Raw genomic sequence first — 57,671 nt, 5'->3', positions numbered from 1 at the left:
AGCGAGTGCCCGCCCAGCAGGAAGAAGTCGTCGCCCGCGCCCACCTCGCGGCCCCCGAGCACCTCGCCGAACAGCCGGCACAGCACGCGCTCGGCCTCCGTACGCGGCTCCGTCGCGCCCATCGACGCGCCATCCACCGCACTGGGCAGGCCGCGCACGGCGGGCGCCCGCATGGGGGCGACGGAAAGCTCGGCGACCGGCCGCTCGGGCCGGAGCGCCGCCTGCCGGACGATCTCCGCCAGCCGCGCCCCGAGCCCTTCGGCGGTGGCGGCGTCGAACAGGTCCGTGCGGTACTCCACCTGCCCCCCGCCCGGCCCGAGCACGAACGTCAGGTCGAACTTGGACACGCCAGGCCCGCCGACCTCCTCGACCGGCAGCCCCGAGTCGCGCTCGTACGCGATCATCACCTGGAACAGCGGATGCCTGCCGGGCACGCGCACCGGCCGCAGCTCCTCCACGAGCAGGTCGAAGGGCGTCTCCGCGTGGTCGAACGCGGCCAGGTCAACGGCCCGCACCCGATCGAGGAGCCCGGCGAACGTGACCTCGCCGCCGGTGTCCACCCGCAGCACGACGGTGTTGACGAAGAGCCCCACCAGGTCGTTCAGCGCCTCGTCCGCCCGCCCCGCGACCGGCGTGCCGAGCACGATGTCGGTGCCCGAGCCGAGTCGGGTCAGCAGCGCCGCCACCGCCGCGTGCAGCACCATGAACGGCGTGCACCCGTGCCGCCCCGCCAGCTCGTCGATCGCGTCGAGCGGCAGGTCGGAGGCGATCGTCGCGCCGCGCCTGCCGGGCTCGTCGGGGAAGGGCCGGTCCACGGGCAGCGGCAGCTCGGGCGGCAGGCCGTCGAGCGCCCCCCGCCAGTACGCCAGCTCCTTCGCGGGCCGCCCCGCCGGATCGGCCAGGTCGCCCAGCAGCTCGCGCTGCCACAGGGCGTAGTCGGCGTACTGGACGGGCAGCGGCGTCCAGTCCGGCGCGCGGCCCTCGGCGCGGGCCCGGTAGGCGGCGGTCAGGTCGGCGACCAGCGGGCGCAGCGACAGCTCGTCCCCGGCGATGTGGTGCAGCAGCACGGTCAGCCGGTCGCCGTCCAGCCACGCCCGCAGCGGCGGCTCGGCGGCCAGGTCGAAGACGTGCCCGAGGTCGGCGGGCCCGGTCTCGACGCGGACGTCCGCCCGGTCCAGCACGATCTGGTACGGCTCGCCGTCCTCCTCCCCGAACACCGTCCGCAGCACCTCGTGCCGCTCCACCACGTCCGCCAGCGCGAGCTCCAGCGCGGCGACGTCGGGCGGGCCGTCCAGCCGCAGCGCGAAGGGCATGTTGTAGGTGGCCGAGCCGCCCTCCAGCCGGTGCTGGAGCCACAGGCCGCGCTGGGCGTGCGAGGCCGGCACCCGTTCCGGGCGCGGGCGCGCTACCAGCGGCGGGCGCGCGGCGGCCACGCCGAGCCGGCCGCTCAGCTCGGCGACGGTCGGCGCGTCGAACAGCGTGCGGACGCCGGCCGCCGCGCCGAGCTCGCTCCGGAGCCGGCTCACCAGCCGGGCGGCGAGCAGCGAGTGGCCGCCCAGCTCGAAGAAGTCGTCGTCGGCGCCGACCCGGTCCACGCCCAGCACCTCGGCGAACAGCGCGCACAGCCGCTCCTCCAGCGGGCCGCGCGGCGCACGTCCCGCCGCCCGCGTCCCGGCGGGATCGGGCAGGGCGCGCCGGTCCACCTTGCCGTTGGGCAGCAGCGGCAGCTCGGCGAGCCGGACGACCGCCGAGGGCACCAGCGGCCGGGGCAGCACCCCGCGCAGGTACGCCCGCACCTCGTCCTCGCTCGCCCGGCCGCGTACGTAGGCGACGAGCCGCGGCCCGCCCGCGCCGTCCGCGCGCACCGCGACGGCGGCCTCCTCGACGCCGGGGCAGCCGGCCAGCGCGGCCTCCACCTCGCCGGGCTCGATCCGGAACCCGCGGATCTTCACCTGGTCGTCGGCGCGCCCGGCGAGCTCCAGCCGGCCCTCCCGCCACCGCGCGAGGTCGCCGGTGCGGTACATGCGCGCGCCTGGAGGCCCGTACGGGCAGGGCACGAAACGTTCGGCGGTCAGCCCGGGCCGCCCCAGGTAGCCGCGCGCCAGCCCGGCCCCCGCCAGGTACAGCTCACCGGTCACGCCGGGCGGCGCCGGGCGCAGCATCGGGTCGAGCACCAGCGCGCGGACGCCGGGCACGGGGCCCGCGGTGCCGTCCTGCCTGCGCACGTAGGCGTCCACCGTGCACTCGGTCGGGCCGTACAGGTCCCTGGCGATCACCCCCGGCAGCGCGCCGAGCCGCCGCCAGAGCGGGCCGGGCACCGCCTCGCCGCCGACCGCGACCACGACGGGCCGGTGCGGGCCGTCCTCCAGCGCGGTGACGAGCGAGGCCAGGTACGACGGCGTCACGTCCACGTAGTCGATCCGGTGCTCGGCCAGGTAGCCGGCGAGCAGCTCGGGATCCTGGTACGTGGCGTCGTCCAGCACGTGCAGCTCGTGCCCGGCGAGCATCCACAGCAGCGGGTCCACCGAGGCGTCGAACGAGAACGACGCGCTGTGCGCGACCCGCAGCCGCCGCCCGCCGGCGGCGGCGACCGCCGCGGCGATGGTGTCCGCCTCGTGCGCGGCCAGCAGGTTGGCCACGGCTCCGTGCGGCACCACGACGCCCTTGGGGCGGCCGGTGGAGCCGGAGGTGTAGATCACGTAGGCGGGATTTTCAGGCCGGGCGGCTTCGCGGCGAGCGGTTCCCGGTGCCAGGTCGTCGGTCAGGACGATCCTGGCGTCCCCGGCGAGGGGCAGCCCGGGCGCGGTCGCGGAGTCGGTGACCACGACGGCGGCGCGCGCGTCGCCGAGCATGAGCGCGATCCGGTCCGCCGGATAGCCGGGATCGACCGGCAGGTACGCCGCGCCGGACCGCCAGACCGCGAGGATGGCCGCGACCAGGTCGAGGCCGCGCGGCAACGCCAGGGCGACGACGTCCTCGGGGCCCGCGCCGATCGCCCCGGCCAGCCGGTCGGCCCGCGCGGCCAGCTCGGCGTAGGTGAGGGCGTTCCCTGCGGCGTCCACCACGGCGGTCGCGTCCGGCGTGGCCGCGCAGCGCTCGGCGAAGGCGTCGGCCGGGGTCCGGGCGGGGTACGGGCCGGCCGTGCCCGCCTGCGCGCCGAGCACCTGGGCGCGTTCGGCCTCGTCCAGCAGGTCGATCAGGCCGATCGGGCGCTCGGGGGCGGCGGCCAGCCGTTCCAGCGCGCGGACCGTCCGGTCCAGCGTTCGCCGGGCCTCGGCGGCGCTCACCCGGCCTTCCCGGTACGCCAGCTCCAGCCGCAGCCGCTCACCCGGGCGGGCGCAGAGCGTGATCGGGTAGTGGGTGGCGTCGCGCTCCTCGACGCTTTCGACCAGCGGGCCGACGGGGCCCGCCGGATGGTTCTCGAACAGCACCAGCGTGTCGAACAGCTCGCCTCTCCCCGCGAGCCTCTGGATCTCGGCCAGCCCGAGGTGCTGGTGGTCGGCGAGCCGGGCGTGGGCGTCGCGGAGCCGGGCGAGGTAGGCGGTCACCGGCTCCTGCGGGCGCAGCCGGACCCGTACCGGCAGGGTGTTGATGAACAGGCCGATCATGCGGTCGGCGGCGGGCAGCTCGGGCGGCCGGCCGGAGACCGTGGTGCCGAACACCACGTCGTCCCGGCCGGTGAGCACGCCCAGCACGAGCGCCCACGCGGTCTGCACGACCATGCTCATGGTGACGCCCGAGCCGCGGGCCAGCGCGGCGAGCCGCCCGGTCAGCTCGGCGCTCAGCTCGGTCACGACCTCGCGGGCCGCGCCGGGCGCGCCCGCTCGCGGGGCCACCAGGGTGGGCTCCCCGAGCCCCGCCAGGTGCTCCCGCCAGGCGTCACGCGCCGCCGCGACGTCCCGTCCGCCCAGCCAGGCCAGATAGTCCTGGTACGGCGGTCCGGCCGGCGGCTCGGCTCCCGCGTACAGCTCGAACAGCTCGCGCAGCGCCAGGTTCAGCGACCAGCCGTCCAGCACCAGGTGGTGGTTGGCGACGAGCAGCAGGTGCCGGTCCGGGGCCTGCTTGACCAGCGTGAACCGCAGCAGCGGCGGCGACTGCAGGTCGAACGGCGTCCGCCGGTCCCGCTCCACGACCTCGGCCGCCGAGCCGCCGCCGGTCAAGTCTGCCTCCTGCCAGGGGAGTGCGGCGCGGGCCGCGACGACCTGCACCGGCCGGCCGTTCCGCCGGCTGCGGAAGGCCGCGCGCAGCGGGTCGTGGCGGGCCAGCAGGCGCTCGGCCGCGCCCCGCAGGGCCGCCACGTCGAGCGGACCGCGCAGTTTCACGGTGGTGTGGACGGTGTACGGGTCGTCCTCGCCGTGCAGCGCGTGGAAGAACAGGCCCTCCTGGAGAGGGGTGAGCGGCCAGACGTCCTTGATCTTCTTGGCCTCGGGGCCGGTCACGCCAGGGTCTCCTCGAACTCGTCAAGCTCGGCCTGGTCGAGCGCGACCAGGAAGGCGCCGGCCGGCGCGGTGGCGCGCAACGCGTCGAGCCACCGCCCGGACAGCTCGCGGACGACGGGCTCGGCCAGCACGTGGGACGCCCATGTCCAGGTGGACTCCAGCCGCGCGCCGTCCGGGCCCTCGGCCACGAACGCGTCCACGGTCAGGACGTGCGCGAGCGGCAGGCCGGGGTCGGCCAGGTCCAGGAAGCTCTCCGGCTCCAGGACCATCCCCCAGTCGCCCGGCTCCTCGGGGAAGCGGCCCAGGAAGTTGACGCAGACCGCCGGCCTGGTCAGGCGGGCCAGGCGGGAGCCGGCGTCCTGGTCGAGGTGGCGGAGCAGGCCGTGGCCGACGCCCTTGCCGGGCACCTCGCGCAGCCGGGCGGAGACCCGGGCGAGCGCGTCGGCCCCGCCCGCCGGTCCGGGGTCCAGGCGGACCGGCCAGATGGCGGTGAACCAGCCCACGGTGCGCGACAGGTCCGCGCCGGGCACCAGGTCCTCGCGGCCGTGCGCCTCGACGTCGAACAGGACCTCGCGGCCGCCCGGCAGCCCGTGGCTTGCCCGGTGTCCGGCGACGGCCAGCGCGAGCGCGGCGAGCACCCGGTCGAGCGTGACGTCCAGCGGGGCGCTCACGCTGAGCCGGGCGGCGGTCGCGGCCGTGTCCCGCGCCGGGTCCAGCCGCCAAGGCTCCTCGGCGGTGAGGGTGTCCGTCCAGTACGGCAGCTCGGCGCGGCGGTCGAGGACGGGCAGGGCGCGGGCCCACGTCCTGAAGGAGGTGGAGCGGGTGAGGGGCGTCGTGGCGGCGTACGCCTGCGCCAGGTCCTCGGCCAGGATCCGCCAGGAGACGCCGTCCACGACGAGGTGGTGCGCGACCAGGTGCAGCCGGTCGCGGTGCCGTACGGCGCGCAGCATCACGCCGTCGCGCGGGGCGAGGGCGGCGCGGGCCGCCGCGAGCGCCTGCGGCAGGAGGGCGTCGTCCGTGACCTCGCGCAGCAGGCCCTCGGCGGGCGCGGCGCCGGGCGGCGGCACGTGCAGGCCGGTGCCGGTGAGGCGGGCGCGGAGCAGGTCGTGGTGGTCAAGCAGGTCGCGCAGGGCCCGGATCAGGCGGTCGCGGTCCACGTCGTGGGGCAGGCGCAGGGTGATCGACTGGGCGAAGTGCTCGGCGGTCGCGCCGTCGCCGCGTTCGCGCAGCCAGTTCATGATCGGGGTGGCGGGCACGTCGCCGAGCGCCGCCTCCGGAGGCTCGGCCGCGCCCTCCGGGATGGCGGCGGCGGCCAGGGCGCGGGCGGTGCCGAGTTCGAGCACCTGGCGGGCGGTGATCGCCAGCCCGGCGCGACGGGCCCGGCCGACGAGGTGCAGCGCGAGAATGCTGTCGCCCCCGAGCGTGAAGAAGTCATCCGTGGGCCGCACATCGGGCAACCGCAACACCTCCGCGACAAGCGCGGTCAGCAGCCCCTCGGCGCTCTCCCCCGCAGCGCCCGCTCCCGCGCCGCTCTCCCCAGCGGCATCTTCCCTCGCGCCGCTCCTCCCAGCGGCGCCTCCCCCCTCTGCGCCCGCTCTCGCCACCACGTCCCCCGCCGGAGACGGGAGGGCGCGGCGGTCGAGCTTGCCGTTGGCCGTCAAGGGGACCGACGCCAGGGGGACGAAGACGGCGGGCACCATGGGGCCGGGCAGACGGGCGGCCGCGTGGGCGCGCAGCGCGTCCGGGTCCACGGCCGCCCCCTCAACCGGCACCACGTGCCCGGTCAGCAGGGTGACGCCGGGACGCACCTCATGGGCGGTCACCACGGCCTGCCGCACGTCGGGATGGGCGTTCAGGACGGCCTCGACCTCGCCGGGCTCGACCCGGAAGCCGCGGATCTTGATCTGGTCGTCGGCGCGGCCCGCGTACTCGACGACCCCGTCAGGGCGGCGGCGGGCGAGGTCGCCGGTCCGGTACATCCGGCTGCCGGGCGGCCCGTACGGATCGGGCACGAACCTCCCGGCGGTCAGCCCCGGCCGCCCCAGGTAGCCGCGGGCCAGCTGCACGCCGGCGAGATAGAGCTCACCGGCCGCCGCCGGCCGCAGGTCGCGGTCCAGCACGTGGACGGCGGTGTTCCAGACCGGGCGGCCGATCGGCACCGGCCCCGGCTCCCCCGGCCGGCACGCCCAGTACGTGACGTCCACGGCCGCCTCGGTCGGCCCGTACAGGTTGTGCAGCCCGCACCCCGGCAGCGCCGCGTGGAACTCGGCGGCCAGCCCGGCGGGCAGCTCCTCGCCGCTGCAGATCACCCGCCGCAGCCCGGTGCAGCGTGCCGCGTCCGGGTCGGCCAGGAACGCGCGCAGCATCGACGGCACGAAGTGCACGGTCGTGACCCGTTCCCGCCGGATCAGCCCGGCCAGGTACGCCGCGTCGCGGTGCCCGCCCGGCTCGGCCACCACGAGCGTGGCCCCGGCGATCAGCGGCCAGAAGAACTCCCACACCGACACGTCGAACCCGGCCGGCGTCTTCTGGAGCACCCGGTCCTCGGCGGTGAGTCCGTACTCGGCCTGCATCCAGCGCAGCCGGTTGACGATGGCCTCGTGGGCGATCACGACCCCCTTGGGCCGGCCGGTGGAGCCGGAGGTGTAGATCACGTACGCGGGGTTGCGCGGATCGACGGGCGTGGCCGGCTCGCGCCGCCCGCCCGGTTCGAGCTCCACCTCGCGCAGCGTGACCACGGGCGCGGCGTCGGCCAGCATGGACGCGGTCCGCCCGGCCGGCTGCTCGGGGTCCACCGGCAGGTACGCGGCCCCGGTCTTCAGCACCGCGACCAGCGCCACGACCAGCTCGGCCGAACGCGGCAGCGCCACCGCGACCACGCGCTCGGGTCCCGCGCCCCGCTCCCGGAGCCGGGCGGCCAGCGCGGAGGCGGCCGCGTCCAGCTCGGCGTAGGTGAGCATGCGGTCGCGGAAGCGCAGCGCGGGCCGCCCGGGGGTGGCGGCGGCCTGCTCGTCGATGAGCCCGGCCAGAGTGAGCGGGCGGGTCATCGAGCGGGCTCCAGGACCGGCGAGGCGAGCGAGTCGGCGATCTCGCCGGCCCGCACGGCCGTCGTGGACAGCAGCGTGGCGGTCAGCCCGTGGGTGTGCTCGGTCGCGCCCTGGAGGTAGATGCCGCAGGTCAGCTCGGGCGTGGTGCGTACCCGGTGGTCGCGGCCGACCAGCAGCGCGCCGTCGTCGTCGCGCAGGCAGTAGGGCCCGGCGGCGCCGAGCAGGTCGAGCGGGTCCACGGGCCGGTAGCCGGTGGCGTAGACGACCACGTCGGCGCGCAGCGCCTCGACCTCGCCGCTGACCAGCGACCTGACGTGCACGCTCACCTCGCCGGGGCGGGTCTCCAGGCCGACGGCGCGCGACAGGTTCATGATCCGCAGCCGCTGGACGCCGGCGACCTTCTCCCGGTACGCCCGCCCGAACAGCTCCTTCAGCAGGTCGAGGTCCACGACGGAGTAGTTGGTGTTGGCGTGGTAGTCCAGGATCATGCGCTTGACCTCGTGCGGCGCGTCGTAGAAGTGATCCACGGCGGCGGGGTCGAAGACGCTGTTGGCGAAGGGGCTGTCGTCGGCGGGGCTGTAGCCGTACCGGGAGAAGACCGCGCAGATCTGGGCGGAGGGGAAGCGGCTGTGCAGGTGCTCGGTCACCTCGGCGGCGCTCTGGCCGGCGCCGACGACCACGAACCTGCGCGGCCGGTCGTCCGGCAGCTCCGCCAGCCGGTGCATCAGCTCCTGGCTGTGCCACACCCGCTCGCCGGCGACGACGCCGGGCGGCAGCACGGGCTGGAGGCCGGCGGCGAGCACGACGTTACGTGCCCGGTAGGTGGTCAGCTCGTTGTGCTGGGCCACGATGTCGAGGTGGGTGACCGTGCCGCCGTCCATGCCGCCGTCCGTGACGGGCCGGATGGTGACGGCCTCGGCCCCGTAGACGACCTGGTGCTCGAAGCGGGCCGCGACCCATTCGAGGTAGTCGTGGAACTCCAGGCGGGTCGGGTACATCGTCTTCTGGTTGATGAAGTCGGCCAGCCGGCCCTTGGCGTGCAGGTAGCTGACGAAGCTGTGGGGGCTCGCCGGGTTCCGCATCGTGACCAGGTCCTTGAGGAAGGACACCTGCATGGTCGCGCCGTCGATCAGCATGCCGCGGTGCCAGCCGAACGACGGCTGCCGCTCCAGGAAGACGGCGGACGGCGCGGGCGTGCGCGACTCGGCGAGCGCGACGGCCAGGGCGAGGTTGGAGGGGCCGAAGCCGATTCCGACGAGGTCGTAGGCCGGGGTCACCACTGAGGAAGGTCCTCCTGAGCACGCGGGTACACCATCAGCGCCGCCGTCTTGTGCGGCATCGTCACCTCTCCCACGCGGACGAACCCGGCCGCGGTGAAGGCCCGGACGGAGGGCTCGTTGCGGACGTTCGGCTCGGCGACGACGCGGGTGCAGCGCTCGTCGGCAGCCAGCAGGCCCTCGGCGACCGCGCGCAGCAGCCGGCGGCCGACGCCGTGGCCCAGGTCGCGCTCGTCGCCGATCGCGACGTGCACGCCGAGGTCGTGCGGCCGGTACGGGTACAGCGGCGCCAGCCGGTCCCGCAGCACCCGGTACAGCTCCAGGTAGGCGACCGGTTCGCCGTCCCGGTAGGCCAGGCACGGCCGGGAGTGCCGCCCCGCCGCCTGGCGGGCGATCTCGTCGGCCCATCGCTCGTACGGCCAGGCCTGGTCCCAGGGGCCGGCCACGTGCGGCCGGTTCATCCAGTCGTGGACCACGGCGACGCCGTCGGCGCCGGGCTCGATCGGGGCCACCCGCCATCCGCCGGCCAGCGAGGGGATCGGCGGGGCGCCGACCTCCTCCTCCACATGCACGTCCACACACCCTCCAAGTTAGGTTTGCCTTACCTAAGCTCATGGCCACGCACAACACATCACGGATGAAGTGCGACCGTCAAGACGCGGCGAAGGTGGATTCCGTGCCGCTTCCCGGCCAGAGCGGGCATCTCCCCTCTTCAGGCCACGAGTCGGACATGTTAGGTTAGGCTCGCCTTACTGTCGATCTTCGGGGAGCGCCGCTTGCACACCGGGCGGGACGTACTGCTGCGCACGGTCGCGAGCCAATGGCGCAGGCTGGCCGGGGGCTCGCTGCTCGGCGCCGGGCACCAGGCGGGCGAGGCCCTGGTGCCCGTCCTCATCGGGGTCGCCATCGACCAGGCCGTCGCGGGCGGCGACTGGGGGCGGCTGCTCCTGTGGCTGGCGGTGCTCGCCGCCGTCTACGTCGGCCTGTCGTTCAGCTACCGCTTCGGCGCCCTCGTCGGCGAGCGCGCCGCCGAGGAGGCCGCGCACGAGCTGCGCATCGCCGTCGTCGCCCGGGTGCTGCACCCCGGCGGCGGCGCCGAGGACCGGCTGCCCGGCGCGCTGACCGGCATCGCCACCGAGGACGTACGGCGGGTCGGCGCGGTCCTGATGGCGGTGCTGGCCGGCGTCGCCGGGCTCACCGGCCTGGTCGTGGCCGGGGTGCTGCTGCTGAACACCTCGGTCCAGCTCGGGTTGATCGTGCTGGCCGGCACGCCGGCGCTGCTGTGGCTCGGGCACCTGCTCGGCAAGCCGCTGGAACGCCGCAGCGCCGTCGAGCAGGAGCACGCCGCGCGCGCCTCGGGCATGGCCGCCGACCTGGTGACCGGGCTGCGGGTGCTCAAGGGGATCGGCGCCGAACGGGCCGGGATCGAACGCTACCGGCGGACCAGCCGCGACTCCCTCGCCGCGACCCTGCGCGCCTCCCGCGCCGAGGCCCTGCAGAACGGCGTGGTGCTCGCGCTCACCGGGGCCTTCATCGCGCTGATCGCGCTGGCCGGCGGCTACTTCGCCACCGCCGGCGACATCACGCTCGGGCAGCTCGTCTCCGCGGTCGGGCTGGCACTCTTCCTCCAGGGTCCGCTGCAGCTCTTCGCCTGGGTGAACGCCGACTTCGCGCAGGCCAGGGCGTCGGCCACCCGGGTCGCGGCGCTGCTGTCCGCGCCGCCCGCCGTGCCCGCCGGCGACCGCGAGCCGCCCGGGGACGTGACGGGCGCGGTCCGGCTGCGCTCGGTCAGCTACGGGCCGCTGCGGGACCTCGACCTGGACATCGCGGCCGGCGAGCTGGTGGGAGTGGCCGCCACCGATCCCGCGGCGGCCACGTCCCTGGTGCGCTGCCTGGCGCGGCAGGCCGACCCCGAGTCCGGGACGGTGGAGCTCGACGGCGTGCCGCTGCGCGACCTCGACCCCGGACGGCTACGCGAGTCGGTGCTGGTGGCCGAGCACGACGCGGTCCTCTTCGAGGGCACCGTCGCCACCAACGTCGGCCAGGCCCCGGAAGCCGCCGTCGCCGAGGCGCTGGAGGCCGCCGGCGCGGGGGACATCCCGCCCGGCACCCCGGTCAGCGAACGCGGCGGCTCGCTCTCCGGCGGCCAGCGCCAGCGGGTGGCGCTGGCGCGGGCGCTCGCCGCGGCCCGCCCGGTGCTCGTCCTGCACGACCCAACCACCGCCGTGGACGCCGTCACCGAGACCAGGATCGCCGACGGCATCAGCCGCCTGCGCCGCGACCGCACGACCGTGCTGGTGACCACCAGCCCCGCCCTGCTCGCGGTGGCCGACCGGGTGCTGCTGCTGCACGAGGGCCGCGTCACCGACGAGGCCCCCCACGCCGACCTGCTGCGCCGCAACCCCGGCTACCGGGCGGCGGTGCTCGCATGACCAGGGAGCTGCTGCCGACCGCGACGCCGGCCCGTACCCGGGCGGCCGTCCTGCGGATCGTGCGCCCGCACCGGCGGACCGCCGTGGCCGGGTTCGGCCTGCTGATCGTGGCCACCTCCGTGGGCCTGCTCATCCAGCCGCTGCTCGGCCACATCGTGGACCTGGTGGCCGGCCGCGAGCGGGCGGCGGCGCTGGCCGTGCCCGCCGCGCTGCTGGTGCTGGTCGGCCTGGTCCAGGGGGCGCTGACCGCCTGGGGCCTGACGCTGGTGGCCAGGCTGGGCGAGACCGCCCTCGCCGACCTGCGCGAACGTTTCGTCGAGCGGGCCCTCGCCCTGCCGCTCGACCGCGTGGAACGGGCCGGCTCCGGCGACCTCACCGCCCGCGTCACGGGCGACGTGGCGCGGGTCGCCGAGGCCGTGCGCTCGGCGCTGCCCGCGCTGGCCCAGTCGCTGCTGTCGATCGTCCTGACGCTGGCCGCCCTGGCGCTGCTCGACTGGCGGTTCCTGGTCGCGGCACTGCTCGCCGTGCCGGTGCAGGCGCACACCGCCCGCTGGTACGTAGGCAACGCGGTGCCGCTCTACGCGGCCCAGCGGGTGGCCACCGGCGAGCAGCAGCAGCAACTGCTCGACACGATCGCGGGGGCGTCCACCGTACGGGCCTTCCGCACCGAGCCGGAGCACCTGGAGCGGGTCGCCGGCCGTTCGCGGGCCGCGGTGGAGCTGACGATGCGCGGGGTGCGGCTGATGCTGCGCTTCTACAGCCGCCTGCACGTCGCCGAGTACGTCGGCCTCGCCGCGGTGCTCGCGGCCGGGGTGCTGCTGGTCCGCGACGGCTCGGCCACGATCGGCACCGCCACGGCCGCCGCGCTGTACTTCCACAACCTCTTCGGCCCGATCAACACCGCCCTGGCCCTGCTGGACGACGCCCAGGCGGCCACCGCCAGCCTGGCCCGCGTCGTCGGCGTGGCCGACGCCGCACCCGCCGGCCCCCTACCCGTCCGGGACCAGAACGGAGGCGGGGTGAGCGTGCGCGGCCTCGCCCACGCGTACGAGCCCGGCGACCCGGTGCTGCACGGCGTTGACCTCGACATCCGCCCCGGCGAGCGGGTCGCGCTGGTCGGGGCGAGCGGCGCGGGCAAGACCACGCTGGCCAAGCTGGTCGCCGGCGTCCACGAGCCCACCGCCGGCACCGTCGAGACGCCGCCCGGCGTCGCCATGGTGACCCAGGAGGTGCACGTCTTCGCCGGTCCGCTGGCCGACGACCTGCGCCTCGCCCGCCCGGACGCCACCGACGACGAGCTGCGCGCGGCCCTCGCCACCGTGGACGCCCTCGCCTGGGCGGAGGCGCTGCCCGACGGCCTCGCGACGGTCGTCGGCGCGGGCGGGCACCGCCTGACCGGCGCCCAGCGGCAGCAGCTCGCGCTGGCCCGGCTGGTGCTGGCCGACCCTGCGGTGGCGGTGCTCGACGAGGCCACGGCCGAGGCGGGCAGCGTCGGCGCCCGCGTGCTGGAGCGGGCGGTCGAGCGGGCCGTGGACGGGCGTACCGCGCTCATCGTCGCCCACCGGCTCACCCAGGCCGCCACGGCGGACAGCGTGGTGGTGATGGAGGACGGCCGGGTCGTGGAACGCGGCTCGCATGACGACCTGCGCGCCGCGGGCGGGCGCTACGCCGCCCACTGGTCGGCCTGGACCGACCACCGCCCCCATGAGGACGCCTGAGTTGCCGAACCGTTAGACGAGTGAGGCTCATGTTCGTCTTGCCGAGCCCGCGAGCGCGATGGATGCTGACGGCGACCCCGGTCACCCCGCCTGGGAGGTGGTCCCCGTGTTCCACCCGCTCAGGACGGCCGCGGCCGTCCTCCTCCTGGCCGGCGCGCTGGTCGCACCGGCCTCCCCCGCTCCCGCCGCCGCCTCCGCACCCGCTCCGGTGAGCGGCTTCGTGGACGGCCACAGCCACCTGTTCTCGTACGAGACGTTCGGTGGCATGCTGATGTGCGGCAAGCCGTTCGATCCCGGCGGCATCGCGCGCGCCCTGGCCGACTGCCCCGACCACTACCCGGACGGCCGGCTCGCCTGGTACGAGAACTTCACCCGCACCGGCTCCGCCACCGGCACCCACGACCCCGTCGGCTGGCCCACCTTCCGCGACTGGCCGGCGCACGACTCGCTGACCCACCAGCAGGCGTACTACACCTGGGTCGAGCGCGCCTGGCGGGGCGGGCTGCGGGTGCTGGTCAACCACCTGGTGGCCAACCGGCAGCTCTGCGCCATCTACCCGCTGAAGAAGTACTCCTGCGACGAGATGACCTCCATCAGACTCCAGGCGCAGCGCGCCCGCGAGCTGCAGGCCCACATCGACGCCGAGTCGGGCGGCCCCGGACGCGGCTGGTTCCGCATCGTCGCCGACCCCGCCGAGGCCAGGCAGGTGATCGGGGCGGGCAAGCTGGCCGTCGTGCTCGGCGTCGAGACCTCCGAGCCGTTCGGCTGCCGCCAGATCCTCGGCGTCCCGCAGTGCACCAAGGCCCAGATCGACCGGGGCCTGGACGAGATGCGGGCGCTCGGCGTGCGCACCATGTTCGTCTGCCACAAGTACGACAACGCGCTGTGCGGCGTGCGCTTCGACTCCGGCACCCAGGGCGCGATCGTCAACATCGGCAACCTGCTCGGCACCGGCTCGTTCTGGCAGGCCCGCACCTGCACGGGCCCCGAGCACGACAACACGATCGACCCGGCCGGCGTGCTCCCCGACCAGATCGTCCGGCTGCTCCCGCCCGGCGTGTCGCTGCCGCTCTATCCGCCGGCGCCGCACTGCAACACCCGCGGACTGACCGCGCTCGGCGAGTACATGGTCCAGGGCATGATCAGGCGCGGCATGCTGATCGAGCTCGACCACATGAGCGTCAAGGCCGCCGGCCGTACGCTCGACCTGCTGGAGGCGGCCCGCTACCCCGGCGTCGTCTCCTCGCACAGCTGGGCCGACCCGAACTTCCTCCCCCGCATCTACGCCCTCGGCGGCATGGTCACCCAGTACGGCCACGACGCCACCGAGTTCGTCGCCGAGTGGCGGCGTACGGCGCCCCTGCGGCAGCGCTACCAGGTGCCGGGCTACGGCTACGGCCTCGACGTCAACGGCATGGGCCGGCTGCCCGGACCGCGCGCCGGCAACGCGGCGAACCCGGTGACGTACCCGTTCACCTCGTACGACGGGAGCGTGGTGCTGGACCGGCCGCGCACCGGCGAACGCGTCTGGGACGTCAACGTGGACGGGGTGGCCCACTACGGCCTGGTGCCCGACTGGATCGAGGACATGCGGCGCCTCGCCGGCCCAGACCTGGTCCGCGACCTCGCGGCGGGCGCGGAGTCGTACCTGCGGACGTGGGAGGCCGCCACGTCGTGAGCTCCTACCGCCGGCCGAGCAGAGCGGCGGCGATGGCGACCTGGGCGGGTTCCAGCGTCGCCTTGCCGTCCTCGACGTCCCACAGGGCGTTCTGCAGCACGCGGCCGAGCGTCCAGCCGATCGCCCGGTCCCGGTCCAGGCCGAGGACCTCGGTCAGCAGGTCGAAGCGCCGCAGCACCGCGCGAGCCACGTCACCGGTGGCCTCCACCTCGTCCCACCGGTTGTCGAGCGCCGGCAGCAATTCGAACCCCGGGTCGCCGGCCAGCGGCTCGGGGTCGATCGCCAGCCAGGGCTCGCGCTCCCCGGCGAGCACGTTGTCGTAGTGCAGATCCCAGTGCAGCAGGCGGTCGCCGGGCTCACCCGTCAGCTCGGCCACGGCGGACGCGCAGGTGCGCACCAGCCGCTGTTCGGCGGGGTCACGCAGGGCCCGCACCGCCTCCGGGACCTGGTCGAGCATGGCGGCGGCGATGTCCGACAGCCGCCGCAGCCCTGGTGGGGCGGGCACCGCGGTCAGCCGTGCCATCAGCTCGGCCAGGATCCGCAGCGCCTTGGCGTCGTCGGCGACCGAGGACAGCGGCCTGGCCGCGTCCAGCCGCTCCAGCAGCTGCGTGGCGCTGCTCTCGTCATGGTCGAGCAGGCGCACGATCCCGTCGCCGTCCCACGCCCTCAGCCCGGCCGCGGTGCCGGCGGTCTCCTCCCGCGGCTGCTGCAGCTTCAGCACGGCGGGCGTCCCGTCGGCCCGGAGCACGGGCAGGACCAGCGACGCCATGCCGTGAGCGGGCGGGCCGTCCGGCCGCAGCTCCCAACGGTCCAGGAACTCGCCGCCCAGCCGGGGCAGCTCGGCGAGCCACGCCCGTGCCTCGGCGCCCTGCGTACCGTAGGACGCGGCGAACGCCTCGGGAACATCAACGGAGATCAACTTGGCCACGGCTGCCAGCCTAGGTCAGACGGCCGACTCCAGGAGGCCGCCGTCAGACCGCCGTCGTGAGCGTGACCTCGTGGGGCTCGAAGCCGCGTGCCTCGTAGAAGCGGAGGGCGCCGGTGTTGGCCGCGTACGCCGACACCGACGCCTCGTTCGCGCCGCGCTCCCGCGCCCAGTCCAGGAACCGCCCGACCAGCTTCGCGCCGACGCCCTTCCCGCGCAGTTCCTCCGCCACCCGCATGCTGACGAGCACGGCCACGACCGCGTCCGGGCGAAGCTCGTCGGGGGCCCGCAGCTGGCCGGTGAGGTGTCCGGCCACCGGCCCGTCCGGTCCGCCGAGCCGGACCAGGAGCGCCAGGGTGTCCGGCCCGGTCACCATGCCGTCGTAGTAGGCGAACCCGTCGCGTTCCGGCCAGCCCACGTCCATGCGCGGGTCCCGCCGCCCGCCGTCCTCCCGAAAGAGCGCCGCGGCCGAACGTACGAGCGCGGGCACGTCCTCGGGGCGGGCGGCCACGATGAAGGCATCCATGACCGCGACGCTAGCGATCATGATTAATCATGTAAATGCGGTCAGAGAGCCGGTTCCAGGAGGCCGCCCAGTGCGCCCGCGTACGCCAGGCCGCTGGTCGCCGCGATCTCGTCGAGGGTCTGCGCGGGCCGTACGGTGGCCAGGCGCACCTCGCCGCCGTCCGCGACCGTGAAGCCGTGCACCCCCGGGTACGGCAGGCTGTTGTAGGCCCACGGCGTCGAGAAGTAGTAGGCCCCGGTGTCGCGCAGCACGACGACGTCGCCCTCCGCCAGCTCCGGCAGCTTCCTGGCGTGCGCGACCACGTCCCCGGCGAAGCAGCACGGCCCGGCCACGTCCTGCGCCAGGAGCGGGCCGTCCTTGGGCAGCCCGTCGGCGTCGAACGCGGCCACCCGCAGCGGCCACGCCTCCGGCATGAACACCGTCCGGGTCGCGACCTGCGCGCCCGCGTGCGTGATCGCGATCCGCCGCCCGCCCGCGTCCTTGGTGTACTCGACCAGGGCGGCGATGAAGCCGTTCTTGGCCAGCAGGGAGCGGCCGAACTCGGTGACCAGCGCGTACCGGCCGTCGAGGATCCCGGGGACGGCGGCCTGGAGCGCGGCCACGTACTCGGCGAAGGTGGGGGTGGTCTCGTCGTCGGCGAAGTTCACCGGCAGGCCGCCGCCGATGTCGAGGCTGGTGATCCGGCGCTCGCCCAGGACGGCGTTGATCTCCTCGGCCAGCGCGTACGTCTCCGCGATGCCCGCCGCGATCAGCTCCAGCGGGCAGCCCTGGGAGCCGACGTGCGCGTGCAGACGGGTCAGCCAGGGACGCTCGGCGAAGGCGCGCACCACGCGCTCGCGGTTGCCGGGGTCGCGCAGCGTCACCCCGAACTTGGACGTCGCCGTCGCCGTGCTCATCGCGCCGATGGAGCCGCCGCCCACCTGCGGGTTCACCCGCAGCCCGACGACCGAAGCGGACCCTGGCGCGCGCAGCTCGTCGATGCGGCGCAGCTCGTCGAGGTTGTCGGCGTTGACCGCGACCCCGAGCGCCAGCGCCTCGGCGAGCTCCGCGCGCGTCTTGGCGGGCGAGTCGAGGACGATGTCGCCGGGCGCGAACCCGGCGTCGAGCGCGATACGCAGCTCGCCCGGGCTGGCGACCTCGCAGCCCATGCCCTGCTCGGCGAGCAGCCGCAGGACCGGGATCAGGGACGCGGCCTTGGCGGCGAACGTGTGCAGCACCTGGGGCGCGGGGGCGAACGCCTCACGCAGGGCGGCGACCGAGTCGCGCACCCCCTCGACGTCGACGAACCCGGCCACCGGGTGGGCCGGGCCGACCGCGCCGGTCCTGACCGCGTGCCGGACGACGTCGGCCACCCGGTCAGCGGTGGTGCGGGCGGGGGAGAGCGTGGAACTGCCGTGAATCACGGTACGGGGCTCCTGGACGTACACGGGGGGTGCGTGGCTTTCGGATGGGTACGAAAACAGATTCGGGCATGCGACCGTCGATCGTCTTCGTCCGGCAGGCCAAAGGTCACGGACCGTTCTGTCCGTTCGGCCAAAGGATCAGGTCAGCGCGGGCGGGTGGCCAGGCGGACCGCGAGGGTGAGCATGAGCCGGGTGTCGGGGTCGTCCAGGTCCACGCCGTACCGGTCGCGGACGCGGCGCAGGCGGTAGCGCAGGGTGTTGGGGTGCAGGACCAGCCGCTTGGCCGCGCGGCCGACGTCACAGGAGGCGTCCAGGTACGCGGCGAGCGAACGGACCAGTTCGCCGCCCGCCGCGAGATCGCCCCGCACGAGGTCGTACACCGGCCCGCTCCCCCGCTCCCAGACCGGCCACACCGCGTCCAACACCCGCTGCACGTCCAGAGCCGCCCCCAACTCAGCCGCCGACGCATGCCGCCGCACCCCCGGCCCCTCCCCGGCCGCCCGTTGCCCACCGGCGCCCCACCCACTACCGGCCGACTCGCCACCGGCCCGTCCAGCACCGGCCCGTGCACCACCGGCCGACCTGCCGCCTGCCGACCCGCCACCTGCCGACCCGCCACCTGCCGATTTGCCGCCTGCCGACCCGCCACCAGTCGGCCCGCCACCGGCCGCCGGGTCCTGCGCGGCGCTCGCCGCCCGCTCGCGCAGCACCCGGATGACCAGCTCGGCGTCCGCGCGGGAGTCGGCGGCCCGCAGCGGAGACGGCACGACCGGGCCCGCCCCCACGAACACCGGCCCCGCACCTCCCAGCGACGCCGCCAGGGTGTCCAGCTCACGAGCCAGGGCGAGCACATCCCGCTCAGCCCCCCGCCGTACCGGCACCAGCGCCATCACCCGCCCACCGTCCCGCAGCACCCGAATCCCGGCCCGGTAGGAGGCGGCCTGCACGGCCAACAACCCCATCACCCGCTCCAACCCCGCCTCCCGCTGCCCAACCGCGCCGACGGACGGGACCGCCGACGGGGCGACGGACCAACCAGCCGGCGGCGCACCCGCCGAGGCGGCAGGGTTGACGGCGGGCGCGGCGGTGAGTGGCGCGACCGGCGGCTCAGCGGGCATGGCAGACGACGACGGGGCAGACGACGGCGCGACGGACGGGCCGACAGCCGGTGGGGCAGCCGGCGGGACAGCCGGCGGGGCGGCATCCGACGAGGTCCCGGGCGCGACGGCGGGCGGCGCGAGGGGCGAGGCGACGGACCAACCGGCCGGCGGCGCGGCAGTCATCGGCGGGGGCGGGGTGGGAGTTGCGGGGGCGGTGGGCTGGGGGTTCACAGCGTTGGCGGGGTCGTTGGGGTCGGCGATGACGACTGCGCAGGGCAGGTCCGGGGCGAGGCCGAGGGTCCAGGCGTGGGTGCTCATGTCCCCGCGCCCGCCCAGCAGCCCGCGCAGCGCGTGCTCCTCGCGCCGCCGCGCGCCGCTCTCCCGCAGCCGGTGCTGCACCAGGTACGGCACCGCCACCTCGGCCGCCCGCCGCAGCGCCCGCGCCGCGCCCTCCGTGAACGGGCGGCCGGCGTCCGCGGCGGCCCAGATGGAGCCGAGCATCTCCCGCCCGCTGCGGATGGCGATGATGAGCCGTTCCGGGCTGGAGCCGTCGGCGGGCCGGTGGATCACCTCGTCGGAGGACCACAACGTACGCAGCAGGCCGCTGCGCCGCAGCTCCTCCACCCGCCAGTCCGGCACCCGGCCGCCGAGGATGGTGGAGCGGCGCAGCTCGTCGGCCTCGGGCCCGATGGCGGAGTAGGCCAGCACCCGGAACGCGGTGTCCTCGATGGTGATCGACCCACCGGTGAACTCGGCCACCGCCGAAGCCAGCGCCGCGAGCCCGCCGCCGGCCGTGACGTCGGCCATCCGGTCCCCGCGCCCGGCTCCGGCGTAGGCGGCGGCCGAGCGCACCAGGGTGGCCACGTCGTCCCAGTCGGCCCAGGCGGCGCGGGCGAGCAGCGCGACCCCGGCCCGCTCCGCGACCGCGACCACGGACGGCGCTCCCGCCTCCCCGGGCACGTCTTCGGGGTCGAGGCCGGGGTGATCGCGCAGCACGACCGCGGCGGCCCCGCGCCCGGCGGCCTCGCGGACGAAGTCGTGCACCGACGGCAGCACCCCCACCGCCAGCACGATCCGCCCCCCGTACGAGCGGGCCGCCCCCTCCTCCCCGATGATCATCCCGGTGATGGCGACGTCCTGCCCGGAGGGCGCGAGCAGCAGCCGCAGGATGCCGCCCTCGTCGAAGGCGAGCAGCTCGCGCAGGGTGAGTCCGGTGTCACGGGTGGCGCGGGCGGTCATGCCGGGGAGCATACGGAAGTGGCCTGACCTCCCCAGCACTCGGGGCTCACAGCGCGGCGCGGGCGGGGACCAGACGGGCGCCGAGGGCGCGGGCGCCGATCACCAGGGCCGCGGCGGCGAGGACGATGTCCTTGAAGATGTACTGCGCCTCCAGCGTGGGCGCACCGGGGAACAGGTCGGTGAAGAACAGCACGTACGGGGCGAAGAACCCGGCCAGCGCACCGGCCATCACCACCAGCCCGGTCTTCAGCAGCCGGCCCGTCACCAGCGTGAGGCCGATGAAGACCTCCAGCCCGGCGATCACGGCCTGCGCCGCGTACCCCGACAGCAGCCCCATGGACAGCCTCTCCAGCGTGGCCACCGACAGCGCCTCCGCCGGGCTCACCCCCGGGAAGAACTTGAGCGTCCCGAAGGCCACGAAGACCAGCCCGAGACTGATCCGCAGGATGTCGATGCTGTGCCGGCTGAGCCAGGCGGCCAGTTTGGAGACCAGCCTGGAGAGCATGGTCTCGATGGCGGCGGTCATGTCGCGCTCCCTGTCTGAAGAAGTCGTTTGCGTCGTGCTCAAGACTCCTGAACCGGGAGGCGCCGGACATCCGGCCTCGGGCGGCACTCCTGCTACGCCGCCACGGGTACGGCGGGGTCAGGGTCTACCGCCCTGGTCCTCAGGGGCCCGCCCCTAGGGGACGGCGATCACCACGTCGGGCGCCCGGGGCGCGTACTCCGCCGGGCGTACGCGCTCAGAGACCGAGGTCGTCCAGCTCCTTGTGGAGGGAGGAACGCGAGCCGCCGGAAGCAGGCGGGGCGGCGGGCTTGGAGGCGGCGGCCCTGCGGTCGCGGAAGATCCAGCCGCCCACCGTGCCGGCGAGGAACCCGAACAGGTGCGCCTGCCAGCCGATCCCCTCCTGCGGCAGCAGCCCGGTGAACTGGTAGGCGAAGGACAATGCCATGACCACGCCGATCACGATGTCGATCAGGTGCCGGTCGAAGACGCCGCGGACCAGGACGTACCCGAAATATCCGAAGACGACGCCGCTCGCCCCCGCCCCGACGGCGTCCGGGTCCGCGGTGAACCACTCCCCGAGGCCGCTGACCAGGACGATGAGCGCCGTCACGCTCAAGAACTTGGCCACACCGCGATAGGCGGCGAGGAAGCCGAAGACGAACAGCGGCCCGGAGTTGCCCTCGATGTGCTCCCAGCTCCAGTGCAGGAACGCCGAGGAGATGATGCCGGGCAGCGTCTCCGGGTTCCACGCCTGCACGCCGTACGCGCGGCTGAGCGCGTAGCCGGACAGCCAGTTGGGGATCTGCAGGACCCAGATGACGGCCAGGAACCCGACCATCACCCATAACGCCTTACGGGCCTCCGCGATCATGATTTCGGCCGTCTGGCCCCTGGACTCCATCGGTCTGCTCCCTGGTCGATCATGTACCGGGCGGACCAAGTATCACGGCTTGCGTCTCGTACGGGTAGTCAGGGCCAGCAGCACCCCGGCGTACAGCACCAGCACCAGCAGCAGCCACAGCAGGCTCGTGACGGGCAGCGCGACCAGCCCCAGCGCCGGCGCGAGCGGCGAGATCGGCAGCAGCAGGCCGGCCGCCGCGAGCGCGCCCGTGGCCAGGCCGAGCGGGCGCGACACCCGCGCGACGGGACGCAGGAGCAGCATGATGGCGGCCTGGGTGAGCACGTTCTCGACCAGCCAGCCGGTGTGGAAGGCCGACTCGTCGTGCGTGCCGTGAAAGCGGGTCAGCACCGCGAACGTGACCAGGTCGACGCCCGCGTTCACCAGGCCGAACCCCGTGATGAAGCGGAGCACGGCCTGCCGCCGCAGCCGGAACGGGCGGCGCAGCACGGCCGGGCCCGGCCGTTCGAAGGCGAGGGCGAGCTGCGCGGCGTCGAAGCAGAGGTTCTGGGCGAGCACCTGGACCGGCAGCATCGGCAGGAACGGCAGCGCCAGCCCGGCGACCAGCATGGCGATCACGTTGCCCAGGTTCGAGGACAGGGCGATGCGCAGGTAGGTGACGATGTTGCCGCTGCTGCGCCGGCCCACGACGACCGCCTGGCCGATGGCCGACAGGTCCTTGCCGGCCAGCACGACGTCGGCGGCCTCGCGGGTGACGTCCACGGCGCCGCGCGGGCAGATGCCGACGTCGGCGGCGCGCATGGCGGGCAGGTCGTTGACGCCGTCGCCGAGGAAGCCGACCGTGTGCCCGGCGGCGCGCAGGGCGCGTACCACGCGGGCCTTCTGCTCGGGCGTGCAGCGGGCGATCACCGTGGCCCGTTCGGCCGCGGCGGCGGTGAGGCCGGCCGCGTCGGCCACCTCGCCCGCCTCCAGGCCCAGCTCACGGCAGATCCTGGCCGCCGTGCCCGGGTGGTCGCCGGTCAGGATCTTGACCTTGACGCCACGGCGGGCCAGCACCGCGAGGGCTGCGGCGGCGTCCGGGGAGGGCTCATCGGCCAGGGTGACGAAGCCGACGAGGGTGAGCCCGCGCTCGCCGACCTCGTCCAGACCGGCCGGAGGGGATGCCCCCCAGCGGGCCACGGCGTCCAAGCCGACTTGAGACGCGCCCCCGCGCACCCCGGCATCCAGGCCGGGGACGGACGCGGCCCCGCGCACCCCGGCATCCAGGCCGGGGACGGACGCGGCCCCACGCGCCACGGCGTCCAGGCCGGGGACGGACGCCGCCCCGCGGGCCACGGCCAGCACGCGCGCACCTGACCGCGCCAGCGCCGCGGCGGTGGCGTTCGCGCGCCGCCGCTCGCGCTCGCCGATCGCGCACCGCTCCAGCACCGCCTCGACGGCGCCCTTGACCACCACGACGACGTCCTCGCCGTCCCGTACGAGCGCGCGGGACACCCGGGTCAGCGGGTCGAACGGCACCGCGTCCAGCCCCTCGACCTCGCCCAGCTCAGGGGCGCCGGCGAGGATGGCCTCGTCGAGCGGGTCGGGGGCGGGCGGGTCGGCGAGGTGCAGCGTCACCAGGCCGTTGACGGCCGCCCAGCGCAGCGGCTCGGGATCGGGCCGCCCGCCGGGGCCGACGGACCCGCTCAGCACCGGGCGGTCACGCGTGAGCGTGCCGGTCTTGTCCATGCACAGGACGTCGATCGCGCCCATGTCGGGCAGCGCGGACAGCCGTTTGACGATCACGCCGCGCCGCGCCAGCAGCGCAGACCCCCTCGCCAGGACGGTGGTCACCACGACGGGCAGCATCTCGGGCGTCAGCCCGACCGCCACGGCCACCGCGAACGGCAGCGCCTCCAACCCCTTGCCGCGCAGCACCGCGTTGGCGACGAGGGCGACCGGCGGGATGACCAGCATGCCCCGGACCAGGACCCAGGAGAGCCCGTACACGGACCGGTCGAAAGCCGACGTCCGCCGCGCGCCCCGCCGCCGGGAGAGCCGCGATCCGGATCGCGCTCCCGGCGGGGGCCCGGCGTAGGCGCCGGCGAAGCGGGTGGCGGCTCCCGTGGCGGTCACCACGGCGAGCGCGCTGCCGGAGGCCACGCTGCTCCCCTGCCACAGCAGGTGCTCGTCGCCGTCCGGCAGGTCCAGCGCCCGCTTGGCCACCGGCGCCGACTCCCCGGTGAGCTGCGCCTGGTGCACGGTCAGGCCGTTGGCCCGCAGCAGCCGCGCGTCGGCGGGCACCAGGTCGCCGGGGCCCAGCTTGATCACGTCGCCCGGCACCAGCTGGTCGGCGGGGATCTCCCGTTCCTCCGGCTCGGCGTCCTTCGTCGCCCGCCGCCGCACGGTCGTCGTCGTCGCGACCAGCCGGCGCAGCGCGGCCGTCGAGCGGTCGGCGCGATGCTCGCCGTTGGAGCGCAGCAGGCAGCTCACCGCGACCAGGAGGACGATGACGCCCGCCGTCGCCCAGGACGCGATGAGCGCGCTGACCAGCCCCAGCCCCAGCAGCACCAGCGTGAACGGGTCGCGCACGCTGCGGAGCAGCCGGCGCGGCAAGGTGGGGGGCAGCCGGGACGGTACGACGTTCTCGCCGTGGTCGAGCAGCCGCGCCTCGGCGTCGGCGGTCACGAGGCCGCGCGGACCGGTCTCCAGCCGCCGCAGGACCCGGAGCGGGGTGTCGGCCGCCTCAGGCGCCCAGACCACGGGCGTGCTCCCCGGGGCCCCGCCGCTCGGCGAGCCGGCCGACCAGGCCCTGCACCGTGGTCACGATGTCCTGGTCGTCGATGAGGTAGACCACCCTGCGGCCCTCGCGCCGCGACCGGACCAGGCCCGCCAGCTTGAGCTTGGCCAGGTGCTGGCTGACCGCGGGCAGCGCGCCGCCCACCCGTTCCGCCAGCCCGGACACGTCGCACTCGCCCTGCGCGAGCGCCCACACGATGTGCAGCCGGGACGGCGAGGACAGCAGCCCGAACACGGCCGCCGCCTGGTCGAGCACCTCGGCCGGCGGGTCGAGCCTCTCGTTGGCCGCCATCTTCCCCCTTTTACTCCCGGCAGCGGTCAAGTCTGGGAACACCGCCGCTACCGGCCGTCGTCGGTGAGGCCCTCGACGGTGGTGAGGTCGGCCAGCCCCGAGATCGTCAGTACGGGTTCGAGCAGCGGGTTGGCGACCAGCCGGATGCGTTCGACGTGGGAGAACAGCACGGTCAGGCCCGCGCTGTCCAGATATTCGACCGCGCTCAGGTCGACCAGCACCGTGCCGTCGCCGTCGGCGCCCGCCAGGGCCTCGTCCAGCGCGCCGGCGTTGCTCATGTCGATCTCGCCCGCGCAGGCGAGGACCAGGGTGCCGTCCGGCCGCTGCGAGGCGACCACGGTGAGAGGTGCGGTCATCGGGAGATCCTCGTCTGCAGGTCGACGGTGGTTCCGGCGGCGCCGGGCTGGATGGTGACCTCGTTCATCAGGGCGCGCATGAGCGCGACGCCCCGTCCGCGGTGCGGATTGGCCTCGGGTTCGGGGATCTTCCAGCGGCCGGTGTCGGTGACGGTGAGGCGCAGGCCGCTGCCGGTGGCGACCGCCCGCAGGCGGATCGTCCGGCCGGGGGCGTCGCGGTGCCCGTGCTCGATGGCGTTGGCGCACGCCTCGCCCGCCGCCACGAGCACGTTCTGCAGCTGCGCGGGGGCGAGCTGGCAGCGGCTCAGCCAGTCGCGGAGCGCCGCGCGCACGGGGGCGAGCTGGCTGGACTCGGCGGGGAAGGCGACCTCCAGCGGGGCGGGCTGGCGGTAGAGGAGCAGCGCGACGTCGTCGCTGAAGCCGTCGTCCGGGGTGAGGCTGGCCATGACCTCGCTCGCGAGCGCCTCGATGGGGGTGGCCCGGCCCGCCTGTACGGCCGCGCTGGCCTCGTCGATGCCGTCGGTCAGCGGACGCCGGCGCCGCTCCACCAGCCCGTCGGTGTAGACGAGCAGCGTGGACCGGGGCGGCATGGTGCACCTCGCCTCCGGCCGCGCCTTGGCCGTCGGCACGGCGAGCGGGGCCGACCGGCCGCCCTGGAGGAGCTCGGTGCTGCCGTCGGCGTGGGCGAGGATGCCGGGCGGGTGGCCGGCGCTGGAGTAGACGAGGTCGCCGGTGACGGTGTCGAGCACGCCGCAGAAGGCGGTGGTGCACTTGGCGCCGGGGATGAGCGCGGCGAACCGGTCGAGCGCGGTGAACACCTGCGCGGGGCTGGCGTCCTGGAGCAGCAGGGCCCGGCAGGCGCTGCGCAGTTGCCCCATGACGGCGGCGGCCTCCAGCCCGCGCCCCACGCAGTCGCCGACCACGATGCCGATGCGCCCTTCGGCCAGCGGCACGATGTCGTACCAGTCGCCGCCGACCTCCAGGGGGCGGCCGGCCGGCTCGTAGCGGACGGCGAAGCCGTCGGGCAGCTCGGACGGGCCCAGGATGGCCCGCTGGAGCGCCACGGCCGCCTCGCGCTGCTGGTCGAGCTGGTGGACCCGGTGCAGGCCCTGGCCGAGGTGACCGGCGAGCAGCGCCAGCAGGGTCTGGTCCTCGCCGGTGAAGGGCCGGTTCTGGCCCAGGTCGACCCAGACGGTGAGCAGGCCCTCGGGGTGCTCCAGGGTGATGCCGGCGCCGTCCGCGCCGGGCGCGACCGGGCGGAGGGGCGGCTGCTCGCGCAGCGCCGTCAGCTTCTCCCGCAGCTCTTCCGGCAGGTCCGGCCAGTCGCCGCCCGCGGGGGCGCGGACCAGGCCGAGCGGCCGGCCGTCGTTCCACACCGCGGCGAGCACCTGCCGGGCCCGCCACACCTCCTGCAACGCCTCCAGCCCGCCGGCCAGGGCGTCGGTCAGGCTGCCGGCCTGGGAGACGCGCATGCTGAGCGCGGCGAGCGCGCTCTCGCGCTGCACGAGGTAGTGCTCGGCGGTGACGTCGCGCACCGTGCCCACGACGCGGCGGCGGCGGGTGTCGGGGTCGGTGACCGCGTTGAAGGTGACCGTGATCCACACGTGGTGCCCGTCCCGGTGGGTGACGGGGACGTCGACGCTGCCCCTGCCCTCGCGCATCATGCGCTCGAACGCCTCGGCGACCTGCGCGTGCGCCTGCGGATCGGCGTCGGCGTCCGGCCACCAGGGGTGCTCGGGGGCGTACGGCAGGTCCTCGGGCCCGTAGCCGAGGATGTCGGTGAAGGCCGAGTTGACCTCGATCACCGCGCCGGTCTCGTCGGTGACGAAGAACCCCTCCTGCAACGAGTCGATCATGGCGCTGCGCCACCGGGTGTGGTGGTTGCGCATCCGCGCCAGCTCCACGTTGGCCCGCGCCCGCGCCAGCAGCTCGGCGGCGGAGAACGGCTTGACCAGGTAGTCGTCGGCGCCCGCCTCCAGGCCCTCGATCGAGTCCTCCTGCCCGGCGCGGGCCGACAGCAGCAGCACCGGCACGCCGGCGGTGCGCGGGTCGGACCGCAGCGCCGAGACCAGGGCCAGGCCGTCGAGGCGCGGCATCATGACGTCGCTGACCACGAGGTCGGGCGCGTCCGCGCGGACGGTGTCCAGGGCCTCCAGCCCGTCGCCGACGGCGGTGACCTGGTAGCCGGCGCCCCTGAGCAGCCGGAGGAGGTATTCGCGCATGTCGCTGTTGTCGTCGGCGATCAGCACGCGGGGCGCCGGGCCGCCGTCCGGCGCCGGCACGCCGGCCACGGCGGGGACCTCGGCCGCCGCCTGGGCGGCCTCGTCGTCCTCGGGGAGCCAGCGCAGGGCCTCCTGGACGTACGGGTCGGCGCCGGCCGTGACCGTCTCCGCCGCCCCGGGCGCGATGATGCTGCCGGGAGGCAGGTGCGCGACGCCGAAGGGCAGCCGGACGGTGAACGTCGTGCCCTCGTCCTCGCTGCTCTCGGCGGAGATGGTGCCGCCGTGCAGGCCCACCAGCTCCTGCACCAGGGCCAGCCCGATGCCGCTGCCCTCGTGGGAGCGCGAGCGGGCGCTCTCGATCCGGTGGAACCGCTCGAACAGCCGCGGCAGCTCCTCGGCCGGGATGCCGATGCCGGTGTCGGTGACCGTGACCACCGCGTGCCCGTCGTGCTCGCGCACGCTGACGCCGACCGAGCCGTCGAAGGTGAACTTCAGCGCGTTGCTCAGCAGGTTGAGCACGACCTTCTCCCACATGCTCCGGTCGAGGTGGACCGGCTCGGGGAGCGGGGGGCAGTCGACCACGAACTCCAGCCCGGCCTTGTCGATCGCGGAGCGGAAGACGCTGGCCAGCTCGGCGGTGACGGCCGCGAGGTCCACCGGCTCGTAGCGGGCCTGCATGCGGCCGGCTTCGAGCCGGGAGAAGTCGAGCAGCGTGTTGACGAGCTTGCCGAGGCGCAGCGCGTTGCGGTGGATGACGTCGAGGTCCTGGCGCACCTGCGGGGCGCCGTCGGCGAGCGCGCCGCGCAGCTCCTGCACCGGCCCCATGATCAGGGTGAGCGGGGTGCGGAACTCGTGGCTGATGTTGGAGAAGAAGACGGTCTTCGCCCGGTCCAGCTCGGCCAGCTCCTCGGCCCGCCGCTGCTGGGCCTGGTAGCTGCGGGCGGAGGAGATGCCGGCCGCGACGTGGCCGGCGGCCAGCTCGACGAAGCCGCGGTAGCCGTCGTCCAGCGGGCGGTACCGGTTGAGCGCGGCCACCAGGAACCCGTACGGCGCGCCGCCCTGCTGGAGCAGCGGCACCACGAGCGCCTGCGTGGGCGGCTCGCTCCAGTGCCCGGACGGCAGGCCGGCGAACGGCGCGCCGTCGAGCGCCACCAGCTCGGACTCGCCCCGGGCCGGCGCGGCGAGCGGCCACACCGGGTCGGCGTCACCTGCGGGCAGGACGGATGGGGCGGCCGGGTGCCCGGCCGGGATGCCGGTCGCCTCGGCCAGCCGCGCGCCGCCGTCGTCGTCGAACAGATAGGTGAGGGTGAAGGGGAGGTCCTGCGGGTTGTGCCCGAGCTGGCGGCAGGCGAAGGCCAGCATCTCCTGCTCGGTGCGCACCACGCTGGGGTCGGAGCCGAGGTCGCGCAGGGTCGCCATGCGCCGCTCGCCGACGACCCGCTCGGTCTCCTCGCTGACCACGCAGAGCATGCCGACCACCGCGCCGTCATCGTCGCGCAGCGGGCTGTAGGAGAAGGTGTGGTAGGTCTCCTCCGGATAGCCGGCCCGCTCCAGGAACAGCAGCAGCGCCTCGTCCCAGGTGGCCCGGCCCGTGTCCAGCACGGTGTGGATGCGGGGGCCGATGTCGCCCCAGATCTCCGCCCACACCTCGCTGGCCGGGCGGCCGAGCGCCCACGGGTATTTCCTGCCGAGCGTGTCGCGGCGGTAGGCGGCGTTGCAGAAGAACGTGAGCTCCGGCCCCCACGCCATCCACATCGAGAAGCGGGACGACAGCAGGATGCTCACGGCCGTCTGGAGGCTCTGCGGCCACTCCTCGGGGGGGCCGAGCGGGGTGGCGCGCCAGTCCACCACGGCGAGGTCGCGGCCGATCTCGTCGTCCACGGTGAAGATTCCGGCGCCAGCCGCCGGCACCGGGCCGCGTTCAGCGTCGTCGCGTGCCACACGAGACCCTTTCGTTCGTTGCCGGGCAGGTCAGACACCAGCTCGCCAGTACGTAGAATAGGGCAGATCACCCCATGGCTCGTGCCCCTCTTCCCCAGGCGCGAGGACCCACCCCTCTCTCAGGAGCCTCGGTGCAGCAGGATCCCGGTCTGACCGTCACCTACCAACCGCATTCGGCTCGCATCCATGTGCTGGTCGTCGCCGGCGACCTCGATCACCACACCTCGCCGCGTCTTCAGGCGGCTCTCGACCAGGTCGCGCTCGCGCCCGGCGACGGGCTGGTGATCGACCTGTCGGCGCTGCCGTTCTGCGACTCCACGGGCATCTCCGTGCTGGTGACGGCGCACCAGCGGGCCCAGGAGGCCGGCGCCCGGCTCGCGCTGGCCGGGATGGAGCCCGACATCGCCCACGTCTTCAAGATCATGGGCCTGGACCGGCTGCTCTCCTTCTACGACAGCCGCGACCTGGCCATCGCCGCGCTGCAGTAGCGCGGTCAGCCCGGGTCCGCGGGCCCGGCGCTCGCGGCGAGCAGCCGCTCCCCCAGCGTCCGCGCCGCCCGCACCAGATCCGGACATCTCACGATCCGGTACGCCACCGGCAGCCTGGCCAGCTCCTCGGCGTACCAGGCCGGGTTGTTCGTGCTGCCCACCAGGCGGGTGGTGGCGGCGCCGAGCGGTTCCGGGCGGCCCATGACGCGGGAGAGCCAGCCCGCCACCCGCTCGGCGGGGGCCTCGACGACGACCTCGACCTCGTGGTCCCAGCCGACGGCCAGGTGCTCCTCCAGGACGGCGGCCGGGTCGAGCCCGGCGGGCGGCTCGAAGGGGACGTCGAGGACGCGCACGTCGCCGACCCGGTCGACCCGGTAGGCGCGGCGGCCGGCGGAGGTGTGGGACCAGCACAGCAGATACCAGCGGCCGTGGCGGACGACGACCGCCCACGGGTCCACCTCGATCGTCCGCTCGTTGCCCGCCTCGGAACGGTAGCCGAGCCGCGCCCGTCGGCGGGCCGAGCACGCCTGGACGAGGGCGGCCGTGATGCCAGGGTCCGGGCGGGCCGCCGCGCGGTCGGGCACGGGCGCCGTGGTCCGCCGGACCGCCTCGGCCTGGGCGGCCACCGGCTCGGGCAGCGCCCGCATGATCTTGCCGAGCGCGCTGCCGACCGGGTCGGACGGGTCGCCCGCGTCGTGGTGGCCGTCGAGCACCGCCATGACCAGGCCCAGTGCCTCGGCCGCGGTGAACGTCAGCGGCGGCAGCCTCAGCCCCCGCCCGAGCCGGTAGCCGCCGTACGGGCCGCGGACCGCCTCGACGGGGATGCCGGCCTCGCGCAGGATGCCGATGTAGCGGCGGGCGGCGCGCTCGGAGACGCCGAGCCGGCCGGCCAGCCGGTCGGCCGTGATGCCGGGATGGCCCTGGAGCAGTTCGAGCGTCATCAGGGCCCGCGCCGTGGGGCTCGCGCCGGGCTCCATGGGGCCTCCGCTGCTGATCCGGAAGGGGAACGTCCGGAAGGGAACCTAACACGCCGTTTTTTATGTGGCTGAAAGTTCAATATTTCGGAACTTGTCCGCTGTAGCATCGGCGCGGCGTCACGGACGCCCGCACGATTCGAAAGGGACACCCCCATGCATTCCCCCTCAACGCTCACCGAGGTCCGGGAGCCCCTTCCCACCGCGCCGGAGCAGGAGGACGGCGGCGGTGTCCTCACCGTCCTGGAGCGCATCGGCGCCGTGGTGGTGCCGGTCGGCGTCGCGCTGTACGCCGTGCTCTACCTCGGCATCGAGCAGGTCTACTGGGTCTTCGGCGTCAACCCGCAGCAGGCCGGCATCGACCAGTCCGTCCTGCTGGGCCGGCTCATGGGCACGCTCATCCTGCTCCTGCTGGCGCTCATCCCGGCCATCGGCGTCCTGGTCGGTTTCGGCTGGCTCATCGACAGGGTCACGCGGGGCGCGGCCGGCCGGCTGCTCACGCGGCTGCGCGAGCGCCCGTGGATCGTGGCCGCGCTGGCCGCGCTGTGGTCGGGGGCGACGTACTGGGGGCTGTTCAACCTGGTCGCCGACCTGACCCTGGGGCTCATGGTCGCCGTCGCCGTGGGGCTCGGCGTGCTCGCCTTCCTGGTGCCGTTCCGGCTGCTGCGCCGCAAGCGGGTGGGCCGCGCGGGGATGACGGTGCTGGTGGCCGCGCTGACCGGGCTCGGGCTGGGCTTCGTGCTGATCCTCGGCCTGGTCAAGGGCGCGATCGAGGTCCAGGAGACCGGCCAGGCCAACGACCTGCTCGGCTATGTCGGCTTCCAGGACCAGTGGGCGGTGCTGCGGGACGCCGCCACCGACAAGCCGCTCTACGACGGCCGCTGGATGATGCTGCTCGGCGAGAAGGAGAACACCTACGTGTTCTACGACTGCGACAAGCAGGAGACCTTCCGCCGCTCGATGTCGACCACGAACCTCGGCAACCTGCAACTCGACCCGGACCGCGAGCCCGGCTTCCGCTGCGGCACCCTGGCCGAGGAGACCACCGGCTGACCTCCCGCTATCGTGGGTCTCCCCGCCACGAGGAGCAGCACTGATGCCCGACGCACTCCCGGTCACCCTCGACGACGTCCGTGACGCCGCGGCCCGGCTCAAGGGGGTCGCGCACCGCACGCCCGTGCTGCGTTCGCGCACGCTCGACGCACTGGCCGGGGCCGAGGTCTTCGTCAAGGCCGAGAACCTCCAGCGGGTCGGGGCGTTCAAGTTCCGCGGCGCGTACAACGCGATCTCGCGGCTGACGCCCGAGCAGCTCGCGCGGGGCATCGCCACCTACTCCTCGGGCAACCACGCCCAGGCCGTCGCCCTGGCCGCGCGCGAGCTGGGCAGCAGCGCGGTGATCGTCATGCCGGAGGACACCCCGCGGCTCAAGCGCGAGGCCACGGCCGGCTACGGCGCGGAGATCGTCACCTACGACCGCTACACCGGCGACCGGGTGGCGATCGGGGAGGCGCTGGCCGCCGAGCGCGGGCTGACGCTCATCCCGCCGTACGAGCATCCGCACGTCATCGCCGGTCAGGGCACCGCGACGCTGGAGCTGATCGAGGAGGTCGGCGAGCTGGACGCGCTGGTCGTCCCCATCGGCGGCGGCGGCCTGATCGCGGGCAGCGCGACGGCGGCCAAGGGGCTGCTGCCCGGCATCCGGGTGATCGGCGTGGAGCCCGAGGCGGGCGACGACACCAGGCGCTCGCTGGCCGCCGGGGAGCGCGTGTCGATCCCGATCCCGCGCACGATCGCCGACGGGATGGCGGCCGAGATCCCCGGCGAGCTGACGTTCTCGATCAACAGGCGTCTGGTGGACGAGGTCGTCCTGGTCTCCGACGACGAGATCCGGCAGGCGATGCGGACGGCGTTCGAGCGGATGAAGACGGTCGTCGAGCCGAGCGGCGCCACGCCGCTCGCCGCGCTGCTGGCCGGGCGGCTGGGTGAGCCGCCGCGGCGCATCGGCGTGATCGTCTCGGGCGGCAACGTGGACGTCGGGCGCTTCGCGGAGCTCCTAGCGGCTCACCCCTGACGCGACGAAGATCGGCAGGGCCAGGAACAGCCGGCCCGTCTCGGCGCGCCGGCGCTGCTCGGCCACCCACGCCGTCTCCTGATCGGCGTCGACGGCGCCGGCCGTGCGGGCCGCCGCGGCGAGCCCGGCCAGCACCGGCAGCATCGCCGCGTCCGTGAACACCTCGGTGCGCACCTCCGCGTGCACGTCCGAGAACCCGGCGTCGAGCAGCAGGTTGCGTTGCCGCCGGGCGGCCCGGGGCGCGGTCACCAGGTCGGCGCGGGCGTGCACCAGCCGCCGGGTGAGCGCCGGGTCGTCGGAGTCGATGACGAAGGTGTCCCAGTCCTGGCCCACCAGCACGGCCCGGCCGCCGGGCACGAGCACCCGGCGCGCCTCCGCCAGCGCCCGCGCCGGCTCGGCCAGCTCGTGGAAGACCTTGTCGGCGCGGTATCCCGCCACCGAGCCGTCCTCCAGCGGCAGCGCGCAGGCGTCGCCGAGCCGGAAGTCGCCCTCCGGCCAGCGGTGACGGGCCACCGCGAGCATCTCCGCGCTGACGTCCACGCCGACCGGCCGCGCCCCGCGCCCGGCCAGCTCGGCGACCGCGCGCCCCGCTCCGCAGCCGACGTCCACCACGCCGGCCCCGGCCGGCAGCTCCAGCAGCTCGTACGACCGGGCGCGCAACGCGGCGGCCCCTGGCCGGGCATCCACCGCGTCCAGCCGCCGGACGAGCGCCTCCATCTGTTCCTTCGTCTCGGGCATGCCCTCCAGCCTGCGACCTCAGGTCGACCTGAGGTCAAGGCGTGATCGGGAAGTTGTCGCGGAAGACGTTGCCGGGGTCGTAGCGGCGCTTGAGCGCCCGCAGGCGGCTCAGCGTGGGCTCGGGGAAGGCGTCGTGGAGGCGTTCCGGGCGGGTGTCGGTCTCGAAGTTGAGGTAGAGGCCGGAGAAGTGGGGGCGCATCGCGTCCCAGAGGCGGTCCAGCCCTGACCTGCTGGAGCCGAAGGCGGCGAGGGAGAAGTTCGCCGAGCGGCCCGCGTACGCGGTGGCGTCCGCGGGCACGTCGGAGACCGCGCCGCCGGCCGCCCGGATGTGGAAGAAGTACGTCTGACCGCTCGCGACCAGGCGGGCGGCGGCCTCGGCCAGCTCGGGGGTGAGGTGGTCGGCGAGCGCGGAGCGGCTGACCGGCTCGCCCTGGCCGTGGTGCGGCCCCGGCGGCACGTTCATGAGCGCCGCGTACGGGAGGATCTGGATGCTGTGGTCGAGCAGCGGCGCGACGGCGGCGAGCGGGCGCAGGCGGTCCAGCACCGTCTCCGCGTCGTCGGCGTCCACCACGGCCATGACCTGGGCCATCGGCGGCTGCCCCGGCTGCGGGCGGCCGAGGATGAGCGAGCTGGTGAGGTCCCTCGGCGCGGCCTCGACGACCGCTCCCCAGTCGCGCAGCAGCGCCGCCGGGTCCGAGGCGTCGAGGATCAACTGCGCGAAACCGACGTCGCCCACCTCGTCCACCTCGAACTCGAAGCTCGTCACGACGCCGAAGTTCGCCCCGGCGCCGCGCACGCCCCAGAACAGCTCGGCGTTCTCGGTGTCGTCGGCCCTGACCAGGCTGCCGTCCGCCAGCACCAGCTCGACGGCCCGCAGGTGGTCGATGGTCAGGCCGTGCTCGCGGGCCAGCCAGCCGATGCCGCCCGCCGTCGCCAGGCCGCCGACGCCGACCCCGCCGTAGTCGCCGGAGGTGAGCGCCCAGCCGTACGGGGCCAGCGCCGCCGCCACGTCGCTCCACCGGGCGCCGGGACCGAGGCGGACCCGGCGGGTGGCCTTGTCCAGCACCTCGATCGTGTTCAGGCGGGAGACGTCGAGCACGATGCCGCCGTGGTTGGTCGAACGGCCGCTGATGCCGTGGCCGCCGCTGCGGATCGCCAGCTTGACCGGCTGCGTACGGGCGAAGGCCAGCGCGTCGGCGACCTCGGCGGGCGTGCCGGGCCGCAGGACCAGACCGGGCGAACCGCCCCGCATGTACGTGGAGCGGACACGGGCATACCCCGCGTCGCCCGGCTCGACCCGTTCGAGGTGGGCGGGGACGGCGTCGTAGGCGATGCCGGGGTGGCGGCGGGACCGGAGACCGAGGCGGGCGATCCTGGCCTCGGCGATCCCGCCGGCCGCGCGCTTCTCCGCCACGCTCTCGCGCAGGGCGGGGGCGAGCCGCGCGGCGAAGTCGCGCAGGTCGGCCTCGGACGGGTCGTCGAGCACGAACGTCCCGACCCCGTGCTCCACCGCCAGCGCCTCCATGAGCTCGGCAGCCCCGGCGGGCAGGACCGCGACGCGCTCGATCTCCCGGGGGTCACGCCCGGCGGCCCGCGCGGCCTCGTCCACCGCCGCCTGCGCGGCGGCGACCCCGGCCAGATCGTCCTGGAGCCGGAACAGTAAGCCGTCGGCCGTGGTCCCCGCCAGGCGCAGGGCGTGGGGCTCCGTGCCCGCGACCCAGATCGGGATGTTGTGGGCGGGCGCGGGGCCGCGAGGAGCGCCCGCAACCTCGTAGTGCTCGCCGACGAAGCGGAGCGGCGCGGACTCGCCCTCCGCCCAGACGCCGCGGATGATCCCGACGGCCTCCTCCACGGCGGCCGCCGCCTCTTCGGCCGGCAGCTCCTGGACGCCCTCGCGGGGGTCCCAACGTCCGGTGGGGCTCAGCCCCAGCTCAAGCCGCCCGCCGGCGAGCAGGTCGAGGCTCGCCGCCGCGCGGGCCAGCACGGCGGGCGGGCGCGCGGCCCCGTCCAGCGGCCCGGCGGCGATCCTGACGCGCGTGGTCCGCGCCGCGGCCCAGCTCATCGAGGTCCACGCGTCCACGCCCTCGGAGGTCTCGGCGAAGAGCACGAGGTCGAGCCCCAGCTCCTCGGCCAGCGCCGCCCGCGCCACGGCCTCCTCGGCCGGCCCGTCGGCGGCGATCCGCGTCCCGAAACGCAACGGCTGCCCGTAGTCCATCGCTCACCTGCCCGCGCGCTCGGCGGCCACGAGCCGGCGCGTCTCGGGCGCGACCTCCTGGCCGAACGTCCGCAACGTCACCGGGTCGTCGGCCATCACGATGTAGGTGCCGATCCCGTACCGCAGGGAGATCGCGGCGAGCTGTTCGGCCCACTGCCGGGGCGGCCCCGACAGCAGCCGGTCGCTGGGCGGGCCAAAGCGCCCGCCGATGTTGAGCAGCCGGCGCACCGCGCCGGGCTCCCGCCCCGCGGCCAGCGCCGCCTCGTCGATGATCGCGTTGCCCTCGTCGAGCTGGTCGAGGCTCTGCAGGTACGACAGCGACGGCAGCCATCCGTCCGCCTTCGTCCCGACAAGACGGAGCATGCGCGGTTTGTAGGCCCCCAGCCAGATCCCGATGTCGTGCGCCGGAGCGGGCCCGCGCTTGGCCCCGTTGACCTGGTAGTACGTGCCGTCCACGCGGAACCGCTCGGTGTTGCCCGCGTCCCAGAAGCCGCGGATGACGTCGATCGCCTCGTCGAGCGCGTCCACGGCCTGCGCCGGGGTGAGCCGCCGCCCGCCCATGGCCTCGATCGCGTCCCAGAAGCCCCCCGCGCCCAGCCCAAGCTCGAACCGCCCCCCGCTGAGCAGGTCGAGGCTCGCCGCCGCGCGGGCGAGCACGGCGGGCGGGCGCAGCGGCAGGTTCGTGACGTTGGCCGAGACGTGCACCCGCTCGGTGCGCGCGGCGACGTAGCTGAGCAGCGTCCAGGTGTCGAGGAAGCCCGGCTGGTACGGATGGTCCTGGAACGTCACGAGGTCCAGCCCCGCGTCCTCGGACTCCCGCGCCAGGCCGACCACCTGCTCCGGCGCGGCGTTGGCGGGCGTGATGAACGACCCGAACGTCAGGTCGTGGCCGTAGTCAGGCATGTGATCCCCTCGGGATATGTGCGGCTCCACAAACCGTATGCGGTGGAGATGTGTTGTCAAACCGCACATCTCGGAGCAGTATTCCCCCCTGCGCCCGTTAAGGGGGTTCAGCTCAGCAACTCGTCCACGACGTCGCAGGGGTCGGTGCCGGCGTCCACGTCGGCCACGCCGCACGCCACCCGCCGCAACAGGCCTCTGAACGTCTCCCGCTCCTCCGGCGACAGCGACCGCAGCACGTGGTCCTCGACCGCCCGCACCTGCCGCTCCAGGTCGCGCAGCACTGCGACCCCCTGCTCCGTGGGCACGATCTTGCGCTGCCGCCGGTCGGCGGGGTTGGGCCGCCGCTCCACGAGCCCCGCCTCTACCAGGTCGTCGATGAGGTACGTCATCACCGTCCTGTCGATGCCGAGGTGGGCGGCCAGGGCGAGCTGGCTCGGCTGGTCGCCGTGGACGACGGTGGACAGCGTCTGGTAGCCACGCGGACCGTGCGGAAGGTCCTTCAGCACCCGGCCCATCGAGCCGTGCAGGGCGCGCAGCAGCACCCCGAGGGACCAGCCGAAGTCACGCTCGTCTGCCTTCTCCTCGACGGTCATACTTCGCAATATACTGCTGGGCCGACCATCTGCCCGACCACTCTTCAGCCGTCCAGAGGAAGCATGAGGTGGGTGACGAGCCGGTCGGGCTCGGTGGTGGCCGGGTCCGAGACGTACACCTCGCGGATCGGCCCGCGCAGCGGATGGCCGCGCTCGGCGCACCACGCCAGGACGGCGTGCGTGGTGAGCATGATCTGGTCGTACGGCCCGACGTGGGTCGCGCACGCGAACGTGCCGCCGGGCAGCGTCTCCAGGCCGACGCCCGCCCCCTCCCACGCGGGGTCGCCGGGATCGACGACGAGCCCGGCCCGTACCTCGAAGGCGTCCTCCAGCTCGACAGGGAACAGCCCGACGAGCCGCGGCGGGCCGGTGCGGGGCCGCGCCCGCAGCAGGCGGGCGATCGCGGCCGAGGTGGCGCGGCCCACGTCGGCGGGCCCGGCCGCGCTCTCGCGCTCCACCGCCACCGTCCGGTCCGGCTCGGTGACGACGCGCACCGGCGTGGCGGGCAGCCCGTCGGCCATCACCCGCTCCAGCGTCGCCAGCGTCCGCCGCCGCCGGGCCAGCTCGGCCTCCAGCGTCTCGCGCACCCCCACCAGGGCGTCGGCCGCGCCCCCCAGCACCTCGGCGATGACCGGCAGCGGCACGTCCAGCGAGCGCAGCAGCCCGATGGACAGCGCCTGCCTGGCCTGCGCCCGCCGGTAGTAGCGGTAGCCGGAGGCGGCGTCCACGTACGCCGGGGGCAGCAGCCCCAGCTCGTCGTAGTGCCGCAACTGCTTGACGCTCAACCGGCTGAGCCTGGCGAACTGCCCGATCGGCAGGAGATCTCCGTCCACGACTCAAGCATGGCCCTCCCCGCGACCTCAGGCGCGCAGCGGCAGGAGGGCGCCGCCCCAGGCGAGGACCTGGTCGAGGACCATGCCGAGGCGGTCCTCGTGCATGGCGGCCGGGCGGAAGTCCACGCCGTTCTCGAAGTCGGTCCAGTACGACAGCGTGACCTGCGCCGGCACGGTGGCGACGCCGAGCATGGCGAGCACGTGCCGCAGGTGCTCCACCGCCCGCACCCCGCCGTCCACGCCGTAGCCGACGAAGCCGGCGGCCTTGTTGCCCCACTCGGCGTACAGGAAGTCGACGGCCGTCTTGAGCACCCCGGGGAAGGAGTGGTTGTACTCCGGCGTCACGAAGACGAACGCGTCGAAGGACGCGATCTTGTCCGCCCACCGCCGGGTGTGCTCATGCCGGTAGTCGCCCGAGGCCGCCGCCATCGGCTCGTCCAGGTGGGGCAGCTCGAAGTCGGCCAGATCCACCACCTCGTACGTGGCGTCGCCGCGCTTGACGGCCAGATCGTGCACCCAGCGGGCCACCGCCTCGCCGTTGCGGCCTGGACGGGTGCTACCGAGGATGATGCCTACTCTGATCATGACAACGCGCCTTTCCTTCAGTGACTGTCGCGGTGCGCACACCACCGTAGGCCGGACCGCAGAGCGTATGAATGCTTCAGCGGCTCTACTTTTTGCTTCATCGTCTACGTGGTTAGATTGCCGGGTGGACATGCTCAGTGATGTCGTCGCCCTCATGCGGATCGGGCGGCCGGTCTCGGCCCGCGTCACGTGGCGGGCCCCCTGGGGAGTGGCGATCCCGCCGCAGCCCGGATCGGCGGCGTTCCAGGTGGTGCTGCGCGGGTCGTGCTGGCTCATCCCGCCGAGCGGCGAGCCGATGGCGCTGAGCGTCGGCGACGTGGTGTTCCTGCCGCACGGCCACGGATACGCGCTCGCCGACAGCCTCGACACGCCGCTCACCGAGCAGGCCGGCGAGCCGTGCGAGGGGGGCGCGCTGTCCTCCTTTACGGCGTGCGGTGGCACGGGCGCCGAGACCGTCACCGTCTACGGCTCCTACCGCACCATCCCGGCCCGCGCCCACCCCATCTTCGGCGCGCTGCCCGAGGTGATCCACCTGCCGACGACGCTCGGCCGCCACCCCGAGCTCAGGGCCACCGTCGAGCTGCTCGGCAACGAGATCGCCACGCCCCGGCCGGGTGGCGGCACCGTGGTCACGTCCCTGCTCGACATGCTCCAGCTCCTCATCCTGCGGGCCTGGTTCGAGACGTCGCCGGGCGTGTGCGATCACAAGGGGTGGGCGCTGGCGCTGTCCGACCCGTCGATCAGCAAGGCGCTCGACGCCGTGCACAACGATCCGGCGCACCGCTGGACGGTCGCCGAGCTGGCCGGGCGGGCGGGGCTGTCGCGGGCCGGGTTCGCGCGGCGGTTCACGGAGCTGGTGGGGCAGCCGCCGTTGACGTACCTCACGTGGTGGCGGCTGGGCGTGGCGGCCCGGCTGCTGCGCGAGGACCACGTGCCGGTGTCGGAGGTGGCGGCGCGGGTCGGCTACGGGTCGGAGTTCGCGTTCAACAACGCCTTCAAGCGGGAGTTCGGGATCGCGCCCGGCCGCTACCAGCGGCAGGCGTGCGCGGAGAACAAGGCGGCTTTGGAGGGATAGCTGGGGCAAATGGTGATGAACTGCCCCACAATGGAGGGATGGCATACCCTCCTCAGCCTCCGCAGCCCCACCAGCAAGGACAGTGGGGCCCGCAGGCACAGGGACCTGGCCGACCGGGATACGGCCCGCCGCCCGGCCAGGGCCAAGAGCCGGACCCCGGCCCCGCCCAGCCTCCCTACGGGCAGCAGGGGTACGTGCCCACCGCCGAGGCGTACGGCCAGCCGCCGGCCCCCCAGGGGTACGCCACCCCACAGGAGTACGGCATGCCGCCGGGCCCTCAGGCATACGCCACCCCAGGGACCCAGCCCCCGCCACCGGGCCCCGCCTTCCCACCCCACCAGCCCGCCCCCGGCCAGGGCCAGGGCCAGGGAGCAGCCGTCCCGGGACCGGGACACGACCCGGCGCAGGGACAGGGCTACCCGCCCGCCCCGGGTTTCCCTCCGGGCCAGGGGGTTCCCGCCCCGGGACCGGGCCACGACCCGGCTCAGGGGCAGGGCTACCCGCCCGCTCCGGGCTTCCCTCCCGGACAGGGCCAGGGAGCCCCCGTCCCAGGACCGGGACACGACCCGGCTCAAGGACAGGGCTACCCGCCCGCTCCAGGCTTCCCTCCCGGACAGGGCCAGGGAGCAGCCGTCCCGGGACCGGGACACGACCCGGCTCAGGGGCAGGGCTACCCGCCCGCCCCGGGCTTCCCTCCCGGGCAGGGCCACCCGCAGGGACAGGGTTACGGGCCTGGGCAGGGTTACGGCCCCGGGCCGCAGCAGGGGCACCCGCAGCCGCAGGGGGTTTCGGGGGCGCAGGCCGCCCCGATGGGGTACGGCCAGCCGCCCGCCCCGGGCGGCAACCCGTACGGGCCGTACCCCCCGTACGGCCCCCCGCCCAAGCGCCGCAACACCGGCCTGATCATCACCCTCTGCGTCGTCCTGGGCGTGCTCCTCCTCGGCGGCGGCACCGTCGGCGTGATCGCCTACCTCAACCGCGCGGACCCGGCCACCACGACCGCCCTCACCACCACCGCCCCGACCCCCGCCCCGTCGGAGCCGCAGCAGTCGGCGGCCCCGTCGGCCTCCCCCACGTCCGACCCGGACCCCAGCCCCTCATCCACGACCGCCCCGCCCTCCTCGGCCGATTCCCCGCTCCGGCACGACGAGTTCAAGGACTGGAACTTCCAGCTCGGCAGCGTCAAGTTCGCCGCCCAGAAGGTCGCCGGCTGGACCTACAACACATGCGACGCGGTCGACGGCGAGGGCGTGCTGGCCAAGTACAACTGCCAGAGCGCCGTCCAGCTCGCCTACTCCGCGTACGGCGGCCACCTCAAGGCGGTGCAGCTCATCATGGCCTTCCCGTCCACGGCCGACGCCAAGAGCGCCTCCAACCGCCTGCAGAAGCTCACCTCCGACGCCGTGAAATGGCGTACGGACAAGACCCACAAGAAGTACACGTACGGCAAGATCCTGTCCGGCTCGGCCCTGAAGTACGTGCTGGTCACGATCGTCACCGCGGACAGCTCGGCGGCCAAGGCCAAGGCGTCGCAGTTCCAGGCGTACCTGCAGACCGACCACGCGAAATACTTCGTCATGCGCGGCGAGGCCCTGACGAGCTGACGGGACGGGCTACAGCAGCCCGGCCCGGCGGGCGGACGCCGCGGCCTGGGTGCGGGTGGCGGCCTCCAGCTTGGCCAGGATGTTCGACACGTGCACGCTCACCGTCTTCTGCGCGATGAACAGCCGCTCGGCGATCTCCCGGTTGGTCAGCCCCTCGGCGACCAGGCGCAGCACCTCCAGCTCGCGCGCGGTCAGCGAGCCCGGACCACCGGGCCCGCCCCCGCCGCCGAAACGGGCCCGGCGGCCGAACTCGGTGAGGGCGTTCTCCAGCGGCGTCGCCCGAAGCTTGCCCGCCGCCTCCCTCGCCAGCTCCCACTCCGCCTGCGCCGCCTCGCGCTCGCCGTGGACGAGCAGGGCCTCGGCCAGCCGCCAGCGGGAGCGGGCCACCTCGTACACGAAGCCGAAGTCGAAGGCCGCGACGACCCGGCGCCACAGCTCGACGTCGTGCCGCCCGTGGGCGCGGTGCCACTCGGCCTCGGTCCGCAGCCCCCAGGCCAGCCCCTCGGGCCCGAGATGCCCGGGCTGGCCCGCGGGGCCGTGCTCGACCGCGAAGCGGGCCCGTTCGAGCAGGTCGTCGGCCTCGGCCCGGTCGAAGTCGCCGAGCTCGGTCATGGCGGCGAGCCCGAGCGCGGACAGCCGGATCGCCCCCGCCTCGCCGGGGCTGAGCGGCGCCAGCGCAGCGCGTACGTGCTCCAGGGCCGCCGCGGGGTCGCCCTGCCAGAGCGCGTGGTCGGCGGCGAGCCCCCGGGACATGTAGGCGACCAGGTCGTCGGACCAGAAGGGCCGCAGCCAGCTCAGCCGGCTCTCCACGCCGGGCAGTCCCCGCCCGACCTCGACGAAGAGCGAGAACGACGACAGCGTGGCCTCCGGCTGGGTGCCCACCCGCACGGGGAAGGTGGCCGCGACCGCCTCGGCCTGGTCCCACTCGCCGGCCACGTAGTGGATGAGGAAGCGCAGGAAGCGCAGGTCGGTGCCGTAGGTGCTCCACTTGAGCCCGGTGTCGAGCGCCATCCTGATGCCGTCGTCGGCGACCTCGGCGGCGGGGCCGAGCCGGCCCTGCTCGTAGTGGATGCGCGCGTGGTGGAAGCGGGCGCGCAGGTCCATCGCGAGGTCGCAGGTGGTGAGGCCGGAGGCGGTCTCGATCAGCTCGTGGGCGCGGGCGATGTCGCCGTGGTATTCGCGGTAGGTGGCCAGCGTGAGCAGCGCGCCGACCTCGGCGTCGGCGGCCCCGGCGGCGCGGGCGGTGTCGAGCGCGCGGGTGGCGAGGGCCTCGACCTCCTTGAGCCGCGGGCTCCAGAACAGGGTGCGGGCGTGGGTGGCGAGGGCGCGGGCGAGGTCGGCGTCGTTGTCGGCGCTCTCGACGGCGCGCTCGGCGGCGGCGATGGCGCCGGCCGGGTCGTCGGTCTCCCACAGGTAGTAGGCCAGGCGCTCGCTCACCTCGGACGTGGGCGGCAGCGCGCGCAGCTGGACCACGGCGCGGTGGTTGTCGCCGCTGTCGGCGGCCATGATCGCGCTGCGGAAGGCCAGCGCGGCGCGGCTCTCGCCGGTCAGCCCGGCGGCGTCCTCGACCTGGTCCCACAGGCTGAGCGCCCGGTCGTAGTGGCTGTGGGCCTCGGCGGGCGCGCCCAGCCGTTCGGCCAGCCGGCCCGCCTCGGCGGACGCCTTGAGCGCGCCCGCGAGGTCGTGACCGGCGAGGTAGTGGTGGGCCAGCTCGGCGGGCGCGGTGAGCAGGCGGGCGAAGGCGGCGTGCAGCCGGGTGCGCTCGCCGGGCAGCAGGTCGGTGTAGACGGCCTCCTGCAGCAGCGCGTGGCGGAAGGTGTAGCCGAAGCCGTCGACCCGGAGCAGCCCGCGCGAGACGATCTCCCTGACCGCCTCCTCGAACTCGGCCAGCGGCAGCCCGGACACCTCGCGCAGCAGCTCGTCCTCCACGCGGCGGCCGGCCACGGCGGCGGCCCGCAGCACCCGCTGGCTCTCCTCGGACAGCACCTCGACGCGGGACATCAGCAGGCTGGCCAGGCCGTCGGGCAGGTTGTCGCCCTCCGCGAGCGCCGCGAACAGCTCCTCGGCGTAGAACGGGTTGCCGTCGGCCCGCGCGACGATCTCGCCCAGCTCCTGGGCGCCCACCTGGCCCATCGTGGCGACATAGTCTGACAGATCGCCCGAGCTGAGCGGCCCCAGCTCCACGCCCGTCACCGTGGGCAGCCGCTTGAGCTCGGCCAGCACCGACCGCAGCGGATGGCGGCGGTGCAGGTCGTCGGTGCGGTAGGTGCCCATGACGCAGACCTGCTCGGCCTGGAGCATGCGGCTGAGGAAGACCAGCAGGTCGCGGGTGGAGCGGTCGGCCCAGTGCAGGTCCTCGATCACGAACAGCACCGGCTGTACGTCGGCCAGCAGCCCGAGCAGCGAGCCGAACAGCCGCTGCTGGGTGAGCCCGGCGGAGGGCGCGCTCTCGGTGCCGGGCAGGAGCTGGCCCAGCAGGGGGTGGGCGGCGGCGGACTCCCGCACCGCGGGCTCGGCGCCGCGCAGCGCGTCGGCCAGCGGCAGGTAGGGCAGCGCGTCGCCCAGCTCGGCGCACTGGCCGACGAGCACGTGGAAGCCCCGCTCGCGGGCCCGCGTCACCAGCTCGCCGACCAGCCGGGTCTTGCCGATCCCCGCGTCGCCGCCGACGAGCGCGACGCCGGCCGTGCCTTCTGTGGCGGACTCCAGCACCCGCACGAGTCTGTCCAGCTCAACCGAGCGCCCGACGAGAAGTCCGTTCACGCCACAACTATGCCACGCCGGGCCGACACCTTATTTGGTCCGGAAAATCGGCTTCCCATTGGCCCGGGCGTCAGGACCAAAGCCGACCTATGCTTCGGAGCCGTGATCTCCTTCACGGCGTACGCCTTCTTCGTCACCGCCGCGCTCGCCCTCGTGCTGATCCCCGGCCCGAACCATCTCTACATCACCGCCCGCGGCCTGGCCCAGGGCCGGACGGCGGCGCTGGTCAGCGCCCTCGGCGTGGAGACCGGCACGCTGGTGCACATCGCCGCGGCCGCGGCGGGGCTGTCGTACCTGATCTCGCGGTCGGCGACGCTGTTCGCGGTCGTGAAGTGGGCGGGCGTGGCCTACCTCGGCTACCTGGCCTTCCGCGCGTTCACCGGCGGCGGGCAGGAGGAGGGCGCCACGCCGCCCCCGCAGCCGCTGCGCAAGGTGTTCCTGGAAGGGATGCTGGTCAACGTGCTCAACCCCAAGGTGGCGCTGTTCTTCCTGGCGTTCCTGCCGCCGTTCGTCCGTCCCGAGGCGGGCTCGCCCGCGCTGCAGATCGTGCTGTTCGGCCTGACGCTGCTGCTGCTCGGTCTGCTGTCGGACCTCGTGTACGCCTGGACCGCCGGCGCCCTCGGCGGCCGGCTGCGGAGCCGGGCGAGGACCTTGCGTCGCCTCAGCGGCGTGGTCTACCTGGGTCTCGGCGTGGCCACGGCGTTCGCCGGGAGAAAATGAGGCGCATGGCCCCGAGGAAACAGCAGGAGATCTTCGACGCGACGTTGCGGCTGGTCGCCGAGAAGGGCTACGACGGGCTGACCGTCGAGGGCGTCGCCGAGCGGTCGGGCGTCAACAAGACGACGATCTACCGGTGGTGGCCGTCCAAGGCCGCGCTGCTCGGGGCGGCGCTGGTGGAGTCCGACGTGCTGGAGTTCGAGCCGACCGACACGGGCAGCCTGCGCGGCGACCTCGTGGCGCTGGTGGAGGGCGTGATCCGGCTGCTCACCGAGCCGCCGGCCGCGGACATCGCGCTGGCCGCGCTCGCCGCCGCCGTCCGCCACCCGGAGCTGGACGCCCGCCACTTCTTCGCCGACCGCCTCGCGAAGGAGCGGGAGATCTTCGAACGGGCCGCGCGGCGCGGCGAACTGGCCGCCTCGGCCGATCCGATGCTGGTGATCGACCTGCTGGCGGGGGCGGTGTGGGCGCGGGTGGTCCTGCGCGGGCTGCGCGCGCCGGACGACTTCGCGGCCAAGGTCGTCTCGGCCCTGCTCGACGGCGTCTAGCTCCTGCGCGGAGCCTGATCGCCGGCCGCCTCCTGATCCTGGGCGATGCGGCCGCGCAGCATGACCTCCATGACCTTCATGAAGCGCTGCGCCCTGACACGGCCGACGATGAACGGGTTCGCCGTCCTCGTGGGGTCGGCGCGCAGCTCCTCGATGCGCGCCAGGCCGTGGTCGGCCCCGCCGTGGTTGTTCAGCTCGACCTCCACCCCCGCCCGCCGCATCGTGGCCGCGAAGTCGAGGACGGAGGACAGGGTCGCGCGCTTGCCCTCGATCGCGGCGGGCGGATTGGTGCCGCCCCACAACATCGCGGTGTGCCGGCGCCCCTTCCAGCGCACCGGGAAGATCGGCGAGACGGTGCCCGGCGTGTGCCCGGGAGTGTGGTGGAAGGTGATCGTGGTGTCCCCGAGGGTGAGTTTCTGTCCGTCGGCGATCACCAGGTCCCGCTTGGGCGCGTTGGCGGGGCGTCCGGCGGCGACGAGGTCCCAGTCGGCCCGGCTCATCAGGACGCGGGCGCCGTACCGGTCCGCCAGGAGCTGCGCGCCGCCGAAGTGATCGTCGTGCCCGTGGGCGACCACCACGTACTTGATCTGGGCGGGGTCCGCACCCACGGCGCGCAGCCCCGGAATGATGATCTTCTCGGCGTCGTCGGGCGAGCCCATCGCGTCGATGAGGATGACGCCCCGAGAGGTGAGCAGCGCCGTGGCCTGGACGAAGCTGGTGCCCAGCACCGCGACGTCGTCGAAGATCCGCATCGGTGCGAGGGGCTTCGCGGTCGGCATCGTCAGGTCCGGCCCGAGCGCTTTGACCAGGGCCCGCAGGACCGGGTCCTGGCCGGCCAGCCTGGCCGCGCGGTCGTAGTAGCGCTGCGCGCTCTCCGGGGCGGCGGCCGACGCCTCGGCCGGGCGGCCCGCCAGCGGCAGGAGGGCAGCCGCGGCCAGCAACGCGCGGCGAGACGGAACGGACTGTCCGAAGGACATGGGTGGGACACCTGCTTTCAGGGGCTGCGGAACTCGATGCGACCGGCCCCGATGGACGTCGATGCAGGCCCAGCAGACCAGAGGTGATCACTGACGTCCAATAGTGGTATGGGAGGCCCAGCGATAAGGAAGCGAATATCGAAGCTGGTCAGGGCCACACGGTCCGGTGCGCGGGGCCGGTTTCCCCGGTCTAGAGGGCTTCGGCGAGCGCGGCCGGGATGCGGTCGAGCACCGGATGCGGGGCCAGCCCGTACGCGTAGAAGTCGACCGCGAGCGCCCCCGCCGCCTTGGCCGCCCGCGCCTTGGCCACGAGCCGGTCGAGCGAGTCGCTGTCGGGATGGCCGGGCCGCAGCACCGCCCGCACCTCGCGGTCCTTGCCGACCGACCGCAGGTAGGCGCCCACGTCGTCGGCCACCCGCGCCGCGTCGCGGGCGTAGGCCAGCACGCCGAACGCCGGCACCAGATCGCCCAGCGCCACCAGGTCGACGCCGAGCTGCCAGGCGTCGTGCGCGGCCAGGCCGGGCGTGGGCAGACCGTCGGCGTAGCCCTTGACGGCGCCCGTGGAGTCGATGAACACCAGCTTGGAGCCCTCCTCGGCGACCGCGGACGCCACCTCCGAGACCAGCGTCGTGACGGTCTCCGAACGGGCGCGGGCGTAGGCCACGACGTCGGGCCCCGCGTACGCGGTGAGCGCCGCCCGGGTCACCTCGCCCTGCGCGGGCGGGTCGCCGTCGAGCACCCGCCCCACGATGCGCGCGCACTCCTCGCGCGCCATCTCGGCGTCCACGCCCAGGTCGGCGGCGCGGCGCAGGCAGTAGTCGCAGAAGCAGAGGCCGAACAGGTAGGCGTCCATCGGCCCGAGCGGCACGAACGACCGCTCGGCCGCGAGCGGCTGGAAGTGCAGCGCCTCGGCCACCACGCTCTCGACGCCGAGCCGCGCGACGGCCCTGGCCAGCGCGACGGCGTATTCGCGCACGTCGGGGTGGGCGGGGCACAGGTCGGCGGGTGAGCCGCGGTCGCCGAAGCAGTCGCGTACGGTGACGTCGGGATGCTCGGTGCCGAGCGTCGCGTTGCGCAGGAAGACCGTCCAGCCGTGCAGCTTCATGGACCGCTTCGCGCACGCCTCGCGCAGACCGTCGAGCACGGCGGCGTGACCGGGCACCGGCCACAGCCGCCGGCCGTCGAACAGCTCGGCCGGCGGGGTGAAGTGCGCCGCGTCGTGGCGTACGGTCAGCCTGGACAGCCCGTGCGGGGTGACGTCGCGGGCGGCGTGGTGCGCGACGCCGACGGTGACGCCGGCGACGCCGTACCCGCTGATCCTGTCGAGCACCCGCTCGACGCCCTCACCGCGCAGATCCTCGGCGAAGACGTATACCGAACTGTCCACGAGCGAACTTTACGCGCTCTTGTGCGCGACGAAGTCGATCTCCACCAGGATGCCCAGGAGCTGGGAACCCACCGTGGTGCGCACGGGGTAGGGAGCGTTGAAGTACGACTTGTAGACCTCGTTGTAGGCGGCGAAGTCGCGCTCGACGTGCTGCAGGTGGACCGTGGACTTCACCACGTCGTCGAAGCCGAGCCCGTGCGCGGCGAGGATCGCGCCGAGGTTGCGCATGACCTGATGGGTCTGGGCGGCCACGTCGTCGCCGACGAGCTCACCGGTGTGCGGGTCGAGCGGCCCCATGCCCGAGGTGAAGACGAAGTCGCCCACCACGAGGCCCTGCGAGTAGGCGCCGATGGGAGCGGCGCCTTCGCTGGTGCGAAGCTCCTTTTTCACGTAACGCTCCAGAAGTCAGTGGAAATCGGTGCTGAGCGTGCCTACGACACGGTAGTCCTCGTCCACCACGGGCAGCATCCGCCACTTGTCGAAAGCCGTGCAGGGATGGGAGATGCCGAAGGACACCAGGTCACCGGGCGCGAGCCCGTCGGCGCGCAGCAGCGTGTGCTGGTCCTGCACCTTGAGCACGGTCGCGCCCTCGTGGCGCGGGATCGGCAGGCCCTCGTCGTAGGGTGCGTCGCGCTTGCCCATGCCGACGATGGCGAGGCCGGGCTCCGGCACCGACAGCACGTACGCCCACACCTCCAGCGCCGGGCGCAGCTCGCCGCCGATGCGGGTGAACGGGGTGCGCTCGCGGTAGTAGCCCTCGTCGTGGGTGACGTACGCGCCGCTGCGCAGCAGGATCCGGGCCTGGACGGCGGCCAGCTCGCGCCCGATCACGTCGAACCACTGGCTGCCGCCGACGGAGAGGATCGGGTTGCGGACGCGCAGATGCTCCAGGGCCTCGGTCAGCGTGTCCAGATATTTCCGTACGTGGTGGGCGTCCGGCAGGCCGCCCTCGTACCCGGCCACCCCGGCGACCTCGACCCCGGGCGTCTTCGCCGCGTGCGCCGCCACCCGCAGGAACTCCTCCAGCGTGCGGCACCCGGCCCGGCCGCCCGCGTGCCCCAGCTCCACCAGCACCCGGAACGGCCGCTCCCCGGCGTGCTCGGCGAGGATGTCGACGCCTGCCACGGAGTCGGCGAAGCTCAGGAACTCGAATTCGGGATCCGCCGCCAGCTCCGCCGCCGCCCAGTCGAGCCCGGCCCCGCTCACGACCTGGTTGGCCACCACGATCCGCCGGGCGCCGAAGCCCCGGACCGCGCGGGCCTGGCGGGTGTCGGCCACGGTCAGCCCCCACGCGCCCGCCGCGAGCTGCAGCTCCGCGATCTCCTTCGACAGGTGCGTCTTGGCGTGCGGCGCCAGCTCCATGCCGTGGTCGCGGGCGAAGGCCGCCATCGTCGCGATGTTGTGCTCCAGCGCGTCCCGGCGCACCACCATCAGCGGAAACTCGTAGTCGCCCTCGAAGAGCACTGCAGACACGGGACCCCCTCCATCCGCGTCCGACCCTATTACAGTGATCATGGTCGGCGGCGGTCAGGGACGTAGCGCGCGGCCGGGGAGCGCCCCGGTCAGCTCGCCCCCGGCCAGCACCGGGACGCCCGACACGAGCACGTCGGCGACGCCGGTCGCGAGCTCGCGCGGCTCGGCGTAGGTGGCCCGGTCGGCGACGGTGGCCGGATCGATCACCACCAGGTCGGCGGCGAACCCCGTACGCACCAGCCCCCGGTCGCTCAGCCCGAAGCGGCGGGCGGGATGCGCGGCGAGGTGCACGGCGGCCTGCTCCCACGTCCAGTCGCCCAGCTCCCTGACATGCCGGCCGAGGAACCGGGCGAAGGCCCCGAACCCGCGCGGATGCGGATGACCGCCGACGTAGATGCCGTCGGAGCCGCCGGTGTGGGAGGGGTGGCGCAGCATGCGGCGTACGGACTGCTCCCCCTCGGGCCCCTCGTCCGGGCGGGCCGACACGACGCCCGCCTCCAGCCGCGTCTCGATGAGCAGGCGGCGGCACAGCTCGGCCGGCGACACCCCCGCCCGCTCGGCCGCCGCCACCACGGTCAGGCCCTCCGTCCACTCCATGCCGGGGGCGTGCGAGACGGTCAGCCGGGGCCAGGTGGCGTCGAGCCCGGGCCACCACTCGTCCAGGTCGGCGGCGGCGATCAGCTCCAGCGCCCGGCCGGTCTCGGCGGCGGGCACGGACGGCGGCAGGACCACCATCGCCAGGATCGTGTTGCCCCGCAGGTAGGGGTAGGTGTCGAAGGACAGGTCGACGTCGCGGGCGAGCGCGTCGCCGACCAGCGGCAGCAGCACGTCGGCCGGGCCGTGCAGGTGGGAGACGTGCACGGCGGCGCCCGACCGGGAGGCGATGTCCACGACCTCGGCCATGCCGACCCCGGCGCCGGGTCCGTAGGCCCGCATGTGGGTGACGTAAGGGAGGCCGCCGAGCGGCCGGCACAGCGCGGCCAGCTCCTCGGCGTCGGCGTAGCGGCCCGGCAGGTATTCCAGCCCGGTGGACAGCCCGGCCGCGCCCTCCGCCAGGCCGCGCTCGACCCGCCTCAGCATCGCGGCCAGGTCGTCGGCGGAGGCCGGGGCGGACGAGGGGCCCATGACGTCGTAGCGGATCGTGCCGTGGGGCAGCAGGTAGGCGGTGTTGACCGCGACCGCCCGGTCGTAGGAGCCCAGCAACTCCGCGACGCTCAGCGGCCCCTCGCTCAGCGGCCCCTCGGGAAGCGGCTCCTCATACGGCGCCCCCGCGCTCAGCCGGCTTTCGTGCAGGGGGCCGTTGACGGCGGCGAAGTAGCGGGAGGCGTAGGCGACGGTCTCGGCCGAGCCGGGCGCGAACGACAGGCCGTCCTGGCCGAGCACGAACGTCGTCACCCCCTGCCGCAGCGCGGCCCGCTGCACCGCCGGGTCGAAGACCGCCGCGTCGCCGTGCGCGTGGCAGTCGACGAACCCCGGCGCGACGAACCGGCCGCTCGCGTCGATCACCGTCGCCGCCTCGGCGGTCTCCAGTCGGCCCACGGCCGCGACGCGGTCGCCGCTCACCGCCACGTCGGCACGGAACGGCGGGGCGCCCGTGCCGTCGAGCACCCTGCCGCCCCGGATGATCACGTCGAAGCTCACCCCGAGATTCAATCAGAGGAGTACGACCGGCGCTGGCCGCAATCCGCCCTCCTGTGGACAGGGTGCGCGGCCAGCAGGTCGCGGGCCTGCGCGCGGGCCAGGTTCCAGCCGTTCCAGGGGTCCGGCCGGTCCAGCTCGTTGGCCGCGACCACGTCGGCCAGCACGCAGCTCCGCTGCGGCTCCGGCAGCCGGTCGAGCGCCGGCACCGCCTCCGCGCCGAGATCGCCCAGGTAGTCGGAGTCCAGGTTGGCGACGCCACGCACCTCGACCTGCGTGGCCGCGACCCGCAGATCCGGGTTGACCAGCGCGAACGCGCCCAGTCCGAGCCCCGTCACCAGCACGATCGTCCGCGGCAGCCAGCCCGAGCCGCGTCCCGTCAGGCGGGCCGCCCCGGCCAGCAGCACCAGCGCGAACACCGCCCCCAGCCACCAGACCGTGGCCTGCACCGACAGCCGCAGCCGGGACAGGCCGTAGGCGTCGGTGTAGAGGTTCATCCGGTGCAGGGCCGAGGCCAGCACCACCATGGTCAGGCCGCAGAGCACGCCCAGCAGCCCGGCCAGCACCCAGCGCTCCCGCCGCCCGGTACGCAGCAGCCCGGCCGCCGCCGCCACGATGCCGAGCACGAACACGCTCACCACGACGAGCTGGAAGAAGCCCTGCCTGGCGTACTCGGCGTAGGTCAGCCCGGCCGTCCGCAGCACCAGCGTGTCGCCGCCGAACAGCGCCGTGATCTGCACCGCCACGAACGACGCGAACAGCAGGTTGACCGCCGTCAGCGGCACCAGCCACACGCTCCTGCTCACCGCGAACTTCCGCCGCGGGCCCACCGGGTCGTTCACGGGCCGCAACGCGACCAGCACCACGGCCGCCAGCAGCACGGCGAACAGCACGAACAGCACGATCCGCCCCGGTATCGACTCCGCCCACGCGGGGGCGGTCACCAGGCGCTCGGCGTACGAGGCGAACACCGCGTCCGCCGAGGCGAACAGCAACCCGAACACCAGCAGCAGCACCGCCGTGATCCCGAGCGCCGCCACGGTCGGCAGCACCCGCCGCCGGGCCGTGAGCTTCTTCAACGGCCCGGCCAGGAACCACGGCACCGGGCCCAGCGCCAACAGCACCGACAGGCCGCCTCGCAGCACCCCGAGCCAGCCGGCCCCGGCCCCCGACACCGCCAGCGCGCCCAGCCCGGCCCCCGCCACGAGCAGGAGCCCCACCAGCCAGTCGGCGTCCCGCACCGCCGCCATCGAGATCAGCCCGTACGCGGTGAGCCCGAACGCCACCGACCACGGCGTCATCCGCCTGGCCACGGCCGGCAGCGCCGCCGCGCCGAGCACCATCGACACGAGCACGATCCCCAGCCCGACCTGCGCCTCCGGCAACGCCACGGCCGCGAACACCCCGCCACCGCCGGCCGCCGGCAACAGCCAGCGCGGCGGCGTCGGCAACTCGGGCCGCGGAAACAACGGCGGCGGAACGTAGGGGGGCGGCCCGTAACCCGGCGGCCCGTACGAGGGCGGCCCGTACGACGGAGGCCCGTACGACGGCGGCCCATACGACGGCGGCCCATGACCCGCCGCCCCCCGCCCCTCCGGCCCGCCCGGCGCCTGCCCCACCGGAACCCCATCCCACAACACCGGCCCCACAGCCTCGGACACCCCCACCGGCTGCCCGGAAGCTTGACCCCCGGGCCTCGACGTCGTGGCCGCCGCAGCATGCGCGGACTGCGCGGCATGCGCGGGCTGCGCGGCATGCGCAGGCTGCGCGGCATGCGCGGGGGGTGTGGACTGGGAGGTGCCGGGCGTCGTGGAGGTGCCTGCGGTCGCCGCCGCGCCCGGCGTCACGGCCGCGCCCGGCGTCACCGCCGCGCCCGGCGTCACGCTTGTGCTGGCCGTCGCCGCTGAGCCCGCCGTCGCCGCTGTGCCAGCCGTGGCCACTGCGTCGGCCGTCGCCGCTGAGCCGGCCGTCGCCGCTGAGCCTGGCACCACCGTTGGGCCAGGCGTCGTGGCTGCGCCTGGCGTCGCCGCTGAACCATGCCTCATGGCTTCGCTTGCCTGCGCCGCTGCGCCCGGCGCCGCCAGGGGGCCAGGCGTCACGGGTGCGTCCGGCGTCGCCGTTGCGCCCTGCGTCGCAGCTGTGGCCGGCGTCGCAGTGGGACCGGTTTGCGTCGCGTGTTCCCCGGGTGTCGCCGGGGGATCCGTCGGTTGTCCCTCTGTGCTCATCGAAGCCCCGCTTTCCTGTCCCGCATATGTGATCGGTCGCGCCGGATGGACCGGCCGCGCCACCTGAGCCATCTGGTACGCCAGCGCCGCCGCCCGCCGGGCCGAGCCCGCGCCCAGGGCCGCGCCGAACGCGCCCACCCCCGCCGTGCACAGGACGAGCGTCACGAGCGCCAGCCCGTCCGAGACGGCCACGCTGACGAACACGGCGGCGAAGATCCCGAGCAGGAAACCGACCATGATCCCGACAACCCCGCCGCCGACCACCCGTACGAGCCCCGAGCCCGGCATCGGCACGGGCACCCCCGCCCCCGCCCCCGGACCGGGAGCTACGACCCCCGCCGCAACGGGCATCCGCCCCTCGGCCGCGGGCTCCAGCACGGGTTCGCCGACTTCCACCGCAAGGGGCGCCCGCCCGCCTTCCGCCGCCACCCCACCCCCGGCCTCGGTCGACGGCGAAAGACCGTCCACCCGCACGGGAGCGTCCTGAGCCGACTCCGGCATCGTCCTCCCTGGTAACTCGACGACCATGCGGCACCCCGCCCCCTCGTCGATCCGCACCGCTCCCCCGTGCAGCTCGACGATCTCCTTCACGATGGCCAGCCCGAGCCCGGCCCCGCCGGAGTCGGCGGCCCGCCCGGAGTCCAGGCGGGAGAACCGTTCGAACACCCGCCCCCGCTCCGCCTCCGGGATGCCGGGCCCGTGGTCGGCGACGGCTACCCGTACGCCGGCCCCGTGCGCGGCCCCGCTGACGGTGACCACCCCGCCGGATGGGCTGTGCCGTACGGCGTTGTCCAGGAGGTTCGCGAGGACCTGGGCGAGCAGGTCGGGGTCGGCCCGCACGACCAATCCCGGAGGCACCTCGGCGCGGATCGCGACGTCCTCCCTGGCCAGCCCGGCCTCCCGCACGGCCTGGTCGACGAGCGGCGCGAGGGTGACGGCCTCGGCCTCGATGAGCCGCGCCCCGCTGTCCAGCCTGGACAGGTCGAGGAGCTGCGCGACGAGCCGGCCGAGCCGTTCGGTCTGGGCGAGCGCGGTGGCCATGGTGACGGGGTCGGGCGCGGAGACGCCGTCCACGACGTTCTCCAGCACGGCGCGCAGGCCGGTGATGGGCGTACGCAGCTCGTGGCTGACGTTGGCGACCAGCTCGCGCCGCTGGCGGTCCACCTCGCCGAGGTCGGCCGCCATGGCGTTGAACGCCCTGGCCAGCTCGCCCACCTCATCCCGCGAGGTGGCGCTGACCCGCAGCTTGTAGTGGCCCTTGGCGATGGTCTGGGCGGCGCGGGCCATCTGGCGCAGCGGCTTGGTCATCCCCATGGCGAGGAGCTGCACCATGATCAGCGCCAGCACGACGGCGACCGCGATGCGCACCTCGCGCGACAGCCCCGAGTTGATCCCGACCTCGTTGACGACGAAGGCGGTGCCGACGGCGAGCACGATGACGATGCCGAGTTTGACCTTGATCCGGCCCAGGAAGTCGAGCGGCCTCATCGCCGTACCAGGGCGTAGCCGACGCCGTGCACGGTCCGTACGACGTCGGGGCCGAGCTTGCGGCGCAGCGCCCGTACGTGGCTGTCGACCGTCCTGGTGGCGGCGGCCTCGGAGAAGCCCCACACGTCCGACAGCAGCCGGTCGCGCTCGAAGACCTGTCCAGGCCGCTCGGCGAGCCGCCGCAGCAGGTCGAACTCGGTACGGGTGAGCTGCGCCTCGCTGCCCCGCACGAACACCCGGCGGGCGGCAGTGTCGATCTCGACCTCGCCCACCCTGATCACGGTGTCCTCGGCGGCGAGCTGGGCGGCCCGCTCGACCCGGCGCAGCAGCGCGTGGATGCGCGCGACGAGCTCGCGCATGCTGAACGGCTTGGCGAGGTAGTCGTCGGCCCCGACGCCCAGCCCGACCAGGACGTCGGTCTCGTCGCCGAGCGCGGTCAGCATGAGCACGGGCACCGGCCGGGCGGCCTGCATGCGCCGGCACACCTCCAGCCCGTCCAGGCCGGGCAGGAGCCGGTCGAGGATCACCAGGTCGGGCTCGGCTCTCGCGTACTGGACGAGGGCGTCCTGCCCGTCGCCCGCCACCCGGACGTCGAACCCCTCGGCGGCCAGGCGGTTCCGTACGGCCAGGGCGATCGTCCGGTCGTCCTCGACCACGAGAATGCGTCGCTGCTCTGCCACGTACGGAAGCGTAGAAGCGGGCTGTGCAGACCACACCTCCTTAAGCGTGCACATACAGTGCAGACTTGGCAGGTGACCATCGCCGCTTACCTCCGCCGCATCGGCCTGCCCCACCTGCTCGGCGCGCCCGCCACCGCCGACAACCTGCGCGCCCTGCACGCCGCGCACGTCGAGAAGGTCGCCTACGAGGCTCTGGAGATCTGGCTCGACCGTCCCACGTCCGTGGACCCCGCCGAGTCCGTCGCGCGCATCGTGCGCGGCCGGGGCGGCTACTGCTTCCATCTGAACGGCGCGTTCCACTCCCTCCTGGCGGCGCTCGGTTACGACGTGACCCGGCACGTCGGCGGCGTGCAGCCGCACAAAGGCGAGCCGAACGTCGATGCCAACCATCTGGTGCTCACGGCCCGCGGCCTGCCCTCGCCGGAGAACCCGGGCGGCGAGTGGCTGGTGGACGTGGGGCTCGGCGACGCCCTGCACGAGCCGCTGCCGCTGGTGGCGGGCGCCTACCGGCAGGGGCCTTTCACGTACGGGCTGCGCGCGTCGGAGATCGCGCCCGGCGGCTGGCGGCTCGACCACGACCCGAGTGGCTCGTTCCTGGGGATGGACTTCGGTCCGGCTCCGGCGGAGATGTCCGCGTTCGAGAAACAGCACCACCATCTGACGACGTCGCCGGAGTCCGGGTTCGTCCGGATCTGCTCGGTGTCGCGGCGCGACGGGTCGGGCGTGGACCAGTTGCGCGGGCTCACGCTGTCCAGGATCGGCTCGTCCAGGATCGGCGGCGCGGGCGGTCAGGAGCTCACCCTCGACACCGCGCGCGACTACTTCGCGGCCCTCGCCGACGTCTTCGTCCTGCCGCTCGACGACGTGAGCGCGGAGGAGAAGGACCGGCTGTGGCGCAGGCTGTACAGCGCGCACGAGTCCTGGCTGGCCGGCCGGGCGACGTGACGGCCGCGAGCGGAAGGGTGCGGGGCTGGATGGTTCCGGGCGGACGTGGAGGTCGTCGTGCACCTGGACATGGGAGGGCCCGGCAAGCCGGCCGGTCGTTACCGCCTGCTCGACCCTTCGGCGGCGGGCCCTGAGCGCCCGGCCTTCGACGAGTCCGGCCGCCGTGAGGTGACGGTCAGGGAGCTGCGCCTGCCGGCCGAGCTGCGCGCGGCGGCGCTGCACCGGGCGCGCGCGGCGGCGGCGCTGCGGCATCCGTCGATCGTGCGGGTGCTCGACGTGGTGACGCAGGACGACGCGCCGTGGCTGGTCATGGAGCCCGTGGCGGGGACGACGCTGGAGTCCGCGGTGAATTCGCGCGGGCCGCTTCCCGTGGTGCAGGCGGCCAGGGCGGGGGTGGGCGTGCTGGCGGCGCTGACGGCCGCGCACGCGGCGTCGTACGTGCACGGCAACGTCGAGCCGGGCCACGTGCTGCTGACGGCGGGCGGCCGCGCGATGCTGACCGGGTTCGGGCTGCCGACCCGGAGCACCTGGCCGTCGGCCGACCTGTGGTCACTGGGGGCGACGCTGCACTTCGCGGTCGAGGGCCGGCCGCCCGGCGCGTCACCGGCGGCCGGTCCCGAGCCGCTCAGGTCGCTGGTCAGGGCGATGCTGAACCCGTCGGGCCCGCCGCCGGTGGAGGTGATCCGCGAGACGCTGGAGCGGCTGGCCGTGGACCGGCCGCTGGACCGGCTCATCGAGGCGCTCGGGCCGCTGCCGCGCGCCGAGGTGGCGGCGATCGGCCTGGCGGCGGCCGAGCGGCTGCGCCAGGGGCAGGGGCCGCACGGCGGGGTGCACCCCGGGAACGTTCTAGTGGACGACCGCGGCCGGGCGACGCTGCTGCCGTCCGTGCGGTCGGGGACGCCTCCCGCGTACGCGGCCCCGGAGGGCGGGCCCAGCCCGGCGGCCGACCTGTGGTCGCTGGGGGCCACGCTGTACGCCGCGCTGGAGGGCCGGCCGCCCGCGCCCGGCGCGCCCATGACCCGGGCCGGCGTGCTGGGCCCGCTGCTGTTCCGGCTGCTGTCGCCCGATCCCGCGGCACGGCCATCGTTGGAGGAGGTCGCCGCCGGGCTGAGCGCGATCGGCCGGTGAAAGCGATCCGGGGGTTCGGGCAATCAGTGGTGACCGTCTTCGCGGAACCGAACGGAGAACCACGCGTGACCCCAGCACGAACGCCGGCGAGGCCGCCCGCATGAACGTCCCCACCCATCCAGCGCTGGACCTGGACCAGATCTTCGACGCGTACTTCCCGGAGATCCACCGCTACATCGCCCGGCGGCTCTCCAGGGACGACGCCGACGACCTGGCGGGCGAGGTCTTCCTCGTCGCCGCGGAAGGCGGATACGAGCCGTCGCGCGGCGACGTCAAACCCTGGCTGTACGGCATCGCCACCAAGCTCATCGCACGGCACCACCGCAGCGAGGTCCGCCGATGGAGGGCGCTCAGCCGGACGGTGGAACGCGAGGCGCACAGCCACGAGGACACCACGCTCGCGCGGGTCACGGCCGGCGCGCTCACCGGCAGGCTCGCGGGGGCGCTTGCCAGGCTGAACAGGGGCGACCGGGACGTGGTGCTGCTGGTGGCGCTGGGCGGCTTCACCCACCAGGAGGTCGCGACCGCCCTGGAGATCCCGTACGGCACCGTCGCGTCCCGGCTCAGCCGGGCGCGCAAGCACCTGCGCTCGGCGCTGGGCGACGTCAACCCGCTGGAGGGGAGCCACGATGGATGAGATCACCCTGCTCGCCCAGGCGATCCCGGACGAGCCGCCGCCTTCGGCTGAGACCGTGGCCAGGGCGCGGGCGCGGCTGGCCACCCGCCACGGCGCGGCACGCCGGGCCCGCCCGCGCTGGGGGTGGGGCTGGACGGCGGGCGCCGCCCTCGCCACCGCGGCGGTCGTCACGGCCGTCGTCATGGCGGTGTCGAACCTGACCGTCGTCACCGGCCCCGCGTCCCCGCCCTCGCCACCGCCCGCCTTCGAGGA

The 57,671-nt window shown here is 74.7% G+C and carries 42 protein-coding genes and 1 pseudogene (2 of these 43 running past the window's edge); 14 read left to right on the top strand and 29 right to left on the bottom strand.

The annotated features are described in order from the left end of the window. The 4 genes in view from AC27IY_RS43900 to AC27IY_RS43885 are tightly spaced (each overlapping or abutting the next) and all read right to left on the bottom strand, a layout consistent with a single transcriptional unit that may run on beyond the window. Window positions 1-4,439, bottom strand: the start of a protein-coding gene (locus AC27IY_RS43900) for an amino acid adenylation domain-containing protein (RefSeq protein WP_487181632.1). Its footprint begins 7,036 nt before the window's first position; 4,439 of the gene's 11,475 nt are visible here — the first part of the coding sequence; it begins with the start codon at window positions 4,437-4,439; the stop codon falls past the left edge of the window. Further along, window positions 4,436-7,486 carry an amino acid adenylation domain-containing protein gene (locus tag AC27IY_RS43895; RefSeq protein ID WP_487181631.1) on the bottom strand — a complete coding sequence of 1,017 codons (3,051 nt, stop codon included), beginning with the start codon at window positions 7,484-7,486 and terminating at the stop codon, window positions 4,436-4,438. The genes AC27IY_RS43900 and AC27IY_RS43895 overlap by 4 nt, the downstream gene beginning before the upstream one ends. Beyond that, window positions 7,483-8,766 (bottom strand): lysine N(6)-hydroxylase/L-ornithine N(5)-oxygenase family protein, encoded by a 1,284-nt coding sequence (locus AC27IY_RS43890; protein WP_487181630.1) that lies wholly within the window; start codon window positions 8,764-8,766, stop codon window positions 7,483-7,485. Before AC27IY_RS43890 ends, AC27IY_RS43895 begins: the two co-directional genes overlap by 4 nt. Beyond that, on the bottom strand, window positions 8,760-9,341 hold the full coding sequence (locus AC27IY_RS43885; protein WP_487181629.1) for a GNAT family N-acetyltransferase: 582 nt from the start codon (window positions 9,339-9,341) through the stop codon (window positions 8,760-8,762). Before AC27IY_RS43885 ends, AC27IY_RS43890 begins: the two co-directional genes overlap by 7 nt. A gap of 198 nt (window positions 9,342-9,539) precedes the next feature. Between AC27IY_RS43885 and AC27IY_RS43880 the strand changes: the two genes are divergently transcribed. The 3 genes from AC27IY_RS43880 to AC27IY_RS43870 all read left to right on the top strand — a co-directional run bounded on the left by AC27IY_RS43880 (window position 9,540) and on the right by AC27IY_RS43870 (window position 14,591). Further along, window positions 9,540-11,195, top strand: coding sequence for an ABC transporter ATP-binding protein (locus AC27IY_RS43880; protein WP_487181628.1), 1,656 nt, complete (start codon window positions 9,540-9,542; stop codon window positions 11,193-11,195). Continuing rightward, window positions 11,192-12,913, top strand: coding sequence for an ABC transporter ATP-binding protein (locus tag AC27IY_RS43875; protein ID WP_487181627.1), 1,722 nt, complete (start codon window positions 11,192-11,194; stop codon window positions 12,911-12,913). Before AC27IY_RS43880 ends, AC27IY_RS43875 begins: the two co-directional genes overlap by 4 nt. 106 nt (window positions 12,914-13,019) lie before the next feature. Beyond that, window positions 13,020-14,591, top strand: a complete 1,572-nt coding sequence (locus AC27IY_RS43870; protein WP_487181626.1) for an amidohydrolase family protein — start codon at window positions 13,020-13,022, stop codon at window positions 14,589-14,591. Window positions 14,592-14,595: 4 nt separating this feature from the next. On the opposite strand, the gene AC27IY_RS43865 is transcribed toward AC27IY_RS43870, so the two are convergent. The 10 genes from AC27IY_RS43865 to AC27IY_RS43820 all read right to left on the bottom strand — a co-directional run bounded on the left by AC27IY_RS43865 (window position 14,596) and on the right by AC27IY_RS43820 (window position 28,737). Next, a complete protein-coding gene (locus AC27IY_RS43865; protein WP_487181625.1) occupies window positions 14,596-15,519 on the bottom strand; it encodes an aminoglycoside phosphotransferase family protein in 924 nt (307 codons plus the stop codon). 43 nt (window positions 15,520-15,562) lie between these two features. Then, window positions 15,563-16,042 (bottom strand): GNAT family N-acetyltransferase, encoded by a 480-nt coding sequence (locus tag AC27IY_RS43860; RefSeq protein ID WP_487181624.1) that lies wholly within the window; start codon window positions 16,040-16,042, stop codon window positions 15,563-15,565. A 41-nt stretch (window positions 16,043-16,083) separates the two neighbouring features. Continuing rightward, entirely contained in the window at window positions 16,084-17,445 is a 1,362-nt protein-coding gene (locus AC27IY_RS43855) for a type III PLP-dependent enzyme domain-containing protein (RefSeq protein WP_487181623.1), read from the bottom strand. Between the two features lie 143 nt (window positions 17,446-17,588). Next, complete coding sequence (locus AC27IY_RS43850; RefSeq protein WP_487181622.1) at window positions 17,589-19,784, bottom strand: PucR family transcriptional regulator; 2,196 nt, start codon at window positions 19,782-19,784, stop codon at window positions 17,589-17,591. 46 nt (window positions 19,785-19,830) lie between these two features. Further along, entirely contained in the window at window positions 19,831-20,310 is a 480-nt protein-coding gene (locus AC27IY_RS43845; RefSeq protein ID WP_449948315.1) for a DoxX family protein, read from the bottom strand. A gap of 214 nt (window positions 20,311-20,524) precedes the next feature. After that, complete coding sequence (locus tag AC27IY_RS43840) at window positions 20,525-21,190, bottom strand: rhomboid family intramembrane serine protease (protein ID WP_487181621.1); 666 nt, start codon at window positions 21,188-21,190, stop codon at window positions 20,525-20,527. A 42-nt stretch (window positions 21,191-21,232) separates the two neighbouring features. Next, window positions 21,233-23,890 carry an HAD-IC family P-type ATPase gene (locus AC27IY_RS43835; protein WP_487181620.1) on the bottom strand — a complete coding sequence of 886 codons (2,658 nt, stop codon included), beginning with the start codon at window positions 23,888-23,890 and terminating at the stop codon, window positions 21,233-21,235. After that, window positions 23,874-24,218 carry an ArsR/SmtB family transcription factor gene (locus AC27IY_RS43830; RefSeq protein ID WP_344209908.1) on the bottom strand — a complete coding sequence of 115 codons (345 nt, stop codon included), beginning with the start codon at window positions 24,216-24,218 and terminating at the stop codon, window positions 23,874-23,876. Before AC27IY_RS43830 ends, AC27IY_RS43835 begins: the two co-directional genes overlap by 17 nt. 47 nt (window positions 24,219-24,265) lie before the next feature. Then, the gene (locus AC27IY_RS43825) at window positions 24,266-24,574 is read right to left on the bottom strand and encodes an STAS domain-containing protein (RefSeq protein WP_344209910.1); all 309 of its coding nucleotides are present in this window, start codon (window positions 24,572-24,574) and stop codon (window positions 24,266-24,268) included. Further along, window positions 24,571-28,737: a SpoIIE family protein phosphatase gene (locus tag AC27IY_RS43820; RefSeq protein WP_487181619.1), complete on the bottom strand. Its 4,167-nt coding sequence runs from the start codon at window positions 28,735-28,737 to the stop codon at window positions 24,571-24,573. Before AC27IY_RS43820 ends, AC27IY_RS43825 begins: the two co-directional genes overlap by 4 nt. A 131-nt stretch (window positions 28,738-28,868) precedes the next feature. Here AC27IY_RS43820 and AC27IY_RS43815 point away from each other — a divergent pair, with 131 nt between their 5' ends. Beyond that, the gene (locus AC27IY_RS43815; protein ID WP_344209914.1) at window positions 28,869-29,225 is read left to right on the top strand and encodes an STAS domain-containing protein; all 357 of its coding nucleotides are present in this window, start codon (window positions 28,869-28,871) and stop codon (window positions 29,223-29,225) included. A gap of 5 nt (window positions 29,226-29,230) precedes the next feature. Here AC27IY_RS43815 and AC27IY_RS43810 read toward each other — a convergent pair whose 3' ends face one another. Continuing rightward, window positions 29,231-30,202 (bottom strand): helix-turn-helix transcriptional regulator, encoded by a 972-nt coding sequence (locus AC27IY_RS43810; protein ID WP_487181618.1) that lies wholly within the window; start codon window positions 30,200-30,202, stop codon window positions 29,231-29,233. 153 nt (window positions 30,203-30,355) lie between these two features. Here AC27IY_RS43810 and AC27IY_RS43805 point away from each other — a divergent pair, with 153 nt between their 5' ends. Together AC27IY_RS43805 and AC27IY_RS43800 are read left to right on the top strand one after the other, a co-directional pair. Continuing rightward, window positions 30,356-31,252: a hypothetical protein gene (locus AC27IY_RS43805; RefSeq protein ID WP_487181617.1), complete on the top strand. Its 897-nt coding sequence runs from the start codon at window positions 30,356-30,358 to the stop codon at window positions 31,250-31,252. A 43-nt stretch (window positions 31,253-31,295) separates the two neighbouring features. Continuing rightward, window positions 31,296-32,270, top strand: coding sequence for a threo-3-hydroxy-L-aspartate ammonia-lyase (locus AC27IY_RS43800; protein WP_487181616.1), 975 nt, complete (start codon window positions 31,296-31,298; stop codon window positions 32,268-32,270). Here the strand turns inward: AC27IY_RS43800 and AC27IY_RS43795 are convergent. The 6 genes and pseudogenes from AC27IY_RS43795 to AC27IY_RS43770 form a co-directional block, all read right to left on the bottom strand. Then, window positions 32,253-33,008: a methyltransferase domain-containing protein gene (locus AC27IY_RS43795; protein ID WP_487181615.1), complete on the bottom strand. Its 756-nt coding sequence runs from the start codon at window positions 33,006-33,008 to the stop codon at window positions 32,253-32,255. The genes AC27IY_RS43800 and AC27IY_RS43795 overlap by 18 nt on opposite strands. A 34-nt stretch (window positions 33,009-33,042) precedes the next feature. Continuing rightward, a complete protein-coding gene (locus AC27IY_RS43790) occupies window positions 33,043-35,223 on the bottom strand; it encodes an LLM class flavin-dependent oxidoreductase (RefSeq protein ID WP_487181614.1) in 2,181 nt (726 codons plus the stop codon). 12 nt (window positions 35,224-35,235) lie between these two features. Then, window positions 35,236-36,126 (bottom strand): annotated as a pseudogene (locus AC27IY_RS43785) (LLM class flavin-dependent oxidoreductase); the annotation flags it as partial. 107 nt (window positions 36,127-36,233) lie between these two features. Continuing rightward, entirely contained in the window at window positions 36,234-36,719 is a 486-nt protein-coding gene (locus tag AC27IY_RS43780) for a MarR family winged helix-turn-helix transcriptional regulator (protein WP_423443762.1), read from the bottom strand. Between the two features lie 44 nt (window positions 36,720-36,763). Further along, window positions 36,764-37,552 (bottom strand): MerR family transcriptional regulator, encoded by a 789-nt coding sequence (locus AC27IY_RS43775; RefSeq protein ID WP_423443760.1) that lies wholly within the window; start codon window positions 37,550-37,552, stop codon window positions 36,764-36,766. A 27-nt stretch (window positions 37,553-37,579) separates the two neighbouring features. Continuing rightward, the gene (locus tag AC27IY_RS43770) at window positions 37,580-38,137 is read right to left on the bottom strand and encodes an NADPH-dependent FMN reductase (protein ID WP_364449494.1); all 558 of its coding nucleotides are present in this window, start codon (window positions 38,135-38,137) and stop codon (window positions 37,580-37,582) included. Window positions 38,138-38,261: 124 nt separating this feature from the next. Between AC27IY_RS43770 and AC27IY_RS43765 the strand changes: the two genes are divergently transcribed. Both AC27IY_RS43765 and AC27IY_RS43760 read left to right on the top strand, forming a co-directional pair. Further along, a complete protein-coding gene (locus tag AC27IY_RS43765) occupies window positions 38,262-39,212 on the top strand; it encodes an AraC family transcriptional regulator (protein ID WP_487181613.1) in 951 nt (316 codons plus the stop codon). A gap of 809 nt (window positions 39,213-40,021) precedes the next feature. Further along, window positions 40,022-40,816 carry a hypothetical protein gene (locus AC27IY_RS43760; protein ID WP_487181612.1) on the top strand — a complete coding sequence of 265 codons (795 nt, stop codon included), beginning with the start codon at window positions 40,022-40,024 and terminating at the stop codon, window positions 40,814-40,816. A gap of 9 nt (window positions 40,817-40,825) precedes the next feature. Here AC27IY_RS43760 and AC27IY_RS43755 read toward each other — a convergent pair whose 3' ends face one another. Further along, entirely contained in the window at window positions 40,826-43,576 is a 2,751-nt protein-coding gene (locus tag AC27IY_RS43755) for a helix-turn-helix transcriptional regulator (protein WP_423474330.1), read from the bottom strand. Window positions 43,577-43,678: 102 nt separating this feature from the next. Here AC27IY_RS43755 and AC27IY_RS43750 point away from each other — a divergent pair, with 102 nt between their 5' ends. Continuing rightward, window positions 43,679-44,296 (top strand): LysE family translocator, encoded by a 618-nt coding sequence (locus tag AC27IY_RS43750; protein WP_487181611.1) that lies wholly within the window; start codon window positions 43,679-43,681, stop codon window positions 44,294-44,296. A 5-nt stretch (window positions 44,297-44,301) separates the two neighbouring features. Beyond that, complete coding sequence (locus AC27IY_RS43745; RefSeq protein ID WP_487181610.1) at window positions 44,302-44,841, top strand: TetR/AcrR family transcriptional regulator; 540 nt, start codon at window positions 44,302-44,304, stop codon at window positions 44,839-44,841. On the opposite strand, the gene AC27IY_RS43740 is transcribed toward AC27IY_RS43745, so the two are convergent. The 7 genes from AC27IY_RS43740 to AC27IY_RS43710 all read right to left on the bottom strand — a co-directional run bounded on the left by AC27IY_RS43740 (window position 44,838) and on the right by AC27IY_RS43710 (window position 54,709). Next, window positions 44,838-45,818 (bottom strand): MBL fold metallo-hydrolase, encoded by a 981-nt coding sequence (locus AC27IY_RS43740; RefSeq protein WP_487181609.1) that lies wholly within the window; start codon window positions 45,816-45,818, stop codon window positions 44,838-44,840. The genes AC27IY_RS43745 and AC27IY_RS43740 overlap by 4 nt on opposite strands. Before the next feature lie 190 nt (window positions 45,819-46,008). Then, on the bottom strand, window positions 46,009-47,205 hold the full coding sequence (locus AC27IY_RS43735; RefSeq protein ID WP_344209947.1) for a hypothetical protein: 1,197 nt from the start codon (window positions 47,203-47,205) through the stop codon (window positions 46,009-46,011). A gap of 9 nt (window positions 47,206-47,214) precedes the next feature. Next, complete coding sequence (locus AC27IY_RS43730; protein WP_091080659.1) at window positions 47,215-47,595, bottom strand: RidA family protein; 381 nt, start codon at window positions 47,593-47,595, stop codon at window positions 47,215-47,217. A 15-nt stretch (window positions 47,596-47,610) separates the two neighbouring features. Further along, window positions 47,611-48,678, bottom strand: a complete 1,068-nt coding sequence (locus AC27IY_RS43725) for an alanine racemase (protein WP_449948267.1) — start codon at window positions 48,676-48,678, stop codon at window positions 47,611-47,613. A gap of 54 nt (window positions 48,679-48,732) precedes the next feature. Then, on the bottom strand, window positions 48,733-50,319 hold the full coding sequence (locus AC27IY_RS43720) for an N-acyl-D-amino-acid deacylase family protein (RefSeq protein WP_487181608.1): 1,587 nt from the start codon (window positions 50,317-50,319) through the stop codon (window positions 48,733-48,735). A gap of 8 nt (window positions 50,320-50,327) precedes the next feature. Next, window positions 50,328-54,029, bottom strand: a complete 3,702-nt coding sequence (locus tag AC27IY_RS43715) for a DUF4153 domain-containing protein (protein WP_487181607.1) — start codon at window positions 54,027-54,029, stop codon at window positions 50,328-50,330. Beyond that, the gene (locus tag AC27IY_RS43710) at window positions 54,026-54,709 is read right to left on the bottom strand and encodes a response regulator transcription factor (RefSeq protein WP_329584468.1); all 684 of its coding nucleotides are present in this window, start codon (window positions 54,707-54,709) and stop codon (window positions 54,026-54,028) included. The genes AC27IY_RS43715 and AC27IY_RS43710 overlap by 4 nt, the downstream gene beginning before the upstream one ends. Before the next feature lie 72 nt (window positions 54,710-54,781). Here AC27IY_RS43710 and AC27IY_RS43705 point away from each other — a divergent pair, with 72 nt between their 5' ends. From AC27IY_RS43705 to AC27IY_RS43690, 4 genes are all read left to right on the top strand, one after another. Next, window positions 54,782-55,654 carry an arylamine N-acetyltransferase family protein gene (locus AC27IY_RS43705; protein ID WP_487181606.1) on the top strand — a complete coding sequence of 291 codons (873 nt, stop codon included), beginning with the start codon at window positions 54,782-54,784 and terminating at the stop codon, window positions 55,652-55,654. 45 nt (window positions 55,655-55,699) lie between these two features. Then, a complete protein-coding gene (locus tag AC27IY_RS43700) occupies window positions 55,700-56,782 on the top strand; it encodes a protein kinase domain-containing protein (RefSeq protein WP_487181605.1) in 1,083 nt (360 codons plus the stop codon). A gap of 100 nt (window positions 56,783-56,882) precedes the next feature. Continuing rightward, window positions 56,883-57,419, top strand: a complete 537-nt coding sequence (locus AC27IY_RS43695; RefSeq protein WP_487181604.1) for an RNA polymerase sigma factor — start codon at window positions 56,883-56,885, stop codon at window positions 57,417-57,419. After that, on the top strand, window positions 57,412-57,671 hold the 5' end (the start) of the coding sequence (locus AC27IY_RS43690; protein ID WP_487181603.1) for a hypothetical protein. It continues 433 nt past the right edge of the window; 260 of the gene's 693 nt are visible here — the first part of the coding sequence; it begins with the start codon at window positions 57,412-57,414; its stop codon lies off the right edge, out of view. Before AC27IY_RS43695 ends, AC27IY_RS43690 begins: the two co-directional genes overlap by 8 nt.

The organism is Nonomuraea sp. B208 (assembly GCF_057536035.1).
Note: the sequence above shows the minus strand (reverse complement) of the source record. Positions and strands in the feature narration are given on the sequence as shown.

Excerpts from the sequence above, each read along its gene's own strand:
- AC27IY_RS43895 (WP_487181631.1), bottom strand. The coding sequence starts at position 7,486 with ATGACCCGCCCGCTCACTCTGGCCGGGCTCATCGACGAGCAGGCCGCC.
- AC27IY_RS43875 (WP_487181627.1), top strand. The coding sequence starts at position 11,192 with ATGACCAGGGAGCTGCTGCCGACCGCGACGCCGGCCCGTACCCGGGCG.
- AC27IY_RS43860 (WP_487181624.1), bottom strand. The coding sequence starts at position 16,042 with ATGGATGCCTTCATCGTGGCCGCCCGCCCCGAGGACGTGCCCGCGCTC.
- AC27IY_RS43850 (WP_487181622.1), bottom strand. The coding sequence starts at position 19,784 with ATGACCGCCCGCGCCACCCGTGACACCGGACTCACCCTGCGCGAGCTG.
- AC27IY_RS43845 (WP_449948315.1), bottom strand. The coding sequence starts at position 20,310 with ATGACCGCCGCCATCGAGACCATGCTCTCCAGGCTGGTCTCCAAACTG.
- AC27IY_RS43840 (WP_487181621.1), bottom strand. The coding sequence starts at position 21,190 with ATGGAGTCCAGGGGCCAGACGGCCGAAATCATGATCGCGGAGGCCCGT.
- AC27IY_RS43830 (WP_344209908.1), bottom strand. The coding sequence starts at position 24,218 with ATGGCGGCCAACGAGAGGCTCGACCCGCCGGCCGAGGTGCTCGACCAG.
- AC27IY_RS43825 (WP_344209910.1), bottom strand. The coding sequence starts at position 24,574 with ATGACCGCACCTCTCACCGTGGTCGCCTCGCAGCGGCCGGACGGCACC.
- AC27IY_RS43810 (WP_487181618.1), bottom strand. The coding sequence starts at position 30,202 with ATGGAGCCCGGCGCGAGCCCCACGGCGCGGGCCCTGATGACGCTCGAA.
- AC27IY_RS43805 (WP_487181617.1), top strand. The coding sequence starts at position 30,356 with ATGCATTCCCCCTCAACGCTCACCGAGGTCCGGGAGCCCCTTCCCACC.
- AC27IY_RS43800 (WP_487181616.1), top strand. The coding sequence starts at position 31,296 with ATGCCCGACGCACTCCCGGTCACCCTCGACGACGTCCGTGACGCCGCG.
- AC27IY_RS43795 (WP_487181615.1), bottom strand. The coding sequence starts at position 33,008 with ATGCCCGAGACGAAGGAACAGATGGAGGCGCTCGTCCGGCGGCTGGAC.
- AC27IY_RS43790 (WP_487181614.1), bottom strand. The coding sequence starts at position 35,223 with ATGGACTACGGGCAGCCGTTGCGTTTCGGGACGCGGATCGCCGCCGAC.
- AC27IY_RS43780 (WP_423443762.1), bottom strand. The coding sequence starts at position 36,719 with ATGACCGTCGAGGAGAAGGCAGACGAGCGTGACTTCGGCTGGTCCCTC.
- AC27IY_RS43770 (WP_364449494.1), bottom strand. The coding sequence starts at position 38,137 with ATGATCAGAGTAGGCATCATCCTCGGTAGCACCCGTCCAGGCCGCAAC.
- AC27IY_RS43760 (WP_487181612.1), top strand. The coding sequence starts at position 40,022 with ATGGGGTACGGCCAGCCGCCCGCCCCGGGCGGCAACCCGTACGGGCCG.
- AC27IY_RS43745 (WP_487181610.1), top strand. The coding sequence starts at position 44,302 with ATGGCCCCGAGGAAACAGCAGGAGATCTTCGACGCGACGTTGCGGCTG.
- AC27IY_RS43740 (WP_487181609.1), bottom strand. The coding sequence starts at position 45,818 with ATGTCCTTCGGACAGTCCGTTCCGTCTCGCCGCGCGTTGCTGGCCGCG.
- AC27IY_RS43715 (WP_487181607.1), bottom strand. The coding sequence starts at position 54,029 with ATGAGGCCGCTCGACTTCCTGGGCCGGATCAAGGTCAAACTCGGCATC.
- AC27IY_RS43695 (WP_487181604.1), top strand. The coding sequence starts at position 56,883 with ATGAACGTCCCCACCCATCCAGCGCTGGACCTGGACCAGATCTTCGAC.